The sequence below is a fragment of the Paraburkholderia fungorum genome (assembly GCF_046026025.1).
Classification (GTDB): Bacteria; Pseudomonadota; Gammaproteobacteria; order Burkholderiales; family Burkholderiaceae; genus Paraburkholderia; species Paraburkholderia fungorum_E.
Genome location: NZ_JAQQFL010000053.1, coordinates 1 through 47,708 on the forward strand (window position 1 = coordinate 1; position 47,708 = coordinate 47,708).

Annotated in this window: 44 protein-coding genes; 19 read left to right on the forward strand and 25 right to left on the reverse strand. The window is 62.4% G+C overall.

Annotated features, from left to right (window positions below):
• Positions 1–255: 255 nt before the first annotated feature.
• From PQR67_RS36025 to phnS, 8 genes are all read right to left on the reverse strand, one after another.
• Positions 256–816, reverse strand: a complete 561-nt coding sequence (locus PQR67_RS36025; protein ID WP_408467560.1) for a phosphonate degradation HD-domain oxygenase — start codon at positions 814–816, stop codon at positions 256–258.
• 3 nt (positions 817–819) lie between these two features.
• Positions 820–2,271: a phosphonoacetaldehyde dehydrogenase gene (phnY, locus tag PQR67_RS36030; protein ID WP_408467562.1), complete on the reverse strand. Its 1,452-nt coding sequence runs from the start codon at positions 2,269–2,271 to the stop codon at positions 820–822.
• A complete protein-coding gene (gene phnA / locus PQR67_RS36035) occupies positions 2,268–3,533 on the reverse strand; it encodes a phosphonoacetate hydrolase (RefSeq protein ID WP_408467563.1) in 1,266 nt (421 codons plus the stop codon). The genes phnY and phnA overlap by 4 nt, the downstream gene beginning before the upstream one ends.
• A 57-nt stretch (positions 3,534–3,590) precedes the next feature.
• Positions 3,591–4,325, reverse strand: coding sequence for a phosphonate utilization associated transcriptional regulator (locus PQR67_RS36040; protein WP_408467564.1), 735 nt, complete (start codon positions 4,323–4,325; stop codon positions 3,591–3,593).
• Between the two features lie 84 nt (positions 4,326–4,409).
• Positions 4,410–5,273, reverse strand: a complete 864-nt coding sequence (gene phnV, locus PQR67_RS36045) for a 2-aminoethylphosphonate ABC transport system, membrane component PhnV (RefSeq protein WP_408467565.1) — start codon at positions 5,271–5,273, stop codon at positions 4,410–4,412.
• Positions 5,263–6,204, reverse strand: coding sequence for a 2-aminoethylphosphonate ABC transporter permease subunit (locus PQR67_RS36050; RefSeq protein ID WP_408467566.1), 942 nt, complete (start codon positions 6,202–6,204; stop codon positions 5,263–5,265). Before PQR67_RS36050 ends, phnV begins: the two co-directional genes overlap by 11 nt.
• Positions 6,182–7,282: a 2-aminoethylphosphonate ABC transport system ATP-binding subunit PhnT gene (gene phnT / locus PQR67_RS36055; RefSeq protein WP_408467567.1), complete on the reverse strand. Its 1,101-nt coding sequence runs from the start codon at positions 7,280–7,282 to the stop codon at positions 6,182–6,184. Before phnT ends, PQR67_RS36050 begins: the two co-directional genes overlap by 23 nt.
• Before the next feature lie 97 nt (positions 7,283–7,379).
• Positions 7,380–8,471, reverse strand: coding sequence for a 2-aminoethylphosphonate ABC transporter substrate-binding protein (gene phnS / locus PQR67_RS36060; protein ID WP_408467568.1), 1,092 nt, complete (start codon positions 8,469–8,471; stop codon positions 7,380–7,382).
• 364 nt (positions 8,472–8,835) lie between these two features.
• Here phnS and PQR67_RS36065 point away from each other — a divergent pair, with 364 nt between their 5' ends.
• Complete coding sequence (locus tag PQR67_RS36065; protein ID WP_408467569.1) at positions 8,836–9,948, forward strand: 2-aminoethylphosphonate--pyruvate transaminase; 1,113 nt, start codon at positions 8,836–8,838, stop codon at positions 9,946–9,948.
• Positions 9,949–10,042: 94 nt separating this feature from the next.
• On the opposite strand, the gene PQR67_RS36070 is transcribed toward PQR67_RS36065, so the two are convergent.
• Complete coding sequence (locus tag PQR67_RS36070; RefSeq protein WP_169488938.1) at positions 10,043–10,798, reverse strand: DeoR/GlpR family DNA-binding transcription regulator; 756 nt, start codon at positions 10,796–10,798, stop codon at positions 10,043–10,045.
• Positions 10,799–10,974: 176 nt separating this feature from the next.
• Between PQR67_RS36070 and PQR67_RS36075 the strand changes: the two genes are divergently transcribed.
• On the forward strand, positions 10,975–12,534 hold the full coding sequence (locus PQR67_RS36075; protein ID WP_408467571.1) for an ABC1 kinase family protein: 1,560 nt from the start codon (positions 10,975–10,977) through the stop codon (positions 12,532–12,534).
• Positions 12,535–12,670: 136 nt separating this feature from the next.
• On the forward strand, positions 12,671–13,543 hold the full coding sequence (locus PQR67_RS36080; RefSeq protein ID WP_408467573.1) for a DMT family transporter: 873 nt from the start codon (positions 12,671–12,673) through the stop codon (positions 13,541–13,543).
• A 24-nt stretch (positions 13,544–13,567) separates the two neighbouring features.
• On the opposite strand, the gene PQR67_RS36085 is transcribed toward PQR67_RS36080, so the two are convergent.
• Positions 13,568–14,524 carry a L,D-transpeptidase gene (locus PQR67_RS36085; RefSeq protein WP_408467574.1) on the reverse strand — a complete coding sequence of 319 codons (957 nt, stop codon included), beginning with the start codon at positions 14,522–14,524 and terminating at the stop codon, positions 13,568–13,570.
• Positions 14,525–14,995: 471 nt separating this feature from the next.
• Between PQR67_RS36085 and nadE the strand changes: the two genes are divergently transcribed.
• A complete protein-coding gene (nadE, locus tag PQR67_RS36090; RefSeq protein WP_408467575.1) occupies positions 14,996–15,856 on the forward strand; it encodes an NAD(+) synthase in 861 nt (286 codons plus the stop codon).
• Positions 15,857–15,983: 127 nt separating this feature from the next.
• On the opposite strand, the gene PQR67_RS36095 is transcribed toward nadE, so the two are convergent.
• From PQR67_RS36095 to PQR67_RS36115, 5 genes are all read right to left on the reverse strand, one after another.
• The gene (locus PQR67_RS36095) at positions 15,984–16,253 is read right to left on the reverse strand and encodes an RNA-binding protein (RefSeq protein ID WP_408467576.1); all 270 of its coding nucleotides are present in this window, start codon (positions 16,251–16,253) and stop codon (positions 15,984–15,986) included.
• A gap of 457 nt (positions 16,254–16,710) precedes the next feature.
• Positions 16,711–17,061: a hypothetical protein gene (locus PQR67_RS36100; protein WP_408467577.1), complete on the reverse strand. Its 351-nt coding sequence runs from the start codon at positions 17,059–17,061 to the stop codon at positions 16,711–16,713.
• A gap of 100 nt (positions 17,062–17,161) precedes the next feature.
• On the reverse strand, positions 17,162–17,815 hold the full coding sequence (locus PQR67_RS36105; protein ID WP_408467578.1) for a hypothetical protein: 654 nt from the start codon (positions 17,813–17,815) through the stop codon (positions 17,162–17,164).
• A gap of 247 nt (positions 17,816–18,062) precedes the next feature.
• A complete protein-coding gene (locus tag PQR67_RS36110; RefSeq protein ID WP_408467579.1) occupies positions 18,063–19,721 on the reverse strand; it encodes a S10 family peptidase in 1,659 nt (552 codons plus the stop codon).
• 250 nt (positions 19,722–19,971) lie between these two features.
• Complete coding sequence (locus PQR67_RS36115; protein WP_408467580.1) at positions 19,972–21,528, reverse strand: S53 family peptidase; 1,557 nt, start codon at positions 21,526–21,528, stop codon at positions 19,972–19,974.
• Between the two features lie 305 nt (positions 21,529–21,833).
• On the opposite strand from PQR67_RS36115, the gene PQR67_RS36120 reads away from it, so the two are divergent.
• On the forward strand, positions 21,834–22,343 hold the full coding sequence (locus PQR67_RS36120) for a DUF1993 domain-containing protein (protein ID WP_408467581.1): 510 nt from the start codon (positions 21,834–21,836) through the stop codon (positions 22,341–22,343).
• 107 nt (positions 22,344–22,450) lie between these two features.
• On the opposite strand, the gene PQR67_RS36125 is transcribed toward PQR67_RS36120, so the two are convergent.
• Together PQR67_RS36125 and PQR67_RS36130 are read right to left on the reverse strand one after the other, a co-directional pair.
• Positions 22,451–22,771, reverse strand: coding sequence for a YnfA family protein (locus PQR67_RS36125; protein ID WP_116121219.1), 321 nt, complete (start codon positions 22,769–22,771; stop codon positions 22,451–22,453).
• A 188-nt stretch (positions 22,772–22,959) separates the two neighbouring features.
• The gene (locus PQR67_RS36130) at positions 22,960–23,589 is read right to left on the reverse strand and encodes a LysE family translocator (RefSeq protein WP_408467582.1); all 630 of its coding nucleotides are present in this window, start codon (positions 23,587–23,589) and stop codon (positions 22,960–22,962) included.
• 155 nt (positions 23,590–23,744) lie between these two features.
• Here PQR67_RS36130 and PQR67_RS36135 point away from each other — a divergent pair, with 155 nt between their 5' ends.
• Together PQR67_RS36135 and PQR67_RS36140 are read left to right on the forward strand one after the other, a co-directional pair.
• Positions 23,745–24,212, forward strand: coding sequence for an Lrp/AsnC family transcriptional regulator (locus tag PQR67_RS36135; RefSeq protein WP_408467583.1), 468 nt, complete (start codon positions 23,745–23,747; stop codon positions 24,210–24,212).
• A gap of 65 nt (positions 24,213–24,277) precedes the next feature.
• Positions 24,278–24,511: a hypothetical protein gene (locus PQR67_RS36140; RefSeq protein ID WP_408467584.1), complete on the forward strand. Its 234-nt coding sequence runs from the start codon at positions 24,278–24,280 to the stop codon at positions 24,509–24,511.
• Positions 24,512–24,760: 249 nt separating this feature from the next.
• On the opposite strand, the gene PQR67_RS36145 is transcribed toward PQR67_RS36140, so the two are convergent.
• Positions 24,761–25,237, reverse strand: a complete 477-nt coding sequence (locus PQR67_RS36145; protein WP_408467585.1) for an OsmC family protein — start codon at positions 25,235–25,237, stop codon at positions 24,761–24,763.
• A gap of 108 nt (positions 25,238–25,345) precedes the next feature.
• On the opposite strand from PQR67_RS36145, the gene PQR67_RS36150 reads away from it, so the two are divergent.
• The gene (locus PQR67_RS36150) at positions 25,346–25,987 is read left to right on the forward strand and encodes a GntR family transcriptional regulator (RefSeq protein WP_408467586.1); all 642 of its coding nucleotides are present in this window, start codon (positions 25,346–25,348) and stop codon (positions 25,985–25,987) included.
• A 3-nt stretch (positions 25,988–25,990) separates the two neighbouring features.
• Here the strand turns inward: PQR67_RS36150 and PQR67_RS36155 are convergent, their stop codons facing one another.
• Positions 25,991–26,329 carry a hypothetical protein gene (locus tag PQR67_RS36155; protein WP_408467587.1) on the reverse strand — a complete coding sequence of 113 codons (339 nt, stop codon included), beginning with the start codon at positions 26,327–26,329 and terminating at the stop codon, positions 25,991–25,993.
• 180 nt (positions 26,330–26,509) lie between these two features.
• Here PQR67_RS36155 and PQR67_RS36160 point away from each other — a divergent pair, with 180 nt between their 5' ends.
• The 5 genes from PQR67_RS36160 (at position 26,510) to PQR67_RS36180 (ending at position 32,901) form a co-directional block, all read left to right on the forward strand.
• Positions 26,510–27,154, forward strand: a complete 645-nt coding sequence (locus PQR67_RS36160) for an HD domain-containing protein (RefSeq protein WP_408467588.1) — start codon at positions 26,510–26,512, stop codon at positions 27,152–27,154.
• 114 nt (positions 27,155–27,268) lie between these two features.
• A complete protein-coding gene (locus PQR67_RS36165; protein ID WP_408467589.1) occupies positions 27,269–27,988 on the forward strand; it encodes a glycine zipper 2TM domain-containing protein in 720 nt (239 codons plus the stop codon).
• A 103-nt stretch (positions 27,989–28,091) separates the two neighbouring features.
• Positions 28,092–30,098, forward strand: coding sequence for a bifunctional DedA family/phosphatase PAP2 family protein (locus PQR67_RS36170; protein ID WP_408467590.1), 2,007 nt, complete (start codon positions 28,092–28,094; stop codon positions 30,096–30,098).
• A gap of 668 nt (positions 30,099–30,766) precedes the next feature.
• Entirely contained in the window at positions 30,767–31,708 is a 942-nt protein-coding gene (locus tag PQR67_RS36175) for a phosphate acetyltransferase (RefSeq protein ID WP_408467591.1), read from the forward strand.
• A 14-nt stretch (positions 31,709–31,722) separates the two neighbouring features.
• Positions 31,723–32,901, forward strand: a complete 1,179-nt coding sequence (locus PQR67_RS36180) for an acetate/propionate family kinase (protein WP_408467592.1) — start codon at positions 31,723–31,725, stop codon at positions 32,899–32,901.
• Positions 32,902–32,998: 97 nt separating this feature from the next.
• On the opposite strand, the gene PQR67_RS36185 is transcribed toward PQR67_RS36180, so the two are convergent.
• From PQR67_RS36185 to PQR67_RS36200, 4 genes are all read right to left on the reverse strand, one after another.
• Positions 32,999–34,759, reverse strand: a complete 1,761-nt coding sequence (locus tag PQR67_RS36185; protein WP_408467593.1) for a PAS domain S-box protein — start codon at positions 34,757–34,759, stop codon at positions 32,999–33,001.
• Positions 34,760–34,812: 53 nt separating this feature from the next.
• Complete coding sequence (locus PQR67_RS36190) at positions 34,813–35,922, reverse strand: ABC transporter substrate-binding protein (RefSeq protein ID WP_408467594.1); 1,110 nt, start codon at positions 35,920–35,922, stop codon at positions 34,813–34,815.
• Between the two features lie 361 nt (positions 35,923–36,283).
• Positions 36,284–36,586: a flagellar transcriptional regulator FlhD gene (flhD, locus tag PQR67_RS36195; RefSeq protein WP_408467595.1), complete on the reverse strand. Its 303-nt coding sequence runs from the start codon at positions 36,584–36,586 to the stop codon at positions 36,284–36,286.
• A gap of 406 nt (positions 36,587–36,992) precedes the next feature.
• Positions 36,993–37,694 (reverse strand): FadR/GntR family transcriptional regulator, encoded by a 702-nt coding sequence (locus PQR67_RS36200; RefSeq protein ID WP_408467596.1) that lies wholly within the window; start codon positions 37,692–37,694, stop codon positions 36,993–36,995.
• 236 nt (positions 37,695–37,930) lie between these two features.
• Between PQR67_RS36200 and PQR67_RS36205 the strand changes: the two genes are divergently transcribed.
• The 6 genes from PQR67_RS36205 (at position 37,931) to PQR67_RS36230 (ending at position 44,542) form a co-directional block, all read left to right on the forward strand.
• Positions 37,931–39,481: a sugar ABC transporter ATP-binding protein gene (locus PQR67_RS36205; RefSeq protein WP_408467597.1), complete on the forward strand. Its 1,551-nt coding sequence runs from the start codon at positions 37,931–37,933 to the stop codon at positions 39,479–39,481.
• The gene (locus PQR67_RS36210; RefSeq protein WP_408467598.1) at positions 39,474–40,505 is read left to right on the forward strand and encodes an ABC transporter permease; all 1,032 of its coding nucleotides are present in this window, start codon (positions 39,474–39,476) and stop codon (positions 40,503–40,505) included. The genes PQR67_RS36205 and PQR67_RS36210 overlap by 8 nt, the downstream gene beginning before the upstream one ends.
• Positions 40,506–40,542: 37 nt before the next feature.
• On the forward strand, positions 40,543–41,490 hold the full coding sequence (locus PQR67_RS36215) for an ABC transporter substrate-binding protein (RefSeq protein WP_408467599.1): 948 nt from the start codon (positions 40,543–40,545) through the stop codon (positions 41,488–41,490).
• Positions 41,491–41,795: 305 nt separating this feature from the next.
• Positions 41,796–42,806 (forward strand): zinc-binding alcohol dehydrogenase family protein, encoded by a 1,011-nt coding sequence (locus tag PQR67_RS36220; RefSeq protein ID WP_408467600.1) that lies wholly within the window; start codon positions 41,796–41,798, stop codon positions 42,804–42,806.
• 32 nt (positions 42,807–42,838) lie between these two features.
• Positions 42,839–43,999 (forward strand): mannitol dehydrogenase family protein, encoded by a 1,161-nt coding sequence (locus PQR67_RS36225; RefSeq protein ID WP_408467601.1) that lies wholly within the window; start codon positions 42,839–42,841, stop codon positions 43,997–43,999.
• Positions 44,000–44,200: 201 nt separating this feature from the next.
• Entirely contained in the window at positions 44,201–44,542 is a 342-nt protein-coding gene (locus tag PQR67_RS36230; protein WP_408467602.1) for an L-rhamnose mutarotase, read from the forward strand.
• Positions 44,543–44,697: 155 nt separating this feature from the next.
• Here PQR67_RS36230 and PQR67_RS36235 read toward each other — a convergent pair whose 3' ends face one another.
• Positions 44,698–46,950: a LamG-like jellyroll fold domain-containing protein gene (locus PQR67_RS36235; protein WP_408467603.1), complete on the reverse strand. Its 2,253-nt coding sequence runs from the start codon at positions 46,948–46,950 to the stop codon at positions 44,698–44,700.
• Between the two features lie 405 nt (positions 46,951–47,355).
• The gene (locus tag PQR67_RS36240; RefSeq protein WP_408467604.1) at positions 47,356–47,634 is read right to left on the reverse strand and encodes a hypothetical protein; all 279 of its coding nucleotides are present in this window, start codon (positions 47,632–47,634) and stop codon (positions 47,356–47,358) included.
• Positions 47,635–47,708 lie beyond the last annotated feature (74 nt).

A 47,708-nucleotide genomic window follows, 5' to 3' on the forward strand; every position in this document is an offset into this window, starting at 1 on the left:
ATTTTTTTAACCTTCTCAACCCGCTCACTTCGCTCAAAGCCTTGCCACTGCTGGCTCTCCCGCTTCCCATGCCCCGGCGTCCGGAGCACGAAAGAGCGAGATTCTAGCGAGCCGCACGGTGCCTTGCAAGCGTTATTTTGATACGCAGGGATTGCACCGGAAATGGTGCAAAAATTGGGCGCGCAAATTGAAAATGAGCGGCACAACAAGTGGCGCGGCCAGCTCATCCGAAGGATCAGCTGAGTACTACCTCGCTCAGGCAGCCACGCGCTTCTGCATGACACGCTCGACTACGCCCAGATAATGATCGAGGCCCGGCGTCGCACGATTCTCTTCTTTCGCGCGATCGTCCCATTTGCGCAGACGCAATGCATCTTCCGCGTAGGGCTTCTGCAGAAACACCTCAGCCTCCTCCTTGCTGAAGATACCGCCTTGCAGCGCCAGGCTGCGCACCGAATCGACGGAAAGCTGGCCAAAGTAGGTAGCGTCGATTGCACAGAGGCAGCGCTTGGCGTCGACGTGCAACCGGATCGGCTCCAACACCGCGTCCGACAACACCGGCCGCAAGAACGGCAGCGCAAAATACTGATGCAGATCGTCGATGCCTCGCTCCGTCGGCGTTTCGCCTTGCAGATTGAGCAAGTGGCCAAGGTCATGCAGAAACGCCGCGGCAACGAGTTCTTCGTGAGCCCCCGCCTCTTCCGCCAACGCACCGCTTTGCAACGCATGCTCAAGCTGCGTCACCGGCTCGCCGCTATAGGCGAGGCTGCCGTATTGCTCAAACAACGAACGGATATCGTTCAGACTCAATGCCACGCTTCACTCCCACGGTAATGAAAAGGTCTTCAGGTTGGTGAAGCTCTTCATCGCTTCCTGAACGCCTTCCTTATAGCCGAGCCCGGAATCCTTGATGCCGCCGAACGGCGTCAGTTCGATCCGGTAACCCGGCACTTCCCACACGTTGACCGTCCCCACACGCAATTCGTTGATGAAACGTGTGATCGCATCCTGCCGGTTCGTACACACCCCGGACGACAACCCGAACGGCGTGCCGTTACTGATACGAATAGCGTCGTCGAGCGTATCGAAGGTGATGATCGGCGACACCGGGCCGAACGTTTCCTCGCGCACCAGCGTCATTGCCGGGTCGACACCCTCCAGCACCGTCGGCGAGTACAACGCGCCGTCGCGCCGGTTGCCGATCCGCAGGCGCGCGCCGGCCGCCACCGCCTCGTTCACACGCGCTTCGAATAGCTGCGCGGCGGCGACGTCGATCACGGTGCCCATCTGATTGGTAGCGTCGAACGGATCGCCGTAGGTCCATGCGCGCGTCTTCTCCACGACCAGATCGGTGAAGTCCGCCGCGATGCTCTTTTGCACCAGCATCCGCTTGACCGCGGTACACCGCTGCCCGGAGTTCTTATATGAACCCTGGACGGCAAGCGTCGCCGCACGCTCGAGATCGGCGTCTTCGAGCACGATCAGCGGGTCGTTGCCGCCAAGCTCCAGCACGACGCGCCGGTAGGCCGCCTTCGCCGCGATATATTTGCCAATCGCTACGCCGCCCGTGAACGTCACGAGCTCCGCCAGAGGATGCGTGATCAGTTCGTCGGCGATCTCGCGCGGATCGCCGGTCAGCACCTGCAGCATCGGCGCCGGCAAACCCGCTTCATAAAGAATGTCCGCCAGATAGAACGCCGACAAAGGCACCTTCTCCGACGGCTTGAGCAGCACCCGATTATTCGTCGCGATTGCTGGCGCAATCTTGTGCGCGACCTGGTTCATCGGGTGATTAAACGGTGTGATCGCAACGATCACACCCGCCAGCGGCTCACGCTGCGAAAACACACGGCGCTGCTTGCCATGCGGTGTGAGATCGCAGGAGAAACTCTGCCCGTCGTCGCGCAGGGCCTCGATCGAGGCGAACTTGAACACGTCGGCGACACGGCCGATCTCGTAGCGCGAATCCTGCTTCGACAAACCCGACTCGCGCGAAATCAGGTCCGAAGCTTCCTCGGTGCGCTCGCGCAGCAATGCCGCAGCGCGCTCGAGAATCTGCGAACGCTCGTAGCGTGTGAGCTTCGCCTGATACGCGGCGGCGTATTCGAACGCGGCGCGCACGTCGTCGATGCTCGCCAACGGAACCGTGCCCACCCGCATCCCGCTAAAAGGATCGAACACGTCGAGCGTGCGTGAACGGGTCGCGCGCTCGCCCTTGAGCCGCAACGCCTCTGCCCGAAATTCCGGATGGTCCCGCAGCACGGCGTTCATGATGCCGACACGTGATTCAATGCAACGTCGAAGATATCGAAGTTGCGCAGCCGCTTGCCAATTTTACCGGCGGGCAACGTCTCGACGCGGCGATTGAACAGCAGCGGCACTTCCTGCTCGGAGATCCCGCCGTGCGAGCGCAGCGGCACGGTCAGTCCGGACAGATCGTGCTCATCGCGACGCGTGCCGAGCACCACATGCCGGGTGCTGACCACGACGATATCGCCCACACGGTCGTTCGGCAGCTCGAAGCGCTCGCATGCGGCGCGATTGTCGAGCACCACTTCGATACCCGGCAAAACGCTGATCCGCGCGATCACCTGCGCGACGCTCACGTCGTGCGGCAGGTAAATCGTCGCGAACGAACCGAGTGCGCCGTGATGCACGACGTAGGGATCGGTAATCGGCAAAATGACACGGGCGCGGCGACCACCGAGCCAATCGTCCAGCACATCCTGCAGATAGATCACGTTCGGTTCGCCGGTCTTCGGGTCGTGCTTGGCGTTCATACCGTGGTCGGCGGTCAGGCCGATCACCCAGCCAAGCGCATCGAGCCTGGCAAGGTAGCTGTCCATCATTGCGTAGAACGCGTTCGCGCCTTCGGTGCCAGGCGCCCACTTGTGCTGGATGTAGTCGGTGGTCGACAGATACATCAGATCGAGCTTGCGGGTTTCAGCCAGCCGCACGCCGGCGGCGAACACGAATTCGGACAACCCCGCGCTATACACATCCGGCACCGGCAAGCCGACCAGGTCGAGTACTTCGTCGATGCCGTTTTCTTCGTGCGTCACCTTGTCGGCTTTCTCCGCCGAGAAGCAGATGCCCTTCAATTGCCAGCCGAGCAGCCGGCGCAGCTTGTCTTTCGCGGTGACCACGGCGACCGCGGCGCCGGCTTGCGCCGCGGCGGCCAGCAAGGTCCCGGCGCGCAGGTAGGCGGGATCGTTCATCATCACTTCCGCGCCTTCGCCGCCGTTCGCGTCCGGGTCCCAGAAGTAGTTGCCGCAAATGCCGTGCACCGAGGGCGGCACGCCGCACACGATCGAGAGGTTATTCGGGTTGGTGAACGACGGAACCACGCAATCGCCCTTGAAGGCCGCGCCGCCTTCGAGCATCTTGCCGATGAAAGGCGCGACGCCCGCCGCGACCGCGGCTTCGAGGTAATCGTATTCACAGCCGTCGACGCACACCACGACAGTCGGTTGCACAGGCAGCCGGTAGCTGCGGCCATTGACTTCGATCGTACGTTCGCTTGCGTTTGCCATCGTTATCTTCCATGCGTTGAGAGCACGCGTGCTCTGGTCAATCCGTTGCCGCCGGCCTCAATCGTTCGATACCGCCGAGATCCGCACGGCGCCCAGCGCCCCCGCCGGTTCGCAGGCCTCATGCGCGCGCTGCAGGCCGCCGTTCACATGCGCATGCATCAGCGCCGCGGCCTGCCCGGCGTCGCGCGAGGCCAATGCCGTCAGGATCGCGCGATGTTCGGCCAGTGAGCGTTCCATCGCGTCGGCATGCACCACCAGCGCGGCGCGGCGAAACAGGCTCAGCTCGCCCACCAGCCTTCGATACGTCTCATACAGCTTGCCGTTGCCCGACGCCGCCACGATCGCGTCGTGAAACGCCACATTGGCGCGCGCGTAGGCGTCGGGGTCCTGGGCGTCGAGCGCCGCGCGCATCGTGTCGAGCCACTCGCGTAATCCGGCAAGCTTGCTCGCGTCGATACGCGAAGCCAGCATCCGGCACGCCGCCTCCTCGAGCACCGCGCGCACGGCATAAATCTCGTCCGCCTCCGCCAGCGACACCGTTCGCACGAACACGCCGCGGTTCTTCTCGGTGCGCACGAGGCCCGCTTGTTCCAGCGCGCGAAACGCCTCGCGCACCGGCCCGCGCGACACCTGCAGACGCGTGGCCCAATCGGCTTCGTTGAGTTTGTCGCCGGGCGCGAGCGCTCCTTCGATGATGTGCCGTTCGATTTCGTCACGGACCAACGTCGTCAGCGAATGCCTACGCACAACGTCGATCGGATCGACGGGAGCAGTTTGCATATATTCGGTCATTTTGACAAATTTCGCCACATCGATATGTGTTTGCGCGCCGCCGTCTGGCATACGCACGCAAACACAACAATCAAAGGGTGCTCGTCAATCCACTCGACGGCGCGGGACACGTGCCGCAATCAGCAACAGCGCGGCAAGCGAGACCATCAGCAGAATCAGCGACAACGCGGAGGCCGGCAGATAGTAGCCGCGCTCCACCTGCCCGACCACGACGATCGGCACCGTCGCGAAGCCCGGTGGATACACCGTGAGCGTGGCGCCGAGTTCGCCGAGCGACAGCGCAAAGCCGAGTGCGAGGCTCGCGCGGATCGCCGGCACCAGTTGCGGCAACACGACGCGGCGCAGCACCATCGACGGGGGCGCACCCAGACTCGCCGCCGCCTCGCGCAGAATGGTCAGCTCCGGGCGCAACGCGGCGGCCGCGCAGCGGTAGCAGAACGGCAGCACCAGCGCGAGCTGCACGAACACGACGATGGCCGCCGAGCTCGACAGATCGAGCGGACGCTTGTGGTACGCGATCAGCACGGCCAGCCCGAGCACCACGCTCGGCACGCCGTTGGGCATCATCGCGATGGTGTCGACCACCGCACCGAGACCGCGCCGGTCGCGGCCTTCGAGCGCCAAGGCGAGCCACAACCCGAGAATCGTGCCGAGTACGGCGACGCCCATGCCGACTTCGAGGCTGGTTGTCAGCGCGTCGAAGTCACTGGAGCCGAGCCGTTCGAACCAGCGCATGCTGAAGCTGTCAGGAAAGATGGTGCCCGACCAGTGTCCGGCCACGCTCGAGAGCGCGACCACCAGCACCGGCAAGACGAACAACCAGAAACACAGCAATGCGGCAAAACCGAGAAACAGACCGCCGAGCATGCGCACCGGCAGACTGCGGCGCACCGGCCGCGCCTTCTTGTGCATGACCGGCAACACGGTCGGGTCGAGTTCAACGGCCATGGCCCGCTCCTTTCACCTTGCGACGGTTGACCTGGCGGTACAACGCGTACAGCGACAAAGACATGATCAGCATCACGACCGCGCCGGCGGCGGCAGTCGGCAGGTCGAGATCGACGGTCGCGGAACTGTAGATCGCGACCGGCAGTGTGACCAGGTGCGCGCTGCCGAGCACGAGCAGAATGCCGAATTCGTTTAACGTCAGCAGAAAGCACAGGATCGTGCCGGCGGCGATGCCCGGCCACGCGAGCGGCAGGATCACCTTGAGCGCGACCATCCAGCCGCCGGCGCCGAGGCTGCGGGCGGCTTCGATCAAGCGCATGTCGAGCGTGGCGAACGACGCCAGTGTCGGACGCACGACAAACGGCGCATAGAAGACCACTTCCGCGAGAATCACGCCGCCCACGCCGAACAGGAAATTGAGCGGCGGCGCTTCGAGATGAAACAACTGCTGCAAGGCGATGCTGACCGAGCCTTGCGAGCCATACAGAAAGATCAGCGTGAAGGCGACCAGAAACGACGGGAACGCGACGAACAGTTCCAGGAAACGGGTGACCATGCGCGCGCCGGGAAACGGCTTGAAGAACAGCAGCGCCGCGAGGCCAATGCCGAGCAACGATGCGAGCCCGGCACTCACAAACAGGATCCATAGCGTCGTGCCGACCACGCCGCGCGTTTCCGGATTGCTGAAAAACGTCGAGTAGGCCTGCAGACTCAAACCGTGCGGCCCGGTGAAACTCAGCAGCACCAGACGCACGAGGGGGTAAATCACCAGCGGCCCCAGCACGACCACCGCGAGGAACAGCAGGTGCCATTGCGCCGCGCGTTCGCGGCGCTTCACCGCCGCCGTGTGCGAGGCCGCGCTCGCGCTGCGGCGAGCGTCGGCGGCCGCATTGAGCGGATTGGGGGAATCAGGGGTTGATAAGGACGACATCGTCAGCCTCATAACGCAGGGAAACACGCGCGCCCTTCTCCGGCATCATGCCTTGGCCGCGCTGCATGGTGACGAGCACGGGTTCGTTCGGCATCGCGTCCAGCACGACCGACACCGACAACACCGCGCCATACCATTCGACCGACGTAATCGCGCCGTGCAACTGGCCTTCGCCGAGCGGCACGATCCGCAGTGCTTCCGGACGCAGACAGGCCACCCGCTCGCGCTCGTTGTAGCGCGCGTCGTCCATGGCAAATGCGACTTGCGGCGGCAGCAGATTGGCTGCGCCCAGATAGCGCGCGACGAAACCGTCGTTCGGTGTGTCGTACAACTGCTGCGGCGTGCCGAGTTGCGCGATGCGGCCTTCGCGCATCAGCAGCGTGCGGTCGGACAGCACCAGCGCGTCGTCCTGATCGTGCGTCACGCAGACAATGGTCAGATTCGGCAGGCGCTCATGCAACGCCTTCAATTCGGAACGTACCGAGGCGCGCAGATTCGCGTCGAGCGCGGACAGCGGCTCGTCGAGCAGCAGCACATCGGGCTCGATTACGAGCGCGCGCGCCAAGGCCACGCGCTGCTGCATGCCGCCCGACAATTGCGCGGGCATGTGATGCCCGGCGTCACCCAATTGCACGAGCTTCAACGCATCGGCGACACGTCGCGCGACATCCTTCGAGGGAGTGCGACGCGCGCGCAACCCGAAGGCCACGTTGTCGAACACCGACAGATGCGGGAAAAGCGCATAGCTCTGGAACAACAATCCAAGGTTGCGCTTGTGCGGCGGCACATGCGTCAGGTCGTGACCGGCAACGGTCAAGGTGCCCGACAGTCCATCCGCTTCAATGAACCCGGCGATGAAGCGCAGCAGCGTGGTCTTGCCGCAGCCGCTGCGACCGAGCACGGTGAGCAATTCGCCGCGTTGAATGGTCAGAGACAGATCGTCGAGCACGGTGCGCGTTCCGAAACGCACGCTCAGATGGTCGATCTGCACGCCGCCCGGCGTGTTCGAACGCGCGGCGTCGAGCGCGTCCGGAGAGGCGCCGAGCGCGCCGGGGTGAGCAAGACTGGCCGTATTCACCGGGTTCATCCTCCAACTGAATTAATGCTGATACGGCGCGCCCCACACACACATGCATGCAGGAAGCGCCGCCTGACTCAATGACGAACCGTCCTGCTTACTTCGGCTTGACGACGTCGAGTTGCTTGCCCGACGAACCGATCACGTCGCTCTTCCAGCGTGCCGTCCAGTCAGCCTTCTTCGCCATCACTTGCGTCCAGTCCACCGGAATCAGCTTCACGCCGGCGATCGCCTGCTTGACTGCTTCGCCGTTCTTGCCGGCGAGCGGTACGTCAGTGCGGCCCGGGATACCGAAGATGTCCGGCACCTTGGCTTGCACGTCGGTCGACATCAGGTAGTCGATCAGTTTCTTGCCTTCTGCCTGGTTCGGGCCGTTCTTGATCAGGCCGATCGCGTACGGCAGCTGGAAGGTGGTCGGCTTATCGCCGGCTTTGGCTGCGAGGAAGATCGGCTTGAGCGACAGGCCGCCGTTGGCTGCATCGTCCAGATCCATCTGCAGGTCGCCGTTGGCGAAGGCGATTTCGTTGCGCGAGAGCAGCACGTCGAGGTAGCCGGTGCCCTTGGTGTGGAACTTGGCGCTCTCTTCAAGCTTCTTCAGGTAGTCAAACGCCTTGTCCTCACCCATCAGCGACGTGGTCAGGATGATCACGGCCATCCCGTCGCCCGCCGTGGCCGGGTTCGAGTAAGCGACCTTGCCGGTGTAGTCCGGGTGCAGCAGATCGGCGAACGTCTTCGGCTGGTTCTTCGTGACGTCCGGGTTGATCGCGAACGAGAAGTAATTGTTCACGAAGGTCGCCCATGCACCGTTCGGCGCCTTGGCGATGGCCGGCACGTTCTTGTAGTTGGCGCTCTGATAAGCCTGCAGCAGGCCGGACTGGTCGGCTTGCTGGATAAACGGCGGCAACGTGACGATCACGTCGGCCTTCGGCTGATCCTTCTCGATGGTGGCGCGATTCACCACTTCGCCGCTACCTGCCGTGACGATGTTGACCTTCACGCCTTCCTTCTTTTCGAAGGCCGGCAGCACATCCTTATAGAGGTTTTCGAGGCCGTCGGCGGTGTACAGCACCACTGCATCAGCCGCGTGAGCCTGCATCGCCGTGCCGCCGAACGCTGCCGCGGCGATCAGCGCCGGCAACAGTTTGCGTGCGAAGCCAACCGTGGCGTGAAGGGAATTCGTCTTTGTCATGTCGCTCTCTCCGAAAGGCAAAAAACCAGACGGTCGGGATAACCCGATACCTGTTGTGATTGAACGGCGGTGCGCGCCGTGCCGCTTGCGTGTTGCCCGCAGCCAGTTGTCATGCAGTTTCGCGCGGATTGCAGATTGCTGACAACTTTGCCGCTTCTTCTCCAGCCAGACTTACAGCCCACCTACGACACCCGCGCTGCCAGCCTTGCCTGAACGGGCACGGCAAGGATTACAGGTTTCCATGACAACGCCATGACCATTCTGTCGAATTCCAACAATTGACACAATTCGCCAATAACATCCAAACTAAACTTCTCGTCACCCTGCCCGGGCGACGGACATTCATCTACTGATAGAGGCTAGTGTGATCCTTGGCAACGACCCAATCCTGCTGACCCCGGGGCCGCTCTCCACCTCGCCGCAAACCCGCGAAGCGATGCTGCGCGACTGGGGCTCGTGGGACGCCGCGTTCAACCGCATGACCCATAGCGTATGCGCCGAGCTTGTCACGATCGCGCGTGGCGAAAGCGACTATGTCTGCGTGCCGCTTCAAGGCAGCGGCACCTTTGCGGTCGAAGCCGCCCTCGGCACGCTGGTGCCGCGTCAAGGCTGTGTGCTGGTGCCGAACAACGGCGCGTATTGTGCCCGTCTGATCCGGATATTGCAGCGTATGGGAATCGCCTATGTCGAACTGGCGCTGCGCGAGGACGAGCCGGTCAGCGCGGCCGCCATTGAAGACGCTTTCAATCGCAATTCGCGTATCAGCCACGTCGCGCAGGTCCATCTGGAAACGAGTACCGGGTTGCTCAATCCGCTCGACGATATCGCCGCGGTATGTCAGCGGCACGGCAAAAGCCTGATCGTCGACGCCATGAGCTCGTTTGGCGCGTTGCCGATCGACCTGCGGCGCGGCGGTATCGACGCGCTGATCTCGGCCAGCGGCAAATGTCTGGAAGGCGTACCGGGGATGGGCTTCGTGATTGTGCGGCGCAGCGTGCTGGAGCAGAGCGAGGGACGCTCGCCCTCGCTTGCTCTGGATTTGCACGATCAATACGTCTATATGGAGAAGACGACGCAGTGGCGCTTCACGCCGCCCACTCACGTGGTCGCGGCTTTGCGTCAGGCACTCGATCAATTCGTCGCGCAAGGAGGACAACCGGCTCGCGGCGAGCGCTACCGGCAAAACTGCGCGGCGTTGGTCGGCGACATGAAAGCGCTTGGTTTCGAGCCGTTTCTGAAACCCGAAGTCCAGGCGCCGGTGATCGTCACGTTTCACGCGCCGCGCGACCCCGCGTGGAATTTTCCGGATTTTTACGCTGCGGTGCGCGAGGCCGGTTACGTGCTGTATCCGGGCAAACTCACGCAAGTGGAAACGTTCCGCGTGGGCTGCATCGGCGCGATCGACGCAAACGAACTGCATAACGCGGTGGCGGCGATCGGCCGCACGGTAAAACAGCTCGGGATTCGCGTGAAGTAAAGTGGAATGCCATGCAGCGCTCCGTGGCGGCTGACGTGCACGAGGCTTTCGCTCTCATGCGCTCAGCGTGCCTGCCGCCAGGTTGACCACGCGATCAGGCGATCAGGATTTCCGGCCCGTGCGCGGTGATCGCCTTGCCGAGCGCCTTTTCCGGCGCCAGTTCGGTGACCAGATAGCGGGCCGATTCGATGCCGTTGATGCGCACCGGCGTCACGCGCCCGAACTTTGAATGATCGGCAACCACGACCACCGTGTCGGCGGCGGCGATCATTCGGCTGCGCACTTCGGCGGCCATGCGGCTGTAGTCGGTCAGGTAGCCGTCCGGCGAAATGCCGCCCGCGCCGATAAAGGCAAAGTCCGCGTGGTACTGCGTCAACTGATGGACCGTGTCGAGCCCAAAGGTAGCGTCTTCGATATCCGACAGTTCGCCGCCGAGCAGCGTAACCCGGTTGTCGTTGCGGCGGCCAAGCAGCAGTGCGATACGCCAGTCGTTCGTATAGACCGACAGGCGATGCCGGTCGAGCAATGCCCGGGCCACGGCCTGGGTCGTGCTGCCGGAATCGATGATCAACGAGGCGCCGTCCGGCACGAACTCGGCCGCGCGCTCGCCGATCGCCCGCTTGGCGCCGGCGTTGGCGGCTTCGCGCGTATCGAGGTCGGGCTCGCGCCGGTCGCTCGACAGCGCGCCGCCGTGGGTCGTGACCAGCAAACCGCGCCCGGCCAGCGCATTCAGATCACGGCGGATCGTCTCGCGCGACACGTTCAGTTCGCGCACCAGTTCAGCAACCGAGAGCGCGCCGGTTTTGGCGACTTGCGCCAGGATGTATTGGTGACGTTGTTCTGCGAGCATCTGTTGAGGGCCGGAAGCCGGCACGCTTGGGTTTCGCCACGGGTGGAAGGCCGGCGTATTGTATTACGCGCGGCGTGGGGATGCTCCCCCGCGCGCGCTTACCTGCTAACCTGACAGGTCTCGCCGCGCGCCGACACCTGTCGATGCCGCGAAGTAGTCTGTCAACCGAACCACCGATGCCGCCACTGTTTCGCCGCTTACTGTTGCTGTTCCACGCGTTGCGTTACGGCGCGCGCCTGCTCTGGCTTGCCGCCCCAGCGGAGCACAAACTGCACTGGATGATCGAGCTGGTCGGCCGCGTGCATGCGTCCGGAGGCGGCCGCGAACGCCTGCACGGCGTGCTGCCGGCGCTCGGGCCGCTCGCGAGCCGCTTCGCGCAGACCCTGGCTGAACGGCCCGAACTCGCAACCGGCACGCTGCACGACGCCATCGACGCCATCGATCACCTCGAAATCCCGCTGCCGCCGCAGGAAGCCGGGCAGGCTCTGGCGCGCGCATTCGGCCGGCCGCTCGCCACGATTTTCAGCGCGGTCGATCTGGTGCCGGTGCGCGGCGGTTTTGCCGAACAGACGCACTTCGCGCGGCTCATCGCGCCGGTCGACGGCCATAGCGAGGTGGCCATCAAGCTGGTGCGCGCCGATCAGTTGCAACAGATCGGCGACGAACTCGCGCTTCTGCGCTGGGTCGCGCGCTGGCTGGAGAAACTGTCCGGCTCGGCTCGCCGCCTGCAAGTGCGTGCGTTGGCGCAAACCTTCACCGACGACATCCTGCGCCGCTTCGATCTGCGCGCCGAAGCGGCCAATCTGAGTCAGACCGGCCATCACTTCGACGGCGACAAGCGCGTCGTCATACCGAACGTCATCTGGGACTTGTGCACCAATCACACGCTGACGATGCAGCGCATCAGCACCCTGCCCGCTAGCGACCTCCCCGGCCTGCACGCGCATCACATCAAACTCGCGCCGCTCGCCGCGCATATCGTCGAGGTGGTCACTGAACAGGCGTTCGAGCACGGCTTCTTTCACGCGACACTCGATGCACGCCGGGTGCGCGTGAGCGTCGAACCGGACACGCTGGGACGCCTTGTGCTGGCGGAGTTTTCGATCATGTCGAGCCTGTCGACCGGCGAGCGCGAATTCTTTGTGCATGGCGCGACCGCGCTGTTCAACCAGGACTACGGCCGGCTTGCCGAACTGCATCGCGATGCCGGGCACGTGCCGCATGACACGCGCGCGGAAATGCTCGAAGCCGAGTTGCGCACACGCGCCGAAGCACACTTCGCAGCCGACCCGGAAGACCGGTCAGCGGGTTCGCTATTTCATCATCTGCTGCACGCCGTGCATCCGTTCGACGGCGCCGTACCAGGGCGGCTTGCCACCGCGCAGCGCTCGTTCCAGCAAGCGGAGATGCTGGCGCGCGCGCTGCATCCGGGCGTCGATACATGGAATGTTGCCCGCAATGTGCTGGCGGGAATCGCACAGCGCGACATGGATCATCGTGGCTGGATCAAACGCATCGCGCGCGAGTTGCCGCATCTGGCGCATATGCTGCCGCGGTTGCCGCAACTGGCTGTGCGCTACCTGCAGCATGAGCACGATCGCGCCCGCACGCCGCAGCAGAATGCGCAGTTGTTGCTGGATATCGGCCGTGAATATCGGCGCACGCGCAGGTTGCTATGGGCCTGCGCGGTGTGTGGCGGTTTGCTCGGCGCGGGGACCGTCTTGTTGATGTGGTGATATTGAGGCGGCGATGGGCGCTTCGCGGCGAGCTTCGAGCAATCCGTCTTGAGCCCGCACCCGTGATTGCAGCTTCGAACAAGACGCGCCTGGCGCGGCCTGGCAAGATGGCGGCTTTTCACATCACCCGACTCAGATGCTCGTTGCCTCAATCGCCGCCGTATTCGTCGTGTTGTGGTCGACCGGTTTCGTGGTCGCCCGGGCGATCACGCCCTATGCCGATCCCAATCTGTTCCTGCTCGCGCGCTTTGGCGGCACCGCGCTGATATTCGCGCTTGCCGCGTTCGCCGCACGCGCTGCGTGGCCGAGCGGCCGCGATCTCGGCAAGCACCTGCTCGCGGGCGCGCTGCTGCAAGGCGTCTACCTCGGCGCGGGCTACTGGGCCGTCGCACAGGGCTTGAGCGCCGGCGTGATGGCCTTGCTCGGCGCGCTGCAGCCGCTCGCCACGGCGGCCGTCGCGGCGCCACTGTTTGGCGAACGTCTGTCGAAGCGCGGCTGGGCCGGCATGGCGCTCGGCCTCGCCGGCGTCGTGCTGGTGCTCGAACCGAAACTCGCCGCGGCCGCGCCGTCCACCCCGCACGGCAACGCGCCGCCGTGGCTGGTCGTGTTCATCTCGATCGTCGCGGTCGGTGCGATCACCGCGGGCACGCTGTTTCAGAAGACTTCGCTGGCGAAAGCCGATATTCGCAGTGCAAGCGCGGTGCAGAATTTCGGCGCGGCAGTGGTTGCGGCGGTTCTTGCGCTGGCGCTCGGTGAGCATCGCTGGATTGCATCCGCCACTTTGTGGGGGTCCCTTGCGTGGGGCATCGTGATGCTGTCGGGAATCAGCGTCACTTTGCTGGTGTGGATGGTCAGGCGCGGCGATGCTGCGCGCGCCACCGCGCTGATGTTCCTCGCCCCGCCGCTCGCCGCGCTCGAAGGCTATGTCGGCTTTGGCGAAACGCTGCTGCCCGTGCAGATCGCCGGATTCGGGGTGGCGCTGGTGGGCGTGCTGCTGGCGCGGTCGTGAGGGTTTGAGCGGCGCGCCCGCGGCTCAATCCGCCGTGTCGGCCCCGGCCGGCACCTTTGCACGCACCTTGCTGCCCGGGGCCGGAGCCCAGGCCGGACGGCTCTTGCGTTCAGAATCCACTACGACGATGTAGCGCCCCGCCCAGGGTGTCACCTGCCGGTCACTTTTCAACACCCACAACGATTTGCCCGATTCGACGAGCGCGGCATATTCCGCGTCGAGAATGCCGTAATGGTCGATAAACGCATTCAGCGAGGCGGGAATCCGCACGCAACCCTTCGAATGGCGAATGCCGAGCAGCGGCTCGAGCCGGTCCGGGTCGGTGGCGTGCATCTGGAAACGCATCTGCGACACGCCGCCCTTGCCCCAACCCCGTTCGCCCTGAGCCCAGCCGAGGTCGAAGATCCGCATGTCGCGCTTGCCGTAGCCGCGGATGTGGTTCTCGTTCAGCGTGCCTTCCGAGCGGAAATCCATGTTCGACGGCGTATGTTCGAACACACCGAGCGGCGTGATGAAATGGTCGTACTCACCCGGCCGGCCCGTTGAAACCGGCGCCGCGCCGATCATCTGCCAGCTATCCGAAGGGACCGCCCGGAAATAGATGAACAGCGCCTGCACGTTGGCGTTGCGGTCCACCATCACGACATACTCACCCGACAGATTGCCAAGCATGTGCTCGTTCAATGCCGCTTGCAGGCGATCGGCATAGGCGCGCTGCTCCGCGGCCGGCACTTTCAGCCGACGTGTCACCTCTTGCGCAAACACATCCCGCAGCAGGAACGCATGACGCGGATCAACCACGCCGGCCGCGTCGGGTGCGGCAACGGCCGATGCGGCAACGGCAGGCGCCGGGCGCTTCAGCGCCACGGACGCTGGTGCCCGCGCGGACGGAGTGGCTGAGGCTGAGGCTGAGGCCGTGCCCGACGCCGCGATCGCGACGCTCCATGAAACCGCGCAAAAAACGGCCGCAAACACTCGCATCAAATAGCGCTCTGCACGAGCTGCGCGCGCGAAACGCGGCACAGAGAGTAAATCCGGCATACATACCATTTGAGTTAGACGATCTACCGATGCGGACGTGCTACGGTCCGATGCAGACTGGCCTGGCCGATTGGGGCAGTTCATCGCGTATTTGAGCAAACCTGATTATTATTGACTGCTCGCCGGCTCATGCGGCGCGCGGAACCAGGATGTTACTAAGCACACTGGCACCTGTCGATGAAGAATCGGCCAATTCACCTATATCCCTGGATTGACCGTCATTTAGCGATCCGCGCAGCGGTTTAAAAGCTGCGCACAGTAAATTTAACGCCGATATTCGCAGTAAAACCGCGACGTCGATTTGTCACATCATGCCCGCAGAACAGCGCCGTTCGTGGGCGGCCACTCGTGGCATCCGCGCGCGGTCTCATTGCCAACACTCGCGCCACCGCATAGGGAGAACAGAGGAACATGACGCAACCAGACCCAACCGCACGCCAGGCAAGCATTGCAGCGGAAATGCACAGCGCTGCCGAGTTCGACGCCGCACAGGAAATCGAGCGGCGGGTCGCTTTTCTGGCGAATTATCTGCGCACTAGCGGCCTGAAAACCTATGTCCTCGGGATTAGCGGCGGCGTCGATTCGACTACTGCCGGGCGGCTTGCACAACTCGCGGTCGAACGGCTGCGCGCCGAACATTACGACGCGCGTTTCGTCGCGATCCGTTTGCCGTACGGCGTGCAAAAAGATGAGGCCGACGCGCAGCAGGCTCTGAATTTCATTCGCGCCGACGAAAATCTCACCATCGACATCAAACCCGCCGCCGATGCAATGCTCACCGCGCTGGGTAACAGCGGCCAGCGATTTAACGACGACGCACAGCAGGACTTCATCCACGGCAATATCAAGGCGCGGCAGCGAATGATTGCGCAATACGCGGTAGCCGGCGCCCGCGCCGGCGTGGTTATCGGCACAGACCACGCGGCCGAGTCGGTGATGGGATTTTTCACGAAGTTCGGCGATGGCGGCGCCGATGTGCTGCCGCTCACCGGCCTGAACAAGCGCCGTGTGCGCGCACTATCCAAAGCTTTGGGTGCGCCCGAAGCGCTGGCCCACAAGGTGCCAACCGCCGACCTCGAAATGTTGCGCCCGCTACGGCCGGACGAGGACGCGTACGGCATCCCGTACGACGATATCGACGATTTTCTGGAGGGCAAACCGGTGAGCGCCGCCGCGCGCGAGACGATCCTGCGTTTCTACGATGTCACGCAGCACAAGCGCGCGTTGCCCTACACGCCGTTCGATTGGCCGGTGAAGACAAGCGGGGAATGAGAGAAACGAGGTAAAGACCCGCTGTAAGGGCCGGCAAGCACGGGGAGGATGCGCATCAGAAATGCACCAGCCGCAATGCATTCTCCCCAGTCGAAGCGTTCGGCAAACGCCGTGGGTAGCGAGACGCTCAGTGGCCAGGCGGCGATGTGTCGTCGCTGAACAGGTCGGCGCTCGCCTCCAGTGCCAGGCCGCCCAGATGCTTGCCGTGAATCTGCCGCGCAATCACGTCACCCACATACGGCACGTCCGCGTCCAGTTCGACGGTGGCGTAAGCGCTGGGTTTGCCGACATCGACCACCTCGACACTTTTCGCGTAATGCCCAAGCTCACGTTTGAGGAATTCCCGCACTTCCTGCTCGCTGCACGATTCCGCGATATTGCGCACGATCAGGTTCATGCCGTCTACCCTCGACGCCCGCTACGATCCGCGGCATGCACTCGTACCGGGCGCAGCGCGGCACGCTGTTTCGCCTGAGCCGCCGCGAGTTGGCGGATCAATGCAGCGCCGGCCGCAGCCAAAGCAGCCAATGACAGATAGAAGGCAATCATTTAAATCTCCCCTTCGAATTTCGTCCTGTTTTCAGGATAGCCACAATCGACAACAAAAGCGATGCGACACAGTGTCATAAAAGACGGACTTTAAAACGCCCGTTAATGCACTGTACCTACGCACTGCACCTGCTCACTCTACCTGAATAAGCAGCGGTAAAAACAGCAAAACACATGTTCAGTCAGTGATGCAGTCCCGGCACATGCTCCAGACGCGGACGCTGGACGCAAAAACCGGGCCGCGATACGCATCGCCGCCGGCATCCTGCGGGGGACGTAGGCAAAAGGCGGACTGGTCGTACGGATCAGTCCGCCGCTTGCACGTTGGCCGCACTCACCCACCACGCATTCTTGCCTTGTGGCACATGAACCAGTACGGCGGACGGATCGTCAACGCCATCGTCGGCGATTTCACACACCGGCAAACCGTCCGGCAGGTGCTTCACCTCGCCGGCCGCCTGGAACAGCGCGACGCGCTGCGCGTTCAGTGGCCGCAGTTGCCGGTACACGTCGAAACTGATTGCCGCGGGCACGTCACCGCGAATCAGCAGTGACTCGGCGCTGCCGCAGCGCACGGGTTCGGCGGCAAGCGCTGCAGCGCTGCCGAACAGGCAGCCGAAAGTAAGCGCCAGTGCAGTAAGGCGTGAGTGGGTCAAAGTGATTCTCCGGGAATAAGTTGGGGCAGCACACGGCTGGCGGCACGACTGAACACACACGAATGAACAACCAGGCCAACCTGAGCGGAGACAGGCGGCCTCATGGCGCGCTGTCGCGACCTTCGCCCCGGCCGTTACTGTCGCCGGTCGCGACGTCGAGACGGCTCACGTCGCAGGACGTCTGGCTAATTCCCGAATAGACCACCGACCAGTTCCCGACAATCGCCGCTTGCGCCTCCGCGAGGCTCAGTTTCCCTTCACAAATGCAGCGTTTGAGCATGACCGCGGCGCGCGCCTTGCGACGCTCGCCCTGCGGGCCTGCCCACGGCAGAAGGTCGAGATTGGAGGGTGCGTTCGGCGAACCGCCAAGCACGACGGGCACACGCCTGTCCAGTGCGAAAGCCTGAGCGTTGCCGGCATCGATGCCGCGCGCGGCAAGCATGCGATCCTTGTGAGCCATCAGTTCATCGAACGGCGGAGCGACCGTGTCCGCATAGCCGGCTCGGCAAATCGTTTCGCCGATTGACTCCTGCGTGACGCGCTCATCGAGCATCGCCGCATCCTGAGCCCAGACTTGACCGACGCGCAATGCGAGTACAACCGTGCAGCCGAACAGAATCGCAAACCGCACCTTGCGCGCAGGACGCGCGGCGCCGCACCGGCGCATGAGCGTCGGCCGGATTGCCTGATATGTCCTGCTGGTTGCGTCGCTGCAATGGGTAATGCAACGCCTGTCTGCAATGCCTGCGTTCATTCGTCGGCGCGCCGGTAACGGCGCGCAATAGTTCAATTCGCAGGCTAATTAAAACACATTCAATATTCGTGCGTGAAAAGACGCACATGCGCAATCGGGCGACGATGCGTCCCGATGCGCTCACAAGGGGCTGCCGGCGCTGTCTTGCCCTGCGCGAATGCACGTTGCAAGACAGCGCCGAATCGCAGGACAAAGACAACGCCGCGGCCTGCATGCCGGTCACGCACGACACCGGCGGCAAGCTACGTCAACCGGGTTTCGCCACCCGAGCCTGCAAGGCGCGGATACGCCCAAGCGCCTGAGTATTGGACACGGTTGCGTCGTACATCCTGGACAGATCCGCTTTGAGCGCCGTGCGCGAGCCGCCGTCGAGATAAACCATATGCCCCGACGGATAAAAACGCGCCGACAGATTCTGCCGGACCTGCTGACTAACCAGCGGCATTTGCTGCAGATCGAGCACGGTCTGATAGAACGGCGTGACGTAATCGAAGAAACCGTTCGCCGACAACACCTTCAGGTCGGGGTTGAGCGCCATCACGGCGGCAAGATCGCCCGCTGTGTACAGAATGACGTTGCCCTTCGCGTCGAGCCCCTTCTGCGCGCCGGTCGGATCGATATGGCTAAAGTCCCAGTACTGGAATGCCTGATCGTTGAGGTCCGTGAACGCCGAATTCGACGTGTATTTCAACTGCTCGTTCAGATACACGTTCCACATCGTCGTGTAGACGCCGGTCACCGCCGTCATGGTCGGATCGTTGCCGCCCGAATTCGGGTCGATCTTGCCCGCAATGCCGGTGTTGATCGCCGTCACGCGGCCGTCGTACTCGCCGAGCGCGAGACCCTGCGCTTTCAGCAACGTGGTCAGGAACAGCGAATTGCCGCGGCTGTCGTACGACGAAATGTCAAGGCTCCAGGCGAGCAAGGTGGTCTTGTCGATCCCGGTGTACTCGCTGAGTTTTTCGACGGTTGCGGAATCCGTGGTCGGAAATTTGCGCAGTGCCGCCAGATAGTCGGTGCGCGCGAATTGCGCGACTTCTTCGGCAAATGTGCCGAGGTCGGTGGGGCGCGGCGCGATCCCGAGTTTCTTGTGATACCACGCATCCGCGGAGGCCGTGGGCAACGCGCCGACCGGGTTGCCGGATTGCGTGTAGTCGAGAATCGACGATTGCAGCGTAATGCCGTTCAGATCGACGCCGTCTTCATGCAGCCGGTACGCCAGCACGCAACTGCGCGCCGTGCCGTAAGACTCGCCGTACAGGTACTTCGGCGAATTCCAGCGATTGTTCCTGGTGAGAAAGCGTTTGATGAACTGTTTGATCGAGTCCGCGTCCTGGTCGACACCCCAGAAGGCGCGGTTCGTCTTCGGCGCAATGGCCGCCGAGTAGCCCGTGCCGACCGGATTGATGAAAACGAGGTCGCTCTTGTCGAGCAGACTGTCCGGGTTGTCTTCCATCGCGTACGGCGCGGGCGGCGTAAAGCCCGGCATCGAGGTCTTGATACGGCGCGGCGCGAACGAGCCTAGCAGCACGAACACCGACGACGAACCCGGGCCGCCGTTGTAGAAGAAAGTCACCGGGCGGGCTTCCTCCTTCTGGTTGTCCTGCGTGAACGCGACGTAGAACATTTTGGCTTCGGGCTGCGAGCTGCTCGGGTCGACAATCACGAGGTGGCCCACCGTCGCCGTGTAATTGATCTTCTGGCCGCCGATGGTGGCCGAATGATGCGTAATCGCGGCAGCTTCAGTGGTGTCGGTGACGGAGTCGTCCGGCCCGTTGCCATACGCAACCGGATCGAAGAACGGCTGATCGCCTGTTTTGTGCGACGCGCCGGCGGCCGTTGCGGGCGAAGCATGGGTGTTGTGTGAAGACTGCGGACTAACGGAAGCTGACTCGGGGTTCGTCATGATCGCTCCATGGGTTCGTTAACGTCTTTGAGTGTCTTGGTGTGTGCTGATGTTTGCCTGATGCGTCTCAATGCGTCCTGGTTGCCCTGATGTCTCTTGTGTGTCCTGCGTTGCCAGCATCTCGCGAAACCGTACGCCGTACCGCTTGCGGCCTGAACGCTACGCACCGTGGGACCACCGCGAACAGCCGGCGAGCGCCTGAGCCGACAATCCGGCAGGCGCCGCCCGAAACAATCCGCGAGTCTTCAGACTATAGTGCGGCCGCCACCTTCTGACCATTGGGGCTGCCAAGTCCCGTGCACGCATCCCAGCCAGCCGATGCGGCGAAGCTGCCGTTGTTGCCTTGAGTAATGTCGTTAAACGCGCCCGGCGCCTTATACAGCTTCGGGTTGATGAAACCAGCGGGTTCCCCTTTCGCCGCGTTGATCCGCGCAATCAACGCCGCCCACAGCGGCGCAACCGCACTGGTGCCGCCGACCACGGTCTGCGTGCCATCGATCAGTACGCTATAGCCGGTGACGGGCGAAGCATCGCCGGCCACGTCCGGCACGCCGCGCCCGCTGAGCGCCTTTTTGGCGCCGTTTGATGAAGTAACCGACAAGCCCTGTTGCCACACGGGAACCGGAAAGGCCCGGCTCACGCCACCGCCGCTCGCGCCGCCTTGCGCGCCGTCGTTCCACACCGCCTCATGCGAGATCGAGGTGCCCGACGCGGTCAGGCTCGTACCGCCGCACGCCAGCACGTAAGGACTCGACGCAGGAAAGTCGACCTGATCGCTGCCCGAACCGTCGCTCGAACCGCTATCGCCCGACGCCGCGCAAACCGTCACACCCAAGGCCGCCGCCGTTTGCAGCAGGTTGTTGAATGCCTGCAGCGACTGGCTGGTCCAGTTCGACTCAGGGCCGCCCCAACTGATCGAGATGACCGTGGGTTTGTTGGTCGTGTCATGCACGGCGGTGCTCACCGCGTCGATGAAACCGGCGTCGCTGTTCTGCGTGAAATAGACCGCGATCGTCGCGCCCGGCACAATCGCGCCGACGATTTCGATATCCAGCGTGACTTCGCCGTCGGGTCCGTTCGGGTCGCCGCTCGGCTGATTGCTCCCCTCATCGACGCCGATCGCTGTCACCTTCGGTGAGGCGACGCCAAGGCTCGCAAAGTAACTCTTGAGGTCGGACGCGCTGTACCCACCGCCGAGTTCGATGATGCCGACACATTCGCCGCTGCCGTCGCCCTGTGGAAACTGATACAACGACGCAAGCTGCGGTGGCGTAAAGGAAACCTGATGTCCTTTGGCCGGCTGAAACGGCGGCCGGATGCGAAAGTGTGGCCGCGCCTGAGGCCGGTTGTCGAGCCCGAGCACGGCTTGCACGATACCGTGCAGATCGTCCGGCACGCTGATCGTACCCGTGCGGCCGCGGAACTGACCCGCCGTGTGATGTTGGTAATGTTCCAGTTTGACGCCGAACGCGGTCTGGAACTGCGCGATCGTGCCACTCAGCAACACCTGGCGCGCGGCCGGATCTTCCCGCACCACCGTCAAACCGTGTGCGACGGCAAAGGCTTTGACCTTGGCGACGTCGTCCGGCGCGGCGCCGTATTCTTTTGCAAACGCCTCACGCGACAGAGGCTTGACGCCTGGATCGCCCGCCTCGATCTTGCTCATCAGTGCGTCGAACTGCGCCTGCCGCTGACGGCGCAGTATCACGAAAACCTCGATCCGTTCAGCCGGATCGCATTGCCCAACGACCGTCGAACCTTGCACTGCCGTTCGCTCGCTTCCCGGCAGCGGTTGTCTATTGACCATGGTGTCGATTCTCCTGTTAGCGTGACGGCACGGGCCGCAAGGTGGACACCACGCACGGCACGCGCCTGCACGAACTCGCCGCCGTGCGACCGGCGGCGGACTGCTGTTTCAAGGACTTCGCCAACCGTCCGACCCATGCATTCGAACACAGTTCCGGCATCCGCGGCAGTTGTCCGAATGGCCAACGCCGGGTTGGATCAATGCGCATCGCGCAGCACCCGCGCTATGATGCTGAAGCGGCAATCCAGCCGTCGCAGCGCCTCGCGCGCCGCCCGCGCGCACGATCAAAGAATCAGAGGAACCCCATGTCAATTTCGATGTATCAAGCGTCCTTGCCCGTGCTGGTGCGCGGCATGACCAACCTGCAGGTCATCCTCGGCAAGGCCGAGGCGCACGCTGCCGAGAAACAGATCGACCCGTCCGTGTTCACGAGCGCCCGGCTGGCGCCGGACATGCTGCCGCTGGTGCGCCAGGTCTATATCGTCAGCGACACGGCGAAGGGTTGCGCCGCGCGCCTGGCCGGTGTCGAAGCGCCGAAGTACGACGACGTCGAGCAGACTTTCGACGAACTCGATGCCCGCCTTCAAAAGACGATTGATTATCTGAAGGAATTCAATGCACAACAGATCGACGGTTCGGAAGAACGTCCGATCACGCTGAAAATGCGCAGCGGCCCGATCGAGTTCACGGGCATGTCATATCTGCTCGGTTTCGTGTTGCCGAACTTCTTTTTTCACGTCACGACGGCGTACGACATTCTGCGTCACAACGGTGTCGAACTTGGCAAGCTCGACTATCTGGGCGGCATCAAATAACACGGGCGGCCGTGCTATTGCGTGAGCGCCACGCGATTACCGCATAAGCAGCACGTGCACACACGTGAGCTGAATATGACCCGCGTGCGAACTCCGCAGGAAACGCGTCAAACGCGTGGCTGGAATGCAATGATCGCCATGCCGGCCAGTGTGAATGCCACACCGGCCGCGTCCCACAGCGTGGGGCGCACTTTGTCGACGCACCATAGCCACGCGATCGCCACCGCCACGTACACACCGCCGTAAGCCGCATACACGCGGCCTGCGGCGGTGCCGTGCAGCGTCAGCAGCCAGGCGAACAAGGCGAGACTCAGCGCGCCGGGAACCAGCAGCCAGATGGAGCCGCCCTCCTTCAGCCAACGCCAGGGCAAATAGCAGCCAACGATTTCGGCAATGGCGGTCACGGCATAAAGCAGAAACGTTTTCATCGACGGGTTGAAGCGAGTAGTTGTGTTGACGCGCGACTGTGCACGACTGTGCGCGGCAGTTTATCGGTTTTATTGACACAACCACTTTGCCCGCGCGATTGCACGTACGACAGCCGCCGCATCCCGCCCCTTTCGCTACCGATCATGAACGTCGCGCCACCCCGCATCGACGTCTGCAAGTTCCGCAGTCAATCCAGCGAAAGCCGCAATGCAAAGCCGATCAACGCTGCCGAGAAAGTCCAGCGCTGCAGTGTTTGCGCGAGAGGATGGGCCCGCATCCAACCGGCGATGCGCGCCGCGCCGATCGCATACATGGCGTCGAAGCACACGCCGATCGCGAGCAGCACCAAACCCAGCTCGACCATCTGCAGCGCAACCGGCCCGGCTTCCGGGCGCACGAACTGCGGCAGGAGCACCGAGCAGAACAGCAGCGCTTTCGGGTTCAACAGATTGGTCAGCAGGCCCTTCACGAACGCAGCACGCAACGGCTGCGATTCGCCGCCCGCCGCGCCGCCTTCAGGCAACGCGAATACGGGTGAACGGAAGATCTGGACGCCGACCCACGCGAGATAAACCGCGCCGCCGTAGCGCACCACGTCATACAACCAGGGCGCACTGCGCAACAGCGCCGCCACCCCACATGCCGACAGCGTGACGTGCGTTGCCCTCGCCAAACCCAGGCCACCGGCCGCCGCGAAGCCGCTGCGCACGCCACGTCCGATACTGGTCTGCAGAATCAGTGCCATGTCGGGTCCAGGCACCGCGTAGACCACAAACAACGCAGCGATATAGACGATCAGAAGGTGTGCGGAAATCATAAAAGCCTCTTGTTTTTAAGGGCTCTATCTTGCTACTGTCGACGGAGGGTTTACTGGCGAAATACAGGGGAACGAGCTTCAATTTTGGAGGAATACGCTAATATATTCCTCCCGCATCACGTTTTCCGCCAACGCACTGCAAACGCCCCAAAACCATGACAACTGATCTCGACAAGACCGACCGCGCGATCCTCGCCGCGCTGCAGAACGACGGCCGCATGTCGAATGCACGGCTGGCAGAGATGGTCGGCCTGAGCGAGACGCCTTGCGCTCGCCGCCTCAAGCGCCTCGAAACCGAGGGTTATATCGACCAGTACCGCGCGATGCTGTCGCGCTCCGCACTCGGCCTCGGCGTGGTCGCGTTCGTCTACGTGCGTTTTGCCGTGCACGACCGCGCGGTGGCTACCCGTTTCGAACGCGAGGTGCAGGCCATGCCGCGAATTCTGGCGTGCCACAACGTGTCGGGCAGCGCCGATTACATCCTGCAGGTGGTTGCGCGCGATCTCGACGATTACGGCACGTTCATGCGCGACGAGATGCGCAGCCTGCCGGGCGTGACGTCGGTGGAATCAGCCCTGTCGCTACGGGAAGTCAAGGCGAACGGCGGGTTGCCGCTGTCCTGAACGCGGACATGGCATAGTCACCCATTTGATATGGCGCGAGCCGACCAGACGAGTACGGAGTTCTCATGGATCACGAAAAGGCGAGAGCCGAAGAAACCGCCGCGATGGCGCGCGTATTGACCGCCACCACACGGGTGCAGGCGGCCTTCGCGTCGCTACAATCGCAATTCCCGCCGGCCGGCAGCGGCCAGCCTTCGCAGTTCGCGCTGCAAACGTTCGACGCCGCGTTGCAGGAACTTGAAGACGCCCAAGCCGCATTCGACGAATTGCTCGGCGATCTGCTTGACGGCAATCGCTGAGTGGCATAGCGGGTCTATTCACTGCGTAGCCGCGGCGTAGGACGCGAGCGGTGACGGTCTTCAGTTCCATCGAGGCGGCCATCGCGTTATTCGGGGTCGTAAAGCGGACTTGACCGTTAGTTGCGTATTGACGTCCTGGATGTGGAATGCCGCAAACCCCCACGCGCCCCGCACTGTACTGCCTTACCTGATCAGTGCGTTGCGCTTGCCCCACCCTCTACCAGATACCGGTCAAGATCCCGCCATCTGTCACGCCCCATCGCTCGTAATGTCCGGCTCGCACAGAATCGGAAAGTTGACCGAGTTCGCGACATAGCACTTCTCATGCGCCACATGATGCAAGTGCCCCGCGAGTTCGAGATCGCCACCGGCCTGGATAACGACCTGCGGGCGCAACACGATCTGCGAAAAACGCCCCTGTTCCGGACTATCGAGCATCGTGCCTTCGGCATTGTCGCGATAGCTCAGAACGACGATGCCCGCGTCCGAGCAAAGATGCAGATACCAGAGCTTGTGGCAGGCAGACGCCGAGGCGACCAGCAGATCTTCCGGATTCCACCGCTTCGCGTCGCCGAGAAACGCCGCGTCTGATGATCCGGGAATGTCGGGCTTGTTCCCCGCAGCGATGATGTGGTCCCGTCCATATTCACGGTATCCCGAGGTGCCGCTGCCGCGGTTGCCTGTCCACTGCACCGATACCGCGTATTTATGCTCGCCGTACGCCATGTCACTCTCCTTGTTGTTGACCCGAAACTGAATTCGCAACACAGGCATTCTATCTGTGCGCAGTCAATTTGGTATACCATTATTCCAAATGACAAGGACTCGCCGCACATGGAACACAAACTGGATTCGACCGCCGACGCCATTGCCGCCTCACTGCGCGAACTTATTGCGGCCGGCGAACTGGAGGACGGCGCACGGCTGGTCGAGCGCGAACTCGCCGATCGATTCGGGGTGAGCCGGGTACCGATGCGAGAGGCCATACAAAAGCTCGAGGGCGAAGGTCTGGTCGAGCTGATGCGCAATCGCGGCGCCGTCGTGCGAACCCTGACGGAGTCCGACGTGGACGAGATCTACGGCCTGCGTATGTTGCTCGAGGGAGACGCCGTCTTCCACGCGGTCAAACGCATGGATAGCGAGACGTTATCGCGCGCCGAACTCGTTCATCGGCTTCTGGGAGACGCCGATACCGCGCAACGACAGGGCGAACTGAATCGCGAGTTTCATGAGTTGCTGTACCGCCCTTGTGCCAACGGCCGGCAGTTGAAGGCGATCCGCGAATTGCGCGCTCAGGTGGAACGCTACGAACGTTTGCAAGGCACCTTGCTCGCCGACACTCAAGCGTTCCAGGACGAGCATCTCAAGATTCTCGAAGCATGCGAGGCCGGTAACGCCCGCCTTGCGCGATCGATGACGGTGGACCATCTCGCGTCGGCCAAGCGCATCGTTGTGCAACTGGTTCGAGCTGAGTGACGATTACTGCCCGAACGCTCTTCCCGTCACATTCGGCGCCCGCGGATCCGGGCTCATATTCAGACTGGTACCGTTCGCCCGCATGTTGTTGAGCACCGGACCCGACCCCACGTTCCCCGCCCCGCCAATCGCGGGGGGACTACCCACCGTACCCAGGCCCGGCGTTGGGTTCGTGCCTGGCGTGCCGGTCCCCGAACTCGTCCCCTGCCCCGCGCCGTTGGCGCCGCCTGCCTGCAAACCGCCCGCCCCATTGGCGCCGAGGTTGGTCGACTGTGCATAGGCCACGCTCATCAGCCCCATCACCAACACCGACGTTAGAACACTCTTTGTTGCGATTTTCATAACCCGCTCCGTGACGCCGTCAAATTGCCCGGCCGAACGCCTCGCACCAGGCGACGATGCTTGAGAACGAACCCGGTCAAACAGTAAGACCGGCCGCCGAGCACGTTTGTTCATCGCCGAAATTCAGGGATTGATCGACGATCGGCGATAATCCCCGGCTCTTTTTTCTCGCCCGACACCATGACGAAACCCGCCTTCACCCCCTTTCAGGAACTGGCTTCGATCCTGTTGCCCCATGCATACGACGACAACGGCGACGGCTCGCATGACACCTCGCACCTGCAGCGCGTCTGGAAGAATGCAGCCGCCATCCATGCGGAAGAAGGCGGCGATGCACAGGTACTGTTCGCGTCGACGCTGCTGCATGACTGCGTCGCGGTAGAGAAGAATTCGCCGCTGCGCGCCCAGGCTTCGCGCCTGTCAGCCGAAAAAGCCGCGCGCGTCCTGACGTCGCTCGGCTGGCCGGACGCAAAAGTTCAGGCCGCGGCGCACGCGGTCGAGGCGCATAGCTTTTCAGCCGGCGTCGCGCCAACCACGCTGGAAGCAAAAACGCTGCAGGACGCCGACCGGCTCGACGCGATCGGAATGCTGGGTGTCGCGCGCTGCTTTTACGTGGCCGGCCGGATGGGACGTGCCTTATACGACCCAGCCGACCCGCACGCGACAGCGCGTCCTCTGGACGACACGGCGTACACGCTCGACCATTTCCACACGAAGCTGTTGAAACTGGCATCCGGTTTTCAGACGGCGACCGGCGCGCGCCTGGCAAGTATTCGCCATGACCGTCTGCAGCGCTTCCTCGACGAATTCACCGACGAGATCTGAGCGGCCCCAGTCTCGTCGGCAAGTTGTACAAATGCTTACAAAGCAGCATGCGATTGGCGTACACCGGCGGCGCTGCTGCGGCGTTATTGCAGGCATCTACCCGCGGAGCCCGCAATGAACACCAACCTCACCCCCAGCAATCCGCAACGCAATCGCATTCACCCCCTCATCGCCGGCGCAGCCGTGGCCGTCATTCTTGCGAGCGCCACCGGCGTCGCGGCGATGACCGGCCTTCTGCCGACCTCGCACGCCGTAACGGAGCCCGCGCAGCCCGTCGCCGCGATCGCGGCGCAAGTCGCGAGCGCACCGGTTGCCGCGCCCCAATCGCCCCAGCTTCAGCAACCGGTTCAGCAGCCGGCCCAGCAAACCGTCCAGCAGGCCGCACCAGCACGTCCGCGCGTCCATCACACGCACAGCGCGCCCGCTGCGGACGCGCCGAGGTACGCAAACAATCAGGGCTACCAGGCACCGTATCAATCCGCGCCGGCAAGGCCGGTCGCCGACCCTTATGCGGGCGAAGTCGTCGCCATCAATACGGTTCAGGCGCCTGAGCCGACCACCGGCCTCGGCGCACTGGGCGGCGCGGTCGCGGGCGGGCTCGTCGGCAACCAGATCGGCGGCGGACGCGGCAAGATTCTCACCACCATCGCGGGCGTTGTCGGCGGGGGCCTCGCCGGCAACGGCATCGAGCACGCGGTGCGCAAGCAGACCACCTATCAGGTCCAGGTGCGCATGCAGGACGGCAGCTATCGCAACTTCAGTTACCCGACTCAACCGGACGTCCAGATCGGCGAACGGGTTCGCGTATCCGGCGATTCGCTGACAGCGTCGTGAGGTCTTGCGGCCGGTATTTCACCGGCCGCCTGTCTGCAAGAATGTAGGGAAACGTCGCGCGCGTTATGATCAACCGTTAGTCCAGAACGGCTGATCGCGCACGATGGAGCACGCCTACATCCACCTTTTGCATCTGCTTGCCGGCCATCCGGCATGGACACTCACGGTCATCTTCCTTGCAGCCTTTCTGGAAGCCATCGCGGTCATCGGCACCTTCGTCCCGGGCAGCACGGCCATGTTTCTCGCCGGTGCGCTGGTCGGCACCGGTTCACTGGGGATCGGCTGGGTGTTCCTGTCGGCGATTGCCGGCGCCATTGCCGGGGACGGCATGAGCTTCTGGATCGGCACGCGCTATAAGGCCAGCATCGTCCAGCTCTGGCCGTTCCGCACCCATCCACAGGTACTCGAGGCCGGCCACCGCTACTTCCAGAAGCACGGCGCCAAAAGCGTCGTGTTTGCCCGCTTCATCGGACCATTGCGGGCGATCGTACCCGTGGTGGCGGGCATGCTGGGCATGACACCGGCGCGCTTCTACGCAATGAACGTGCTGTCGGCGCTGTTGTGGGCTCCCGCGCATATCCTGCCGGGCGTGGTATTCGGCGCCTCGATATTGCTTGCCGGCGCGGTGTCGTTCCGCCTCGTCGTCGTCATCGCGTTGCTGGTGGCTATCGTCTGGCTGAGCTTTCGCGCGATGGGGTTCCTGCTCGCGCATGCCAGCGCGTGGTCGAGCGCGGCGGGCCGCTATCTGGGAAGCTGGGCGTGCCGCCACCCTGGCCCGTTCGGCCGGCTCGCGCGGCGACTGCTGGACCCCGAACAACCGGATGCCAGCAGCGTCATCGTGACTTCGCTGATCGTGCTGGCCTCGGGCGCGCTTTTCTTCGGCGTTCTCGAAGACGTCATCAGCGGCGACCCGCTGGTCGGCGTCGATCTTTCCGTCTATCACTTCCTTCAATCGGTGCGCACGCCCTGGAGCGACACCGTCCTTGCCGGGCTCGCCACGCTCGGCAGCGTCTTCACGCTGACTGCGCTGGTCGCGACGGTGGTGGTGTGGATGCTGGTGGAGCGGCGTTGGCGCACCATCGGTTACTGGCTCGCCGCGGTGGTGTTTTCACAACTACTGATCCTCGCCCTGCAGTTCGCCATGCACCGCGCGCCGCCCAATGAACTGCTGTCCGACGCCTACGTGTTTCCAAGCAACCACGTCGCCGCGACGGTGATCGTCTACGGGTTCCTGGCGTTCCTGCTCGCGCGACGGGTCGGCATGCTGGAAGGCCTGTTCGTGGCGACCGTGAGTACGGTCGTCGTGTTCGTGGTCGCGCTGGCGGGACTTTACTTCGGCCGATACTGGGTCTCCGATGCGATCGGCGGCGCCGCGCTCGCGTACATCTGGGTGGCTATCGTCGCGCTGACCGCGATGTTGCGGCATCCCGAGGTGCCGCCCTCACGCGGCTTCATGCCGGTCCTGGTTCTGGTGGTGATGCTGGTGAGCGTGGGCGTGCAACTGAGCGTCAATCCGCCCGTGCCGCCCCCGGACAACACGCTGCGCCCGCCGCCCGTGCTGGTGACGCAGGCGCAGTGGACGCAGTCGGTGTGGAAGACGCTGCCATGCTATCGCTCCGATATGGGCGGCGATCGCAAGGAGCCGCTCACGTTGCAATGGGTGTCGAACCTCGATTCAATCAGGGGACAACTGCGCGCGCAGGGATGGGTGGAAGGCACCGACCTGTCAGCGCACAGCCTGCTCTCGCTCGCCTCACCGAACGTGGCGGCGGTATCGTTGCCGGTCTTGCCGAAGCTGAACAACGGTGTGCCCTCGTCGCTGGTCTTCATGCGTCCCGGCAGCGCGCGCGACGAACGCGACGTCCTGCGCTTCTGGCCGAGCGGCTATACCGTGGATAACGGTGCGTCGACCGCCCCGCTGTGGGTCGGCGCTTTCGCACACGAGCGGCTCTCCCGGGCATCGTGGCCGATCAATATTCTGCGGGTCGACAAAGAAGCGTCGTCATTCGATGCTCACGCCAAAACCAGCGCCGGTCTCGCCGCGGCGCTCGTGGCCAGAGTGAGTTGCCACGGCGTGCCGGTGTCGCTGTTGGCCTCTCCGGTGGAATGAGCAGCGGTTTGCCTGAGTTTGCCTGGTTCTGCCTGGTTTTTTCGGGTTTTGCCTGGATCAGCGTGCTCGCCGCACTTCTGCGGAAAACGCCCTGCGTTCAATCACTTGGCAGCTTTGGCCAGGACTTGTCCACAAGGATATGAACATTTTCTGTGGATAACCCGGGCGATGTCATTCGCAGATTTTGGTCATGTTCGGGGCGCAAACCTCGAGGGGAAATTCCCTGTTGCAAGCGACGATGTGTCGATGAAGTCGCACGCGGAACAGAGCGCGCACCATGTCGGCCTGACGATGTCAGTTTTAATCAATATGCATCGTACTCCTCATATCACCGACCTCAGTGTGGCAAGAAAAATTTCGCCCGAGTCCTCGTGCAAGATAGCGTACCCGGCTCAACTGCATCGATTACTGATGCATGATCGAGGGCATTCCGATTCCAATTGCCAGACCCATCATCACAGCCTAAACTGCACCGGGGCGATGCAGTGCGGCACCGCGCATAACAGCGCTTAATCAACGATTCTTCTGCCGCGAGAGATCGCCTGATACTTTTGTCGCAATGTCATTTCGCCGCCCTATTGATCGTTGATCTTATCTGGCATGAACGCGAGTGCCCGATGGTTGTTCGCCGCCAAAACCCGCAACCCAGCTAATCGGAGGCACAGAAGATGGAGCATAAACGCGAGAAATACGAGCGGCTGGTCGCTTTCGCCACAACGCTGCCGCCATTGCCAACCGCCGTCGCCCACCCATGCGATCACGATTCCTTGTCCTCGGTGATCGAAGCCGCCCGCCTCGGGCTGATTGCGCCGATACTCGTGGCGCCGCGCGCCAAGCTCGAGACAGTCGCGCGAGAAGGCAAGCTCGAGCTCGGCGATCTGCCCATCGTCGACGTGCCGCACAGTCATGCGGCGGCGGAGATCGCCGTGCAACTCGTGCATGAAGGCAAGGCGGAAGCACTGATGAAAGGCTCGCTGCACACGGACGAACTGATGGCCGCGGTCGTCGCGCGAGGCACGGGACTGCGCACCGAGCGGCGCGTCAGCCATTGCTTCGTGATGGACGTGCCCGGCCGCGCGGATGCCTTGATCATCACCGACGCGGCCGTGAACATCGCACCGACGCTCGACGAGAAGCGCGATATCGTCCAGAACGCCATCGACCTCGCACACGCATTGCGTTTTCCGGCCGCGAGAGTGGCAATCCTCTCCGCCATGGAAACCGTGAACTCCAAAGTGCCGTCCACGCTCGACGCCGCCGCGCTGTGCAAAATGGCCGACCGCCAGCAGATCACGGGGGGCATTCTCGACGGCCCGCTCGCTCTCGACAATGCAATCAGCGAAGAAGCCGCGAAGATCAAAGGCATCTCGTCGCCCGTGGCCGGCCATGCCAATGTGCTGGTCGTACCGGACCTCGAAGCCGGCAATCTGCTCGCCAAGAGCCTGTCGTTTCTCGCCGGCGCGGATGCCGCCGGCATCGTGCTGGGTGCGAAGGTGCCCATCATCCTCACCAGCCGCGCCGATTCTGTGATCACGCGGCTCGCGTCCTGCGCGGTCGCCTCGCTCGTCGCGCTCGCGCGGCGCGAGAAATCCGCCGCCGCCATCGTCTAGAAAGGGGCTCACGCATGGACGTCATTCTGGTCATCAATGCGGGATCTTCCAGTATCAAGTTTCACGCGTTCTCGGCAAGCGACGGCAAACTCGACCCCATCGCCGGTGGCAAGATCGAAGAGATCTACAGCAACCCACGCTTTCAGGTCAAACGGCAAGACGGTGAAATCGTCGAAGACAAACGCTGGCCTGCGGGCGAACGTCTGGGCCACGACAACGCGATCGCATTCCTGCTGGAATGGCTGCGCGCGCACGCAGGCGATGCGCGCCTGCTCGCCGTCGGCCACCGCGTCGTGCATGGCGGCGAACGTTATTCAGCGCCCGTGCGTGTCGATGCGAACGTGCTCGCCGAGCTTGAGGCGCTCATCCCGCTCGCGCCGCTGCATCAGCCGCACAACCTGGCGGCGATCCGGTCGATAGCGGCGCGTGATCCGCGGGTGCCGCAAATCGCGTGCTTCGACACCGCGTTCCACCATACCCAGCCCGCCGTGGCGACCCGCTTTGCGCTACCGCCCGAAATCACACAGCGCGGCGTGCGGCGTTATGGGTTTCACGGTCTCTCGTATGAGTACATCGCGAACGTTCTGCCGCAATACGACGAACGCGCTGCGTACGGCAAGACAGTCGTGCTGCATCTCGGCAACGGCGCAAGCATGACGGCGCTGCAGCACGGCAGGAGTATCGCCAACACGATGGGCTTCACAGCCGTCGAAGGGCTGGTCATGGGCACACGCTCGGGAAGCCTGGACCCCGGCGTGGTGCTGTGGATGATGGAAGAGGCGCACATGGATGCGCATGCGATCGAAACCCTGCTCTACAAGCGCTCGGGCCTGCTGGGCGTCTCCGGTATTTCGAGCGACATGCGCACCCTGCTAGCGAGCGACGCGCCTGCTGCCGCAGAAGCCGTCGACCTCTTCTGCTACCGGATCTCGCGTGAACTCGGTTCGCTCGCGGCCGCGCTCGGCGGGATCGACGCCATCGTATTCACAGCGGGTATCGGCGAATATGCGGCGCCCGTACGCGAACGCGTGTGTCGGGCGGCCGCATGGCTGGGCGTCTCGCTCGATACGCAGGCGAACGCGACGCACGGGCCGCGCATCAGCGATCCGCAAAGCGCCGTCGACGTCTGGGTCATTCCAACCAATGAAGAACTGATGATCGCAAGGCACGCACTACACCGACTGGAGGAGTAAGCATGGACACGCTTTCTACTGTCGTTAAAAATTCATTCACTGCACACGTCCTGATTCAAAACGGAATACTGACCCACCGGTCGTTTCTGGGTGGACATCAACAAACAACGGCATCTTCCTGAACGAAAAGTCGCACGACAGAGCCAGAATCGGGCGCGCTCTCAATGTGCAGCTTCGCATCGATCAATCTGGCGCGCTCGGCCATGCCCTGCAGGCCGTACGAGTACCCGGCCCGGGCGGCAACCATATCAAAGCCGCGGCCATTGTCGCTGATGGTCAACTCGACACCCGCTTCAGTGTTGCCCAGCGTCACATCGACACGCGATGCACCGGCATGGCGGGCCACGTTGGTCAGCGACTCCTGCACGATACGGAATAGCGCTGTCGCGCGGAAATCCGAGAAGGTTGGTTCGGATCCCTTGACATTGAAGTAACACGGAATGTGGGTGTGACGGGAGAAATCCCCGGCGAGCCATTCCAGCGCGGAGGCAAGGCCAAAATTCAGCGCGACCGGCCGAAGGTGGCTGGCCACGTTACGCACGATCTGGATGGTTTGCTCAACCAGATCGCGCATCTGCTCGGCTTTTTGCATGGCGGGGGAACCGGCCACCAGTTGCATCCTCAGCAACGACACGTCCATTTTCAACGCAGTCAGCAACTGCCCGAGTTCGTCGTGAACTTCCATCGCGATATGCTTTCTTTCCTCCTCGCGAATGGCTTCCAGATGGGCCGACAACTGCTGCAGCCGTTCGCGCGACGCCAGCAGTTCCAGCTCGGTCCGTTTGCGCACACTGACTTCCAGTTCGAGCTGGTCGCGATGGCGTCGCAGGTTCTCCACTGCCTGCTTGCGAGCCGTGATATCCGTCAGCAGGCCTTCAAGTCCCATCACGCTGCCGTCGTCACCTGTCACGCGGCGTGCATTCAGTTGAACCCAGATCGGGGTTCCGTCGAGACGCCTTAACTGCAGCTCCAGTCCCACTATCTCACCCTGCTTGCGCAGAATGTCGAAGAGGGTTGCAATTTGCTCCGGCGAGAACGGCTGTTTGCAGGGGGCGTTCGCCGCAGCCTCGATAAGGTCGTGCACGTCGCGACAGCCGAGCAGTTGCGCCATTGCCGGATTAGCTTCATTCAGTCGCCCGTTCGTATTGAGCAGGAAGATACCTTCGAGGGCATTCTCAACGATACTGCGGTATTTCCGTTCACTAGCGCTCAGAGACACCGTCGATTCCTGAAGCCGGTCGGCCATGACATTGACGCGCAAGGCGAGCCTGCCCAATTCATCGCCTGATTCAACAGCGCAGCGCGCATGAAAGTCGCCGCTCGCGATCCGGTCGACCATCTCCTCAAGACAGTTGATCGGGTTGCGTACCATTCGCTTGAGCAACAGGAAGGTCGCGGCGTAAAGCACGGCAACGACGGCGGCGATCAAGGCAAGAATGGCCAGGCGCGCGTCGCTGATCGCCCGTTCGGCCACCGCCTTGGTCAGGACGACACGAACCTCGCCGATCTTTTCCCTCGGCACATTGCCGGGTGGGGTGTACTCGATTGCCCTGACACGCACCACGCTGTCGCGGGGGCTCGGCTGGATAGCGCTTCCCGCAGTGGACACCGTGCCGTAGCCCACTGCCGTAACCGTGAATTGAGCCACTTCGGGATTCGGCGCAAGCGCGGCAAGCTGGCCGTTGATCGCGCCAAGATCGATGTTCCACAAAGGTTGAGCGAGCGAGCGGCTGAGCAGATCCGCGATCCGGGTGGCGCGCTCGTCCAGTTCGGCGAATCGGTGCTGCCGTTCGTGCGCGACGAGCCCATACGCCGAGGTGCCGGCCACTATCGCGACAAGGACGACGAGCGCGACCATCAGTTTGGTATGCAAACTGGGCGAGCGTAGCGTAAGCCGTGGGGACACACGCATCATGAGACCCTGGATGTAGTGTTCAGCAGATACCGGAGATTGAAGTCGTAGGGGCCCGGACGCGGATATCGGGTTTTCGAATACAGGCCAAAGTCGAGTATCGCTCCGCTCCTGAAAACGACGTCAGCGTAACGGACCGCGTTCTTGCGGTCGATCGTCGTCAGAAAGTCGAGCTTCTGGCGCAGACCTCCGTTCGCGGCAAAGTCCTTGCCCTGATTGTGATCGTGCAACAGAACCATCGCCCAGGCGCCGATGAAATAGTCGCCTGCCATCATGGCCGCCAGACCGCCGTCGGCCACCCTGGTCAGTGCCTCCGGCAGCGCGCCTATGCCCCCCACCAGAACGCGCGCATTGCGCGCGCTGACAGCGTCGAGTGCCCCGAGCGTCATCGCATCGTTGGCGGCCCAGATCACGTTGGCATCCGGATAGCGGGCTAGCAGCACGCGTGCCTTCTGATCGCTGTCTTCATAGCTCCAGTCGCTGAAGACCAGTTGGCAGGTGCGCGCATTCGAGGCGTGGTACAGGAAGTCGTCAACGCCTGCAGCGCGCTCCAGCGAGACCGGCGTGTTGGGGTCCCCCGTAATGCCAATCACCGCCGCTCCGCTCTGGCCGAGTCGTTGATACAGAAACTCCATCAACCGGTACCCGGCGCGTTCGGCGTTCGCCGTCAACGTGCCAATCCAGTTCGGAATCCGTTGCCGTTCATTGCCGACCGTAAGGCGCTGTGCAGGTGTCAGGTCATTGTGGATCAGCAAGACCTTTGCGGGCGAGTGCGCCAGCGTCTGCAGCATCCGTGCCGCGGCCATCTTTTCGTTGACGATGACTATGTAGTCCGGCGCGTCGGTGCGGCGCGCAACCTGCTCTGCCTGGCGCTGCATCAGTAGATGGTCACGTTCCGCGTACAGAACCTCCAGTTGCATATCGAAGGTCTGGGCCGCCATCGCCATGAATCGGGAGACGAGTTGCCAATGCTCTCCCGTACCGCGTTGCACAGCCTCGCCTGGGTTGAGGAATACCACGCGCGGCGCGCGCCGCGCGGAAAAAACCTGTCCGGATACGCCGCTCAGGCCAGCGTACACGCCAGTGAGCAATGCTTGTCTACGATTCATAAGACGATTCACTCAATTGCCGCCGGGCGCGTGATCACGGGTCGTACAAGGGTCGCAATTACGCACTGGGCACAGTCAGGTGCATTCTACGTGCCACGCCGTCCGGGGCAATATTCACTTTAGGACCGACTGACTTTCGTAACGGAGATCGAGCTAGTGCTCTGGATCGGCCACACTGACCACCGAAAACGAAAGGATAGCGAAATCGGTTGCAAGCTCAAAAGGTCCGCGAAAGCTGGCGCTAGCGCATAGGGACGCGACCCCACGGGGACTCTTCAGAATGGCAATGGGCTTGTTGGCGCAGGACAGGTCTCTCATAACAGATCGGTGAGCGTGAAGACCAGGAAGAAATGACTTCAGCTCAAGCGCACTGTCCGATCGGCTTGCACACCGGCGACCACACCATCCCGGCAACCTCAACCTGACTTTGCGTCAGCGCGGACAGCACCGTGTGATCATTAAAGCGGAACGAGCAAAGCATCTGCGGAACAGAGGCGAGTCTCGTGATCTCCTTGAGCGAAAGCGCCACCAGAACGTCGGCCACTTCCGACGATACGCCGAGACTGATCATGCCCGAGGCTTTGTCTTCCACAAGCAGGCGTTGGATCAGCAAAAGATAAGACAGATTCATCTCGCGTATCAAGCGGTGCGTGTCGTGTTCCATTTCAACTACCTCCCGTGATACCGGCGGGATCGTCCTCATTTTGAAGGCACGACGCAGCGAACTGACACAACAACCTTCACCGTATGGGGATACTAGATGCGCGGCAGGTGCCTCGCTATCAGGACACCCGGAAACCGAACTAAACCAATGCTGAATCTTCCGTAAGGTACTCCCTACCCCGCACGCTGCGCCGCCCTGCAGTAGTTCGCCCAAACAGATTTTCACTGCCCGACAATCCGGGCCCGCCAGCGCAACGTTGTCGATGCCTTAATCTGCTTTGTTCTCCTGATTCTGACGCACCGCCAACGAACAAAAATCAACTTCATGGTTGTGCCGGAACCGGTCTGTGATCGCTACGGAGAAGGGATCGAGAAAAATCCGGCTCTGGGCGCCGGCAGTCAGTTCCTCAATCTGTGCCCTGCTTCAACGCGCCGCTTATCCATCGCTGCTCGGAAGCCCCGAGATGCGCTCTCATTGCTGTTTGCGCGGCGATGGGGTCGCCGGCTTGCAGGGCCTTTAGCACGTCCTCATGTTCCTGTACCGCCGCGGTCCAGGTTTGAGCGCTTTCCGTGTGGCCACGCATCGCGGCCGCGATAGGATCGTGGCGGCCATCGAACAGTTCTCCGACAAAGCGGCTGAGCACCGAGTTACCTGCGGTTTCCGCAATCAGCATGTGGAATTGCCGGTCTGCTTCGACGGGCGATTTGCCCGCTGCCGCCAGTCTACGCATGCGCTCGATCATGCGGCGCAAGCGGTCCAGCGTGGCCGCCGTCATGCGCGCAGAAGCAAGCACGACCACGCTGCCTTCAATAGCGGCGCGCGCCTGCATCAGCTCCGACGGACTGTCGCCAAGCGCGCCCATCGCGCTCACGTCGTTCGCGCTTCCATCGCGCACATAGACGCCCGACCCCATCCGGATCTCTATCTGGCCGCCGATCTCCAGCGCGATGAGTGCTTCACGCAGCGATGGACGTGACACGCCAAGCTTTAACGCCAGTTCACGCTCAGGCGGCAGCCGTTCACCCGCCGGAAACTCCTCCTTGCGAATCAGCGCGAGGATCTCGGCGGCAACGGATTGGTAAAGCCGCTTTGGTTCTGTCGATTTCATATTGCAGGGTTATTACCAGTCATAGACGACGTCAAGGGTCGTTCGACAACTCTAGCATAACCGCAGAAAGCCCCACTTGACGGTCGATTCACCCCCAGCCCAGCCTCCAGCAATTTCGGTAAGATCAATTTCATAAATTAGTATTGGCTTGACCAATTATGGAAATTTCTGTTTAATTCAAGCAAATTGGACTGACCAGCGCGCAGCGCCAGATCGGCCGTTCCACAGGAGACGCAATGACGATGCTTCACGGTCCTGCCAGCCTTGCTGCCGAGCTCCGCGAGTTCCCCGACCGGGAAATCTTGCGCCTGGAGGGCATCGGCAAGCGCTTTCCGGGCGTCATCGCCCTCGACGGCATTCACCTCGATCTGCGGCGCGGGGAGGTCCACGCCGTCTGCGGTGAAAATGGGGCGGGTAAATCCACGCTGATGAAGATCATCAGCGGCCAGTATCGGCCGGACGAAGGCACCATTCGCTATCGCGGCGAAGCGGTGCGGTTTCACTCGACCACCGAGGCACAGGCGGCCGGGATCGCGATCATTCATCAGGAGCTCAACCTCGTACCGCATCTGACGGTGGCGGAAAATCTGTACCTGGCACGCGAGCCCAAACGCGGACCATTTGTCGACTCCCGCAAGCTCAACGCCGACGCGATGCGTTGTCTCGCACGCGTCGGCCTGAACGTGGCCCCGACGACGCCGGTCGGAGTGCTGTCCATCGCGCAGCAGCAAATGGTCGAAATCGCGAAAGCGCTGTCGCTCGACGCTCACGTGCTGATCATGGACGAGCCCACCTCGTCGCTCACCGAATCGGAAACGGTCCAGCTCTTTCGCATCATCAAGGAGTTGCGAGCGGCAGGCGTGGCGATCCTTTACATCTCGCACCGTCTTGCGGAAATGGCGCAAATCGTCGACCGCGTGACCGTGCTGCGCGATGGCCGCCATATTTCCACCGACGACTTTTCCGCGCTGAGCGTGAACGACATCGTTGCCCGCATGGTGGGACGTTCCCTCGAAGACGCGTATCCGCCGCGGCAGTCGCGCCCCACCGACACCGTGCTGCTGAGCGTGCGCGACCTGAGTCGGGCAGGCGTCTTCGGTCCGGTTTCATTCGAGCTTCGCAAAGGCGAGATCCTCGGCTTCGGCGGCCTCATGGGCGCCGGCCGTACCGAAGTCGCCCGCGCGATCTTCGGTGCCGACAGGCTCGACGGCGGCACGATTACGCTTCACGGGCAGCCCGTGACGATACGCTCGCCGCGCGAGGCCATCCGTCATGGCATCGCCTACCTGTCGGAAGACCGCAAGCAGGACGGTCTTGCGCTCGCAATGCCCGTCGCCGCGAACATCACGCTTGCGAACGTGCGGGGCATCTCGTCGCGCGCCGGCTTCCTGCGTTTTAGCGAAGAGGCTGCGGTTGCGCGGCGCTACGTGCAGGAACTGGCTATCCGCACACCATCAGTCGGCCAGATCGTACGCAACCTGTCCGGGGGCAACCAGCAGAAAGTCGTGATCGGCAAGTGGCTCTATCGCGGCTCGAAGATCCTGTTCTTCGACGAGCCCACGCGCGGTATCGACGTGGGAGCCAAGTTCGCCATTTACGGGCTGATGGACAGGCTCGCGGCAGACGGCGTCGGTGTCGTACTGATCAGTTCGGAGTTGCCGGAGCTGCTTGGGATGACTGATCGAATTGCTGTCTTTCACGAAGGCCAGATGACGGCGCTTCTCGAAACGAAACAGACCAGTCAGGAGGAAATCATGCACTTTGCTTCGGGGCACACACATGCTTGAAATGACATCGGATCGGAACCCGGCTGTGGATCGGACGGCGCGTCAGCGGCGTCGCGATCTCATCCAGAAGTTCGCGGCACTGGGCAGCCTGGTAGCACTTGTGATCGCGTTCTCCATCACGAGCACGGCTTTCTTCTCGGTCGGCAACATGATGACCGTCAGCTTGCAAGTGACCTCCATCGCATATCTTGGCGTCGCCGCCACCTGCGTGATCATCACGGGCGGCATCGACCTTTCCGTGGGCTCGGTGCTCGCGCTTGCAGGGGTATCGGCGGCGCTGCTCGTGAAGGCCGGCATGCCGGTGCCGGTTGCCATGCTCGGCGGTATCTCGGTGGGCGGCCTGTGCGGTTTCGTCAATGGCATCTGCGTAACGCGCATGGGCTTGCCGCCATTCATCGCGACGCTCGGCATGATGCTGGTCGCACGCGGCCTTGCACTGCAGATCACCGGGGCACGCCCCGTCTCCGATCTCGGCGATGCGTTTGGCGTGCTCGGCAACGGTGCGTTGTTTCGCGTCTCCCGTATCGGTTCTGACGGTTTTCCGGACACGACCTTTCCCGGTATTCCCTACCCCGTCGTCATCATGATCGTGCTGTTCGTCGCGGGTTCGGTACTGCTCTCGAAGACTTCGCTCGGCCGTCACATCCACGCCGTCGGCTCGAATGCGGAGGCAGCGCGACTTTCCGGCGTCAACGTTCAGGGCGTCAAGCTCTTCACTTACGTACTCTCCGGTGTGCTGGCCGGCGTGACGGGATGCGTGCTGATGTCCCGGCTCGTGACCGGCCAGCCTAACGAAGGCGTCATGTACGAACTCGATGCGATCGCGAGTGCGGTGATCGGCGGCACCTCGCTGATGGGCGGCGTGGGCGCGATCTCCGGCACGGCGATCGGCGCGTTCGTGATCGGAGTGCTTCGCAACGGTCTGAACATGAATGGAGTATCCAGTTTCATTCAGCAGATCATTATCGGCGTCGTCATTCTGGGCACCGTCTGGATCGACCAGTTGCGAAGCCGGAAGCGGTGACCACAAGAAGTTTAACCACGCGACATAGGAGCGAGACATGAAGAAGTTCCCATTACGGGCGGTATCGGCACTGCTTTGCACGATGTTCACGACGGGGGCGTATGCGGCAGGCGGCGAGATCGCTGTGATCGTCAAGACGGTCAATTCGAACTACTGGCAAAACGTGCAGAAAGGCGCGAATGCCGCGCTTGGCGAGGCGAAGGGCTATACGATGACCTTCCAGGGACCGGCTGCTGAATCGGCTGTGGCCGACGAAGTCAATATGGTCGAGAACGCAGTCAACCGGCACGTCGCGGGCATCGTACTCGCGCCGTCCGATCCTGATGCCCTCGTGCCGGCTATCAAAAAGGCGTGGGAGGCGCACATTCCGGTCGTGCTGATCGACTCGGCACTGTCGGATGCAGGCAAGCAGTATTACCAGTCGTTCCTGTCCACCGACAACGACAAGGCCGGGGAACTGTGCGCGAAGGCGCTGATCGATCGCGTCGGTCAGACGGGCAAGATCGCCATCATGTCCTACGTGCCTGGAGCCGGATCGGAAATCGGGCGTGTTGGAGGCTTCCGAAAGTACATCGCTGCCCATTCGAAGCTGCAAATCGTCGGGCCGTACTATTCGCAGTCGCAGATGGCTACCGCGTTGAATCAGACGACCGACGTGCTTTCGGCGAATCCCGATCTGAAGGGTATTTTCGGCGCCAATGAACCCACCGCCGTCGGCATGGGCCGCGCACTCAAGCAGTCCGGGAAGGCAGGAAAACTGGTGGCCATCGGCTTCGACGGCAACCAGGACCTGCAGGACTTCGCACGCGATGGCACGATTCAGGCGATCGCCGTTCAGGGATCCTATCAGATGGGCTACAAGGGTATTCAAACCCTGGTGAACGTCGTCGAACACAAACCCGTCGCGAAGCAGGTCGATACGGGCGTCGTCATGGTCGACAAGCAAAACCTCGATTCCCAGGAAGCCAAGAACGTCCTCTACTGATGCAACTACGGACCTGCGGCGATGCTACGCCGGATCGATGCAGGTCCGTTTCAGTCCTTCACAGTCCCGTTCCGCAACCTGTATTCCTTCATATTGGCCCCCGGTCTATGAATGCTCATGAATTGCGCGCCTTGCCTCGTAGCAATCCGCGGTAATTACGGCGAGTGGCTGTCCTCGTGCGAAGACGACTGCGAGCGTCTTTTTTGCACGGCGGCACTCCCCGACGTGTCCGGTGGCAATGCATGCCGTTTCTATCGCGTCGGCGTATGACACGCCGCACTTAACCTGATCAAAAGGAAACCACCATGCTTAGCGTCATTTGCGAATCCCCGGGCGTCTTGCGCGTACAACAGCGCGACATACCCGCGCGCGGAAACGGCGAAGTGCTGTTGCGAGTCAGTCGCGTCGGAATTTGCGGCACCGACCTTCATATCTTTACAGGCAATCAGCCCTATCTGGAATACCCGCGCGTGATGGGCCACGAACTTTCCGCGGTGGTCGTCGAAGCAGAGCCCGACTCGGGACTTGCCGCTGGCGACGGCGTCTACGTCATGCCGTATTTGTCGTGTGGACACTGCGTTGCGTGCCGCCAGGAGAAAACGAACTGTTGCGTCAGCATCAAGGTGCTGGGCGTGCATCGCGACGGCGCGCTCACCGAGTATCTCAGCGTGCCGGCGCAGTTCGTGCACAAGGCCGAAGGCGTGACGCTCGATCAGGCCGCGATGCTCGAATTCCTCGCCATCGGGGCGCATGCGGTGCGACGGGCGGATGTTCTGGCCGGCCAGCGGGTGCTGGTGGTCGGAGCGGGTCCGATCGGTATGGCCGCGATGATCTTCGCGAAGCTGCGTGGCGCCACCGTGACCTGTCTCGACACGCGCGCCGACCGCCTCGCGTTCTGCCAGTCGCACCTGGGCGTGGATGCCGCCGTCGCGGTCGGCACGGACGATACGGCGCAGCTCGCGTCGCTGACAGACGGCGAGTTCTTCGATGCTGTCTTCGATGCGACGGGGAACATCGACGCGATGAACCGCGGCTTCGGCTTTGTCGCGCACGGCGGCAAATACACGCTCATCTCGATCGTTCCAGGCCAGGTGGCATTCTCCGACCCCGAGTTTCATAAACGCGAAACCACCCTGCTCGCGAGCCGCAACGCCACCACAGTCGACTTCGAAACCGTGCTCGAGGCAATGCGCGCGGGACGCATTCCCGACCAGGCACTCAACACGCACCGCATGCAGCTCGCGGACGTGCCGGACGCGTTCCCGCGTCTGCTCGAACCAGGGCAGACCGTGGTGAAGGCGCTGGTGGAGTGCTGACCGGTGGCGGCTGACCAATCGGGACGGGAAGGATGACCGAACCTATACTTCAGTTTGGCACGAGCCGATTCCTCCTGGCTCACGTCGCGCTGTTCGTGTCTCAGGCGCTCGAGCGCGGAGATGCGATCGGCGGCATCAGCGTCGTGCAGACAACCGGGAATCCATCAAGCCGCGCGCGTGTCGCTGCGCTCTCGCAAGCGGGCAACTACCCCGTGAAAATTCGCGGCGTGGAAGGTGGCGTGGTCGTGGACAAAACGATCGAATGCCACGCCATCCGCACGGCATGGACTGCTGATCAAGACTGGGCTGCAATCCGACGCGTGACGATCGAAGACGTGCGGGTCATCGTATCGAACACAGGCGATACAGGCTATCGGCTCGACGAGCGTGATTCGGCCGCCCTACTGGCGAACCCTACGCGCGCGCCCCACAGTTATCCCGCCAAACTACTGACGTTGCTTCATGCACGATGGTGCGAGAGGTCCGGTGCGGGCGTGTCAATCTTTCCGTGCGAACTCGTTTCGAACAACGGCGACACGCTTCGGGACGTCGTGCTCGGTCTGGCCCAACAATGGGCGCTTCCCCAGACTTTTGTCGGCTATTTGCTCGAGGACTGCGTGTGGGTGAACTCCCTGGTCGACCGCATCGTATCCGAGCCAATCGATCCGGTCGGCGCGGTAGCCGAGCCCTATGCGCTATGGGCAATCGAGCGTCGCGGCGGCATGCAGCTTCCGTGCGTACACGAGAACATTGTGCTCACGGGCGATTTGCGCAGTTACGAGCGGTTGAAATTGTTCTTCCTCAATCTGGTCCACACCTGGCTGGCCGATCAGTGGCTCAACGAGCGCCGCGCTTCGTCCGAAACGGTTCTCGACGCGATGAACGATGTCCGGCTGCGAGATGGAATCGAGGCAGTCTGGCAGCAAGAGGTTCTTGAGGTATTCATTGCAATGGGCTTGCGTAGTCGCGCTGAGTGTTATATCGCGAGCGTGCGCGAGCGGTTTCTCAACCCGTACCTCAATCATCGAATCGCGGATATCGCCCAGAACCATGTCGAAAAGGTCAGGAGGCGGATATTGCCGCTGATCGAGCTCGCGGATTCGCTCCCGCTGCAAGCGGATCAGCCGCGTTTGCGGAGCACCTTGACGAGGCACGGACTGCTGCCGACAAGGCAACGCGTCTCCCAACGTTGATGACTTTCACCTTCCCGCAATCATGGAGTTGCAAAGACAGTTCAGCAAACAACACGATTGATTTGATGATCGCAGACAACACTAAAATGCGCGACGGTAAACGGTTCGTCGACCGCACACAGGGCGGGCTGTCCGTCAAACGACACGCTTCGCCGTCAACCCGCTCGCGGTCGATTGGCTTGCTTATGAAATGGAGCACCTATGCGGTACTGTCTTGCCCTTGATCTGAAAGATGATCCGGATCTGATCGCGCGTTACGAGGAGCTTCACCGTGAGGTCTGGCCGGATGTCATCCGGCACATACGCGAGCATGGCGTCTTGAGTATGGAGATTTATCGCTTGGGAACGCGATTATTCATGATCATGGAAACGGACGACGTCATATACGACGCCGACAAAATGGCTCGTGCCGCGCAGACTAATGCGGCGGTTCAACAATGGGAAGATTTAATGTGGACATTCCAGGCTCCCACGCCCTGGACACCGGCCGGACAAAAGTGGGTGTCGGCGATTCGGATATTCGACTTGCAGCAATCGCAATGACCTTTTCAACCTGTCGAGCTGAAGACGGAAAGCGATGGGGCGGGTGAAGCGCACGGGCGGAGGTCGTGACAGAACAGCGGCGTCACCGTGATATCGCCCGACTCCAGCCGGGCGCCGCGTGCGCGCCGCCCGGCCCGTGCGGTCAGCGTAACCGTTCAAACGGACGACATCCCCTGCGCAAGCCCCGTAACCTGACTGGCCGAAAGCGCGCCGCGATAGATTCGGAATTCGTCGATGAGGCCGTTGAAATACGGATCCGCTGAATACTGCGAACGTCCGATCCAGTTCTGCGCTGTCGGACCGAGGCGCCACGGCGCAAACGGAACGTTGCTCAAGCTGTTCGCTGCCGCGCCGTTGATGTAGAGCGTTAGTGTCATGCCTGACAGCGTAACCGCAACGTGCGTCCATTGGCCTGTCGGCAACGCCGCAGTGCCGTCGAGCCGATATTCGCCGTACGCCCCGTTGGTCGTGATCGCAAAGCGCACACTATTGTTCGGGCCACCCTTCGGCGACAGGTATAGGGAGCGTCCCGTGCCCGCGCCGAAATCGAATACGCGCTGCCACGCTGCGCCGCCGTTCCAGAACACCCACGCCGCGACCGTGAAATCCGCCACGTCGGCGACGAGGTCGTCGGGCAAGCTCACGTAACCGCTCGAGCCATCGAACGAAACGGCGTTGTTCGACTTTCCGGCCGCATGCGTGACCCCACCGACGAGTGTGCCTGCATGACCGTTGCCGCTCGAATCGGCGGCGGTGGTGCCGCTGGTTTCGTCGAACGTCAACCAGGTATGCAACTGCACCCCATTGACAGCGATGGCTTCAGCCGAGTTTGCGCTCTCGCCCGACGACGTCTGAGCGCTCACGACATAGTACCAGGTGCCCGGCGACGGACTGTCGGTGTACGTCAGAGGATCGGCGACGCCGCGAGCGATCGTCGCGTACGGGCCGCCGGAGTTGGCCGCGCGCTTCACGTTGTAGCTCGTGCCGTTGGCAACGCCCCACCACGACAGCACAACCTGTCCCGCGCCCGGCCATGCGGTCAGCCCGCTCGGTGTGGCGGCCGGCGCAACGGGGTCACGGGTAAAGGTCAAGGTGCCGTAGCCCAACTGATCGAAAGCCCCGCTCGCGTTGCCGGTTGGGCCGCCTTCCGGCTGGACTTGCGAGGCCATCTTCTGCGTCCAGGGCGCCGCAAGGCCCTTCCGGTTGACGTAGTGGTTGTACACGAGCGCCCAACACGGACGAAGGGTCGGTTGCGAGGCCGTCGAGAGCTGCGTCTGCGAGACGTCCTTGTTGGTGTAGGTCAGATAAGGAACCGTGTAGATGGTCGTGCCGTCCGGCTCATACAGATTGGACTTCGCAACATACTCCGCGCCGGCGAGGAAGCGATTGTTGTCGTAGCCGTACAGATCGATGCCCTGGTTCCATGCCATCTCGCAGATCGCGCCGCCGAGCGCGATGCCGAGCGTGGTGTGTCCCTGATCGCGGCCGGTCTCCTGCCATTGTCCAAGGTAGCCCGGATGCAGATAATAGACGGCCTGTCTGATCGCTCCGTTGCCGGGGCCGGAGAGGAAGTAGTTGACCGCCTCGTCGAACAGCGAATGATCGTCGCACAGCACGCCGATCGCCATGATCGAAGCGATGTTGCACAGATCCCAGTTGGCCCAGTAATGAGTGATGTCCGTGCCGTTGTGGCCGTTCAGGAAGGCGATGTTGATCGGATAGAAGACGTTCTTCATCATCGACTGGAATGCGGCGAGGTCTGCTGCCGACAGGCCGGGATAAGTCCGCATGATCTCGCCGACAATCGCGAACTCGTAGCCGTAGATGCCTGCGGCGAGATCCTGGTTCGAGTCGCCCGTAACCTGCTGCAGCGTCGAAGACCATCCGTTCATGATCTTCACGGCCGTGTCCGCGTGTGTCTTACTGCCAGTCACCTTCCAATACACCGCATTGGCATAGGCGGCCGCGATGTTCTGCATCAGATGCGGATAGCTGCCGCCCGTTGCGGTACGCGTGATCACGGACTGTGCGAGGAGTGTCTGATCCGCATTCGAATGACCGTTTGCGGTCAGCGCCTGCCAGCCGTCGTACCACGGCGCAGCCTGCGCGCCGACCTTGGCCGCCATCCGGTCGAAGTCCGACTGCAGATGCAATAGACCGGGATGCACGAAGGCCGCGCTCGTCGAGACGGCGGTCTCGCCGGTCGCGGCTCGGGCGAGCGTGTCGTTCGCTGCCATGGCCAAGGCTGGCGCCGCGCCGTTGCTCCCTCCCGCTGAAGCGACCGAGACCTCTCCGCCGCATGCCGATAGCGCAAGTGCGCCGAGGCTGTACAGAAACGTACGCCGTGAAATGGCCGTGCTCCCGTCATCGTGCCCGGTGCTCGGGCTGCCCTTCTGAGTGTTGGCCAAAAATGCTCTCCTTGGGTTCAAAGAATGTATGAGGTGATGCATCAGCGCAAACGTTTGCTCTCCGGCCGACATCACTGGGAGAAGAGACGTGCAGCCTTAATAACGGCTGGTGCAATAGAAGGCTTTAGGAAGAAATCGGATTTTCTTTAAGCAAGGCGAATGGTCATATTTTGCATAACGAAATAATGACCGAGAATTCGATTCGATGCATCGCAGTAGCGACTGAAAAATTTAATCTCGCGAAGTTCAACCTCAAGGACCCCGTGCTGTGTGTGATGCCCATGCCACTTGTCGTCAATGCTGGAGCCAGGCATAAGAACGCTCCGAGGTTTTGCACACGAGTTGGCATCACGCCAGCGAGCTCACTTCTGCGCTTCGGGAAGCGTCAATAGGTGCCCGACGTCTCTACCCTTTTAAGGTTTTCAGGATGCTCTCGGTCATTCCCTCTAAAGTGGCTCGATACTCAGAAGGAACCGGAAGCTCGTCCATAAGCGACAACACCTCGTCAATGCCTAGTCGAAACGAATGACTGATCATGGCGCTCTGAGAGGGCGTCAGATAGGGTAAAACAGCATCAAGGAATTTAGTGAGGACAATCGCGCGTGCTCCAATCACGGATATTGCCTCGGTATTCTGAGTTGCCAATTTTTTGGCGATCTGAAGCAGTTCTTCGGCATTGTTCATTCTTCACTCCCCCTTGGACATTTTGTCAGTCCGCATCGACACCTTCCAGCGAAGCTGGAGATAGCCGGTTGAGC

Excerpts from the sequence above, each read along its gene's own strand:
- phnY (WP_408467562.1), bottom strand. The coding sequence starts at position 2,271 with ATGAACGCCGTGCTGCGGGACCATCCGGAATTTCGGGCAGAGGCGTTG.
- phnA (WP_408467563.1), bottom strand. The coding sequence starts at position 3,533 with ATGGCAAACGCAAGCGAACGTACGATCGAAGTCAATGGCCGCAGCTAC.
- PQR67_RS36040 (WP_408467564.1), bottom strand. The coding sequence starts at position 4,325 with ATGACCGAATATATGCAAACTGCTCCCGTCGATCCGATCGACGTTGTG.
- phnV (WP_408467565.1), bottom strand. The coding sequence starts at position 5,273 with ATGGCCGTTGAACTCGACCCGACCGTGTTGCCGGTCATGCACAAGAAG.
- PQR67_RS36050 (WP_408467566.1), bottom strand. The coding sequence starts at position 6,204 with ATGTCGTCCTTATCAACCCCTGATTCCCCCAATCCGCTCAATGCGGCC.
- phnS (WP_408467568.1), bottom strand. The coding sequence starts at position 8,471 with ATGACAAAGACGAATTCCCTTCACGCCACGGTTGGCTTCGCACGCAAA.
- PQR67_RS36070 (WP_169488938.1), bottom strand. The coding sequence starts at position 10,798 with ATGCTCGCAGAACAACGTCACCAATACATCCTGGCGCAAGTCGCCAAA.
- PQR67_RS36075 (WP_408467571.1), top strand. The coding sequence starts at position 10,975 with ATGCCGCCACTGTTTCGCCGCTTACTGTTGCTGTTCCACGCGTTGCGT.
- PQR67_RS36080 (WP_408467573.1), top strand. The coding sequence starts at position 12,671 with ATGCTCGTTGCCTCAATCGCCGCCGTATTCGTCGTGTTGTGGTCGACC.
- PQR67_RS36085 (WP_408467574.1), bottom strand. The coding sequence starts at position 14,524 with ATGCGAGTGTTTGCGGCCGTTTTTTGCGCGGTTTCATGGAGCGTCGCG.
- nadE (WP_408467575.1), top strand. The coding sequence starts at position 14,996 with ATGACGCAACCAGACCCAACCGCACGCCAGGCAAGCATTGCAGCGGAA.
- PQR67_RS36095 (WP_408467576.1), bottom strand. The coding sequence starts at position 16,253 with ATGAACCTGATCGTGCGCAATATCGCGGAATCGTGCAGCGAGCAGGAA.
- PQR67_RS36105 (WP_408467578.1), bottom strand. The coding sequence starts at position 17,815 with ATGAACGCAGGCATTGCAGACAGGCGTTGCATTACCCATTGCAGCGAC.
- PQR67_RS36110 (WP_408467579.1), bottom strand. The coding sequence starts at position 19,721 with ATGACGAACCCCGAGTCAGCTTCCGTTAGTCCGCAGTCTTCACACAAC.
- PQR67_RS36115 (WP_408467580.1), bottom strand. The coding sequence starts at position 21,528 with ATGGTCAATAGACAACCGCTGCCGGGAAGCGAGCGAACGGCAGTGCAA.
- PQR67_RS36120 (WP_408467581.1), top strand. The coding sequence starts at position 21,834 with ATGTCAATTTCGATGTATCAAGCGTCCTTGCCCGTGCTGGTGCGCGGC.
- PQR67_RS36125 (WP_116121219.1), bottom strand. The coding sequence starts at position 22,771 with ATGAAAACGTTTCTGCTTTATGCCGTGACCGCCATTGCCGAAATCGTT.
- PQR67_RS36130 (WP_408467582.1), bottom strand. The coding sequence starts at position 23,589 with ATGATTTCCGCACACCTTCTGATCGTCTATATCGCTGCGTTGTTTGTG.
- PQR67_RS36135 (WP_408467583.1), top strand. The coding sequence starts at position 23,745 with ATGACAACTGATCTCGACAAGACCGACCGCGCGATCCTCGCCGCGCTG.
- PQR67_RS36140 (WP_408467584.1), top strand. The coding sequence starts at position 24,278 with ATGGATCACGAAAAGGCGAGAGCCGAAGAAACCGCCGCGATGGCGCGC.
- PQR67_RS36145 (WP_408467585.1), bottom strand. The coding sequence starts at position 25,237 with ATGGCGTACGGCGAGCATAAATACGCGGTATCGGTGCAGTGGACAGGC.
- PQR67_RS36150 (WP_408467586.1), top strand. The coding sequence starts at position 25,346 with ATGGAACACAAACTGGATTCGACCGCCGACGCCATTGCCGCCTCACTG.
- PQR67_RS36155 (WP_408467587.1), bottom strand. The coding sequence starts at position 26,329 with ATGAAAATCGCAACAAAGAGTGTTCTAACGTCGGTGTTGGTGATGGGG.
- PQR67_RS36160 (WP_408467588.1), top strand. The coding sequence starts at position 26,510 with ATGACGAAACCCGCCTTCACCCCCTTTCAGGAACTGGCTTCGATCCTG.
- PQR67_RS36165 (WP_408467589.1), top strand. The coding sequence starts at position 27,269 with ATGAACACCAACCTCACCCCCAGCAATCCGCAACGCAATCGCATTCAC.
- PQR67_RS36170 (WP_408467590.1), top strand. The coding sequence starts at position 28,092 with ATGGAGCACGCCTACATCCACCTTTTGCATCTGCTTGCCGGCCATCCG.
- PQR67_RS36175 (WP_408467591.1), top strand. The coding sequence starts at position 30,767 with ATGGAGCATAAACGCGAGAAATACGAGCGGCTGGTCGCTTTCGCCACA.
- PQR67_RS36180 (WP_408467592.1), top strand. The coding sequence starts at position 31,723 with ATGGACGTCATTCTGGTCATCAATGCGGGATCTTCCAGTATCAAGTTT.
- PQR67_RS36185 (WP_408467593.1), bottom strand. The coding sequence starts at position 34,759 with ATGGTCGCGCTCGTCGTCCTTGTCGCGATAGTGGCCGGCACCTCGGCG.
- PQR67_RS36190 (WP_408467594.1), bottom strand. The coding sequence starts at position 35,922 with ATGAATCGTAGACAAGCATTGCTCACTGGCGTGTACGCTGGCCTGAGC.
- flhD (WP_408467595.1), bottom strand. The coding sequence starts at position 36,586 with ATGGAACACGACACGCACCGCTTGATACGCGAGATGAATCTGTCTTAT.
- PQR67_RS36200 (WP_408467596.1), bottom strand. The coding sequence starts at position 37,694 with ATGAAATCGACAGAACCAAAGCGGCTTTACCAATCCGTTGCCGCCGAG.
- PQR67_RS36205 (WP_408467597.1), top strand. The coding sequence starts at position 37,931 with ATGACGATGCTTCACGGTCCTGCCAGCCTTGCTGCCGAGCTCCGCGAG.
- PQR67_RS36210 (WP_408467598.1), top strand. The coding sequence starts at position 39,474 with ATGCTTGAAATGACATCGGATCGGAACCCGGCTGTGGATCGGACGGCG.
- PQR67_RS36215 (WP_408467599.1), top strand. The coding sequence starts at position 40,543 with ATGAAGAAGTTCCCATTACGGGCGGTATCGGCACTGCTTTGCACGATG.
- PQR67_RS36220 (WP_408467600.1), top strand. The coding sequence starts at position 41,796 with ATGCTTAGCGTCATTTGCGAATCCCCGGGCGTCTTGCGCGTACAACAG.
- PQR67_RS36225 (WP_408467601.1), top strand. The coding sequence starts at position 42,839 with ATGACCGAACCTATACTTCAGTTTGGCACGAGCCGATTCCTCCTGGCT.
- PQR67_RS36230 (WP_408467602.1), top strand. The coding sequence starts at position 44,201 with ATGCGGTACTGTCTTGCCCTTGATCTGAAAGATGATCCGGATCTGATC.
- PQR67_RS36240 (WP_408467604.1), bottom strand. The coding sequence starts at position 47,634 with ATGAACAATGCCGAAGAACTGCTTCAGATCGCCAAAAAATTGGCAACT.